This is a genomic window from Sphingobium sp. L-44, assembly GCF_056859495.1.
Genome location: NZ_JBSXOQ010000121.1, coordinates 169,898 through 227,433, shown reverse-complemented (window position 1 = coordinate 227,433; position 57,536 = coordinate 169,898). Strand labels below are relative to the sequence as shown.

49 protein-coding genes (2 of these 49 running past the window's edge) are annotated in these 57,536 nt (G+C 64.9%); 23 read left to right on the top strand and 26 right to left on the bottom strand.

Annotated elements, in window-relative coordinates; all coding sequences use genetic code 11:
- Positions 1-967: the final stretch of a DUF4982 domain-containing protein gene (locus AC13EK_RS23445; RefSeq protein WP_069335532.1), read on the top strand. Its footprint begins 2,129 nt before the window's first position; only the last 967 of its 3,096 coding nucleotides appear in the window; its start codon lies off the left edge, out of view; the stop codon is at positions 965-967.
- Positions 968-1,225: 258 nt separating this feature from the next.
- Here the strand turns inward: AC13EK_RS23445 and AC13EK_RS23440 are convergent, their stop codons facing one another.
- From AC13EK_RS23440 to AC13EK_RS23425, 4 genes are all read right to left on the bottom strand, one after another.
- The gene (locus tag AC13EK_RS23440) at positions 1,226-2,851 is read right to left on the bottom strand and encodes an FAD-dependent oxidoreductase (RefSeq protein WP_069335533.1); all 1,626 of its coding nucleotides are present in this window, start codon (positions 2,849-2,851) and stop codon (positions 1,226-1,228) included.
- Positions 2,852-3,616, bottom strand: coding sequence for an anti-sigma factor family protein (locus tag AC13EK_RS23435; protein ID WP_004211880.1), 765 nt, complete (start codon positions 3,614-3,616; stop codon positions 2,852-2,854).
- 3 nt (positions 3,617-3,619) lie between these two features.
- Positions 3,620-4,141, bottom strand: coding sequence for a sigma-70 family RNA polymerase sigma factor (locus AC13EK_RS23430; protein ID WP_069335534.1), 522 nt, complete (start codon positions 4,139-4,141; stop codon positions 3,620-3,622).
- Positions 4,142-4,215: 74 nt separating this feature from the next.
- Positions 4,216-5,241, bottom strand: coding sequence for an oxidoreductase (locus AC13EK_RS23425; protein WP_081331564.1), 1,026 nt, complete (start codon positions 5,239-5,241; stop codon positions 4,216-4,218).
- A gap of 113 nt (positions 5,242-5,354) precedes the next feature.
- On the opposite strand from AC13EK_RS23425, the gene AC13EK_RS23420 reads away from it, so the two are divergent.
- Both AC13EK_RS23420 and AC13EK_RS23415 read left to right on the top strand, forming a co-directional pair.
- The gene (locus AC13EK_RS23420) at positions 5,355-5,864 is read left to right on the top strand and encodes a VOC family protein (protein WP_069335535.1); all 510 of its coding nucleotides are present in this window, start codon (positions 5,355-5,357) and stop codon (positions 5,862-5,864) included.
- Positions 5,865-5,884: 20 nt separating this feature from the next.
- Complete coding sequence (locus AC13EK_RS23415) at positions 5,885-6,949, top strand: Gfo/Idh/MocA family protein (RefSeq protein WP_069336321.1); 1,065 nt, start codon at positions 5,885-5,887, stop codon at positions 6,947-6,949.
- Positions 6,950-7,070: 121 nt separating this feature from the next.
- Here AC13EK_RS23415 and AC13EK_RS23410 read toward each other — a convergent pair whose 3' ends face one another.
- From AC13EK_RS23410 to AC13EK_RS23380, 7 genes are all read right to left on the bottom strand, one after another.
- Positions 7,071-7,703, bottom strand: coding sequence for a PaaI family thioesterase (locus AC13EK_RS23410; RefSeq protein WP_069336320.1), 633 nt, complete (start codon positions 7,701-7,703; stop codon positions 7,071-7,073).
- Positions 7,704-7,799: 96 nt separating this feature from the next.
- Positions 7,800-9,704, bottom strand: a complete 1,905-nt coding sequence (glgX, locus tag AC13EK_RS23405; protein ID WP_069336319.1) for a glycogen debranching protein GlgX — start codon at positions 9,702-9,704, stop codon at positions 7,800-7,802.
- Positions 9,701-11,152, bottom strand: coding sequence for a glycogen synthase GlgA (gene glgA / locus AC13EK_RS23400; protein ID WP_069336318.1), 1,452 nt, complete (start codon positions 11,150-11,152; stop codon positions 9,701-9,703). Before glgA ends, glgX begins: the two co-directional genes overlap by 4 nt.
- Before the next feature lie 8 nt (positions 11,153-11,160).
- A complete protein-coding gene (gene glgC / locus AC13EK_RS23395; RefSeq protein WP_069336317.1) occupies positions 11,161-12,420 on the bottom strand; it encodes a glucose-1-phosphate adenylyltransferase in 1,260 nt (419 codons plus the stop codon).
- Positions 12,421-12,468: 48 nt separating this feature from the next.
- Positions 12,469-14,643, bottom strand: a complete 2,175-nt coding sequence (gene glgB / locus AC13EK_RS23390) for a 1,4-alpha-glucan branching protein GlgB (RefSeq protein ID WP_277788288.1) — start codon at positions 14,641-14,643, stop codon at positions 12,469-12,471.
- Between the two features lie 39 nt (positions 14,644-14,682).
- Positions 14,683-17,148 (bottom strand): glycogen/starch/alpha-glucan phosphorylase, encoded by a 2,466-nt coding sequence (locus tag AC13EK_RS23385; protein ID WP_069336313.1) that lies wholly within the window; start codon positions 17,146-17,148, stop codon positions 14,683-14,685.
- 119 nt (positions 17,149-17,267) lie between these two features.
- Entirely contained in the window at positions 17,268-18,473 is a 1,206-nt protein-coding gene (locus AC13EK_RS23380) for a serine hydrolase domain-containing protein (RefSeq protein ID WP_483022401.1), read from the bottom strand.
- Between the two features lie 158 nt (positions 18,474-18,631).
- On the opposite strand from AC13EK_RS23380, the gene AC13EK_RS23375 reads away from it, so the two are divergent.
- The 4 genes from AC13EK_RS23375 (at position 18,632) to AC13EK_RS23360 (ending at position 25,875) form a co-directional block, all read left to right on the top strand.
- Entirely contained in the window at positions 18,632-19,144 is a 513-nt protein-coding gene (locus AC13EK_RS23375) for an RNA polymerase sigma factor (RefSeq protein WP_069336315.1), read from the top strand.
- Between the two features lie 55 nt (positions 19,145-19,199).
- Positions 19,200-20,129 (top strand): FecR family protein, encoded by a 930-nt coding sequence (locus AC13EK_RS23370; protein WP_069336316.1) that lies wholly within the window; start codon positions 19,200-19,202, stop codon positions 20,127-20,129.
- Entirely contained in the window at positions 20,113-22,557 is a 2,445-nt protein-coding gene (locus AC13EK_RS23365) for a TonB-dependent receptor (protein ID WP_069336311.1), read from the top strand. The genes AC13EK_RS23370 and AC13EK_RS23365 overlap by 17 nt, the downstream gene beginning before the upstream one ends.
- 102 nt (positions 22,558-22,659) lie before the next feature.
- Positions 22,660-25,875, top strand: coding sequence for an autotransporter domain-containing protein (locus AC13EK_RS23360; protein WP_277788286.1), 3,216 nt, complete (start codon positions 22,660-22,662; stop codon positions 25,873-25,875).
- A gap of 275 nt (positions 25,876-26,150) precedes the next feature.
- Here the strand turns inward: AC13EK_RS23360 and gatB are convergent, their stop codons facing one another.
- From gatB to gatC, 3 genes are all read right to left on the bottom strand, one after another.
- On the bottom strand, positions 26,151-27,656 hold the full coding sequence (gatB, locus tag AC13EK_RS23355; protein WP_010337156.1) for an Asp-tRNA(Asn)/Glu-tRNA(Gln) amidotransferase subunit GatB: 1,506 nt from the start codon (positions 27,654-27,656) through the stop codon (positions 26,151-26,153).
- A 1-nt stretch (position 27,657) separates the two neighbouring features.
- A complete protein-coding gene (gatA, locus tag AC13EK_RS23350) occupies positions 27,658-29,142 on the bottom strand; it encodes an Asp-tRNA(Asn)/Glu-tRNA(Gln) amidotransferase subunit GatA (RefSeq protein WP_069336309.1) in 1,485 nt (494 codons plus the stop codon).
- Between the two features lie 123 nt (positions 29,143-29,265).
- The gene (gene gatC / locus AC13EK_RS23345; RefSeq protein WP_004211845.1) at positions 29,266-29,553 is read right to left on the bottom strand and encodes an Asp-tRNA(Asn)/Glu-tRNA(Gln) amidotransferase subunit GatC; all 288 of its coding nucleotides are present in this window, start codon (positions 29,551-29,553) and stop codon (positions 29,266-29,268) included.
- A gap of 171 nt (positions 29,554-29,724) precedes the next feature.
- On the opposite strand from gatC, the gene AC13EK_RS23340 reads away from it, so the two are divergent.
- The 3 genes from AC13EK_RS23340 (at position 29,725) to AC13EK_RS23330 (ending at position 31,793) form a co-directional block, all read left to right on the top strand.
- Positions 29,725-30,849 (top strand): DUF3089 domain-containing protein, encoded by a 1,125-nt coding sequence (locus tag AC13EK_RS23340; RefSeq protein ID WP_069336308.1) that lies wholly within the window; start codon positions 29,725-29,727, stop codon positions 30,847-30,849.
- A gap of 6 nt (positions 30,850-30,855) precedes the next feature.
- Positions 30,856-31,329, top strand: coding sequence for a Holliday junction resolvase RuvX (gene ruvX / locus AC13EK_RS23335; RefSeq protein ID WP_010337159.1), 474 nt, complete (start codon positions 30,856-30,858; stop codon positions 31,327-31,329).
- A 299-nt stretch (positions 31,330-31,628) separates the two neighbouring features.
- A complete protein-coding gene (locus tag AC13EK_RS23330; protein WP_004211842.1) occupies positions 31,629-31,793 on the top strand; it encodes a hypothetical protein in 165 nt (54 codons plus the stop codon).
- On the opposite strand, the gene AC13EK_RS23325 is transcribed toward AC13EK_RS23330, so the two are convergent.
- The gene (locus tag AC13EK_RS23325; protein WP_010337160.1) at positions 31,775-32,182 is read right to left on the bottom strand and encodes a MerR family transcriptional regulator; all 408 of its coding nucleotides are present in this window, start codon (positions 32,180-32,182) and stop codon (positions 31,775-31,777) included. The genes AC13EK_RS23330 and AC13EK_RS23325 overlap by 19 nt on opposite strands.
- 78 nt (positions 32,183-32,260) lie before the next feature.
- Here AC13EK_RS23325 and AC13EK_RS23320 point away from each other — a divergent pair, with 78 nt between their 5' ends.
- Positions 32,261-33,010, top strand: coding sequence for a MauE/DoxX family redox-associated membrane protein (locus AC13EK_RS23320; RefSeq protein WP_069336307.1), 750 nt, complete (start codon positions 32,261-32,263; stop codon positions 33,008-33,010).
- Between the two features lie 52 nt (positions 33,011-33,062).
- Here AC13EK_RS23320 and AC13EK_RS23315 read toward each other — a convergent pair whose 3' ends face one another.
- The 3 genes from AC13EK_RS23315 to serB all read right to left on the bottom strand — a co-directional run bounded on the left by AC13EK_RS23315 (position 33,063) and on the right by serB (position 35,921).
- Complete coding sequence (locus AC13EK_RS23315) at positions 33,063-34,556, bottom strand: L,D-transpeptidase family protein (RefSeq protein ID WP_069336306.1); 1,494 nt, start codon at positions 34,554-34,556, stop codon at positions 33,063-33,065.
- Positions 34,557-34,624: 68 nt separating this feature from the next.
- A complete protein-coding gene (locus tag AC13EK_RS23310; RefSeq protein WP_010337163.1) occupies positions 34,625-34,882 on the bottom strand; it encodes a hypothetical protein in 258 nt (85 codons plus the stop codon).
- A gap of 160 nt (positions 34,883-35,042) precedes the next feature.
- Positions 35,043-35,921, bottom strand: coding sequence for a phosphoserine phosphatase SerB (gene serB / locus AC13EK_RS23305; RefSeq protein WP_069335886.1), 879 nt, complete (start codon positions 35,919-35,921; stop codon positions 35,043-35,045).
- Here serB and miaA point away from each other — a divergent pair.
- The 7 genes from miaA (at position 35,920) to leuA (ending at position 43,567) form a co-directional block, all read left to right on the top strand.
- Positions 35,920-36,864: a tRNA (adenosine(37)-N6)-dimethylallyltransferase MiaA gene (gene miaA, locus AC13EK_RS23300; protein WP_069335885.1), complete on the top strand. Its 945-nt coding sequence runs from the start codon at positions 35,920-35,922 to the stop codon at positions 36,862-36,864. The two genes, serB and miaA, sit on opposite strands and share 2 nt — an antisense overlap.
- 104 nt (positions 36,865-36,968) lie before the next feature.
- Positions 36,969-38,720, top strand: coding sequence for an acetolactate synthase 3 large subunit (locus AC13EK_RS23295; RefSeq protein WP_069335884.1), 1,752 nt, complete (start codon positions 36,969-36,971; stop codon positions 38,718-38,720).
- The gene (locus AC13EK_RS23290) at positions 38,717-39,064 is read left to right on the top strand and encodes a hypothetical protein (RefSeq protein WP_069335883.1); all 348 of its coding nucleotides are present in this window, start codon (positions 38,717-38,719) and stop codon (positions 39,062-39,064) included. The genes AC13EK_RS23295 and AC13EK_RS23290 overlap by 4 nt, the downstream gene beginning before the upstream one ends.
- On the top strand, positions 39,064-39,579 hold the full coding sequence (ilvN, locus tag AC13EK_RS23285) for an acetolactate synthase small subunit (protein WP_004211828.1): 516 nt from the start codon (positions 39,064-39,066) through the stop codon (positions 39,577-39,579). Before AC13EK_RS23290 ends, ilvN begins: the two co-directional genes overlap by 1 nt.
- 184 nt (positions 39,580-39,763) lie before the next feature.
- Positions 39,764-40,783: a ketol-acid reductoisomerase gene (gene ilvC / locus AC13EK_RS23280; protein WP_004211826.1), complete on the top strand. Its 1,020-nt coding sequence runs from the start codon at positions 39,764-39,766 to the stop codon at positions 40,781-40,783.
- A gap of 239 nt (positions 40,784-41,022) precedes the next feature.
- On the top strand, positions 41,023-41,643 hold the full coding sequence (locus AC13EK_RS23275; protein WP_017501359.1) for a YceI family protein: 621 nt from the start codon (positions 41,023-41,025) through the stop codon (positions 41,641-41,643).
- Between the two features lie 250 nt (positions 41,644-41,893).
- On the top strand, positions 41,894-43,567 hold the full coding sequence (leuA, locus tag AC13EK_RS23270) for a 2-isopropylmalate synthase (protein WP_017501357.1): 1,674 nt from the start codon (positions 41,894-41,896) through the stop codon (positions 43,565-43,567).
- 118 nt (positions 43,568-43,685) lie between these two features.
- Here the strand turns inward: leuA and AC13EK_RS23265 are convergent, their stop codons facing one another.
- A complete protein-coding gene (locus AC13EK_RS23265) occupies positions 43,686-45,011 on the bottom strand; it encodes a M20/M25/M40 family metallo-hydrolase (RefSeq protein ID WP_069335881.1) in 1,326 nt (441 codons plus the stop codon).
- 251 nt (positions 45,012-45,262) lie between these two features.
- Between AC13EK_RS23265 and AC13EK_RS23260 the strand changes: the two genes are divergently transcribed.
- Positions 45,263-46,564, top strand: a complete 1,302-nt coding sequence (locus tag AC13EK_RS23260; protein ID WP_037521091.1) for a dicarboxylate/amino acid:cation symporter — start codon at positions 45,263-45,265, stop codon at positions 46,562-46,564.
- 36 nt (positions 46,565-46,600) lie between these two features.
- Here AC13EK_RS23260 and AC13EK_RS23255 read toward each other — a convergent pair whose 3' ends face one another.
- From AC13EK_RS23255 to AC13EK_RS23245, 3 genes are all read right to left on the bottom strand, one after another.
- Positions 46,601-47,368: a ThuA domain-containing protein gene (locus tag AC13EK_RS23255; protein ID WP_069335880.1), complete on the bottom strand. Its 768-nt coding sequence runs from the start codon at positions 47,366-47,368 to the stop codon at positions 46,601-46,603.
- 71 nt (positions 47,369-47,439) lie between these two features.
- On the bottom strand, positions 47,440-47,826 hold the full coding sequence (locus AC13EK_RS23250; protein WP_069335879.1) for a RidA family protein: 387 nt from the start codon (positions 47,824-47,826) through the stop codon (positions 47,440-47,442).
- A complete protein-coding gene (locus tag AC13EK_RS23245; protein ID WP_081331601.1) occupies positions 47,826-48,980 on the bottom strand; it encodes an alanine racemase in 1,155 nt (384 codons plus the stop codon). The genes AC13EK_RS23250 and AC13EK_RS23245 overlap by 1 nt, the downstream gene beginning before the upstream one ends.
- Positions 48,981-49,198: 218 nt before the next feature.
- Between AC13EK_RS23245 and trmFO the strand changes: the two genes are divergently transcribed.
- On the top strand, positions 49,199-50,545 hold the full coding sequence (gene trmFO / locus AC13EK_RS23240) for a methylenetetrahydrofolate--tRNA-(uracil(54)-C(5))-methyltransferase (FADH(2)-oxidizing) TrmFO (RefSeq protein ID WP_069335877.1): 1,347 nt from the start codon (positions 49,199-49,201) through the stop codon (positions 50,543-50,545).
- A gap of 16 nt (positions 50,546-50,561) precedes the next feature.
- Here trmFO and AC13EK_RS23235 read toward each other — a convergent pair whose 3' ends face one another.
- Complete coding sequence (locus AC13EK_RS23235; protein WP_069335876.1) at positions 50,562-51,026, bottom strand: EF-hand domain-containing protein; 465 nt, start codon at positions 51,024-51,026, stop codon at positions 50,562-50,564.
- A 45-nt stretch (positions 51,027-51,071) separates the two neighbouring features.
- A complete protein-coding gene (locus AC13EK_RS23230) occupies positions 51,072-51,731 on the bottom strand; it encodes a hypothetical protein (protein WP_069335875.1) in 660 nt (219 codons plus the stop codon).
- Between the two features lie 139 nt (positions 51,732-51,870).
- Between AC13EK_RS23230 and AC13EK_RS23225 the strand changes: the two genes are divergently transcribed.
- Genes AC13EK_RS23225 through AC13EK_RS23215 form a run of 3 tightly spaced genes read left to right on the top strand, consistent with a single transcriptional unit; the run spans position 51,871 to position 55,051 of the window.
- On the top strand, positions 51,871-53,790 hold the full coding sequence (locus tag AC13EK_RS23225) for a pilus assembly protein (RefSeq protein ID WP_069335882.1): 1,920 nt from the start codon (positions 51,871-51,873) through the stop codon (positions 53,788-53,790).
- Positions 53,790-54,383: a TadE/TadG family type IV pilus assembly protein gene (locus tag AC13EK_RS23220; protein ID WP_017501344.1), complete on the top strand. Its 594-nt coding sequence runs from the start codon at positions 53,790-53,792 to the stop codon at positions 54,381-54,383. Before AC13EK_RS23225 ends, AC13EK_RS23220 begins: the two co-directional genes overlap by 1 nt.
- The gene (locus AC13EK_RS23215; protein ID WP_069335874.1) at positions 54,380-55,051 is read left to right on the top strand and encodes a TadE/TadG family type IV pilus assembly protein; all 672 of its coding nucleotides are present in this window, start codon (positions 54,380-54,382) and stop codon (positions 55,049-55,051) included. The genes AC13EK_RS23220 and AC13EK_RS23215 overlap by 4 nt, the downstream gene beginning before the upstream one ends.
- A gap of 63 nt (positions 55,052-55,114) precedes the next feature.
- Here the strand turns inward: AC13EK_RS23215 and AC13EK_RS23210 are convergent, their stop codons facing one another.
- Together AC13EK_RS23210 and pdhA are read right to left on the bottom strand one after the other, a co-directional pair.
- The gene (locus tag AC13EK_RS23210; RefSeq protein ID WP_004211797.1) at positions 55,115-56,482 is read right to left on the bottom strand and encodes a pyruvate dehydrogenase complex E1 component subunit beta; all 1,368 of its coding nucleotides are present in this window, start codon (positions 56,480-56,482) and stop codon (positions 55,115-55,117) included.
- A protein-coding gene (pdhA, locus tag AC13EK_RS23205) for a pyruvate dehydrogenase (acetyl-transferring) E1 component subunit alpha (protein WP_069335873.1) crosses the window boundary here: on the bottom strand, positions 56,482-57,536 show its 3' portion. 19 nt of this gene lie beyond the right edge of the window; the window shows 1,055 of its 1,074 coding nt (coding positions 20-1,074); the start codon falls outside the window, past its right edge; its stop codon occupies positions 56,482-56,484. Before pdhA ends, AC13EK_RS23210 begins: the two co-directional genes overlap by 1 nt.

Genomic DNA, 57,536 nt, shown 5'->3' with positions numbered 1-57,536 from the left:
CGGCTTCGTCATGGACGGCGCCGACATCGCGCTGGTCGATGTCGAGGCGGTCGATGCGCAGGGCCGCCGCGTGCCGGTCGACGCCAGCAAGGTCCATTTCGACTTCCAGGGGCCAGCACTCTGGCGCGGCGGCATTGCCCAGGGCGACAGCCAGGGCAAGGTCCGCGCCGGCCAGACCGAGGGCGAAGCGGTGGTGACCAAGCCGCATGGCGCGGACGGCACCACCTCCTATGCCGGCACTGCGCGTGAGGAGGATAATTATATCCTCTCGCCCGACCTGCCGCTGGAAGGCGGCGTCAACCGCGTCCTGATCCGCGCAGGCACCAAGGCGGGCACCGTATCGCTCACCGCTACCGCGCCGGGCCTCAAAGCCGCCAGCCTGTCGATCCAGACCAAGCTGCCCGCCGCCACCAAGGGCGGTCTGTCGACCGACTTCGCCGACGCCTTCCAGCCCGGCGGCCTAGTGCGCGGCCCGACGCCCGCCACCCCCAGCTTCACGCCGCACCGCACGACTTTCGTCGCGCAGGATATCCGCGCCGGGTCAGGACAGGCCGATGCCGGTGCCACCGTCGACGACAATGAACTCACCCGCTGGGCGAGCGACGGCAAGCCGGACAATGGCTGGATCGAATATCGCTTCGCCACGCCGGTGCGCTTAAGCGAAATCGACCTGAAGCTGGTCGGCTGGCGCTCGCGATCCTATCCACTCGAACTGACGATCGACGGCAAGAGCGTCTGGCGCGGCGAGACCGAACGGCAGCTCGGCTACACCACGCTCCGCTTCCCCGCCACGACCGGCCAGACACTGCGCATCCGCCAGACCGGCCCGGTGCAGGACAAGGACGCCTTCGGCAAGGTGGTGGAACTCGCCAGCGCCCGCCAGGCCGGCGACACCGGCGCCGACGCCGTCCCTCCCGGCTGGCACCTCGGCATCGTCGAAGCCGAATTCCACGGCCCGGTCGACTGACGCCCCCAGCCCGCACGCTCCCACATCCGTTCGTTTCGAACTGTCGAGAAACGAGAAAACGCGCCGGCCGTTTCCCTGATCGCCTGCCTTGCCAGAAGCGATCATTCCTTCTCCCGCTGGCGGGAGAAGGATACGCAGCCTTGCCGGCAAAGCCGGCTAGGCGAAGTTGGATGAGGGTAGCTTGTTTCAGAAGGCCCTCACCCTCCCACGCCTTTGGCACGAGGCCCTCCCTCTCCCGTGAACGGGAGAGGACAAGCGCTACGACGCCTTTGCCAGTCCCGGCACCCGCACCGGCTGCGCCACCGGCCGGTTGAGCGCCACCGACAGCCGATCCGCCGTGCGCAGCGCCAGCGCGGCGATGGTCAGCGTCGGATTGGCCCAGCTCGACGTCGGGAAGGTCGAAGAGCCCACGACATAGAGATTGGCCTGGCCATGCACCCGCCCGTCGGCATCCACCACGCCCTGGCGCGGATCGGTCGCCATGCGGGTCGTGCCCATATGATGATAGCCGCCGATCGCGTGGGACGAGATGAGCGGATCGTTGCGCCACAACTCGCCCGGCTCGTCCAGCCAGTCGGCCCGCTCGACCCGGCCCATGCCCAGCCGTTCGAGTTCGCGGCCCAGGCCATCGACCAGTCCCGTCACGCTATGCTTGTCGATCGCCGACAGCCGCCAGTCCAGCGCCACGCGCGGCACGCCCAGCGCGTCGCGCTCCTTCGTCAGCAGCACCCGGCTATCGGGATTGGGCGCCTGTTCGGCCCGCACCAGCAGCGCGATCTCCAGCTTGCCCGCCTTGTGCAGCAGCCAGGGACGCAGCGGATCGACATGGCGCTGGGCCCAGGTCGCCGCCTTCTTCGTCATCATCCACATCCGCCGGCCACTGCGCGTCGGCGACATGTCATGCTTGAGCGAGCCATAGGCGCGCATGCCCCAGAATTGCGACGCCCGCGCCGGTTGCCGCCCGACGATGGTGAGCGAGCTGTTGAGCAGCCCCTCGCGCCGTTGCAGATCGGCAGACGGCGTGATGAGCGCCGCCATGTCATGCCCGCCGATCCGGTGCCGCCGGCCGAACGCCTTGAGCAGCGGCCAGGCCTTGGCATCGACGATCCGCCCGCCGCGCGCATGGGGATGTTCCATGAAATTGCGGCCGACCTGGTCACGCTCATTGCCGATGTTCGATGCCAGCAGCAGCCGGGCATTTTCGATCCCGCCCGCCGCCAGCACGAAGGCGCGCGCCTCGACATGCAGATGCGCGCCGGCCAGCGCCTTCGCCTCGATCCGGCTGATCGCGCCATCCTTCGTAACGATCCGCGTGACGCTGGCATGGGTGATGATCTCGCAACGCGGATGATCGCGCAGATCCTGGCACGCGTCGAAGGTGAAGCGGTTGAAACGCGGATCGAAATTCCACACCGGCATGTGCAGTTCCGACCGGTCGAACCCCGGCAGCGGTACGCCATGGGCGCTCAGCGCCTCCGCGCTCGCCGGCTCGTCGCCAATCTCGAATATGCCGCGCGCCTGGCCATAATAATCCTGCAATTCGTCCCAGGACAGTGGCCAGCCTGATCCCGCCACCCAGTCGCGGCGTTGCAGGTCGATCGGGTCCAACGTAGCACAGCGCCCTCCCCAGATCGCGGTCGTGCCGCCAAAGAAGCGCAGCCGCGCATCGTCCAGATCATAATAGGCCTGGCCGACATTCTTGCCGGCGTTGAGGTCGGCGGTTTCCCGCTCATAGTCCAGCCCGCCGCTTTCCAGCAGCAGCACCTGATGCCCGGCCGCCAGCAGCCGGCGCGCGGTGGTGATGCCGGCCGCGCCCGCGCCGATGACGCAGACATCTGCCCGCCGGCGCAGCGCGCCGGTCTGTTGCGAGAGATCAATGCTCATTCATGCGTCCTGATTATTGGCCAGATCGGCCGCGTGCTTCTGCAGGAAATCCTGGGACTCCACGCCGGTCAGCACATAGACGGTGCCCTTGCGGGCCCAGTAGGCGATGGTCTCGCCGTCGACGACCTGGGTGCGCGGCGTTTCCGGCAGGCCGGTGACAGCCCGCGCCGCGAACAGCGACACCGGCGCCTTTTCGCCCGCATCGATCACCAGTTGCAGGCTCGGCCCATAGTCGGACGGGAACAGCTGCACATCCAGCACCCGCCAGCCCGCCGGCAGCACCGGCACGTTGATATGGGTGGCCGACCGGACATCGGCCGGGTCGAAATGCGGGATTTCGGGCTGCGACTTCATGTGCGACCGCACCAGCGCGGTCTTGTGCGACATCAAGGCCTCCTCGATGAACACCGGCATCGCCTGCGCCGTCGGCGCCACACCCATGTTCAGCTTGCCCACGCCCAGCGCCACCGCGGCGACGATGCCCGCCGCCATCGCCAGCCCGCCGCTCAACCGGCGAAACAGGCGACTGCGGTGCAGCGCGCCCTCCACCTTGCGGGCGCTGTCGTGCAGGCGTTGCGGCACCGGCTGCTCGTCGCGCTCCGCCAGCGCCCGCATCGCGTCGCGCACCGACAGATCGGCCAGCACACGCGCGGCGACATCGGGATTGCGCACCAGATAATCGGCCACTTCCAGCCGCCCCATGGCGTCGAGCTGGTCGTCGACATAGGCATGCAGTTCGCATTCGGTGATGGTGAGTTCCGCCATGGCTCAATCCCTCACGATGCGCAGATGGCCGGGGCGCACGGCTGGCGCCCCCTCCTCCAGCGCACGCAGCTTCGCGCGGGCGCGGGACAGGCGCGAAATCAGCGTGCCGATGGGAATGCCGATCGCGTCGGCCGCATCCTGATAGGAAAGCCCCTCGACCGCGACGAGATGCAGCACGGTCTGCTGCTCCTCCGGCAAAGCGCTCAGCGCCGCCTCAATCTGGTGCAGCCGCACCATCTGCTCCTGCGCCGGCGCCGCCACCGGCTCGGCCTGCGCCACGGCGTCGGCGCGGAACCGTTCGCGCACGGCCGCCCGTCGCGCGCCGCTGATGAAGACATTGTGCAGAATGGAAAACAGCCAGACGCGCAGTGGCCGGCCGCGCTGATAGCTGTCGGCATTGGCATAGGCGCGCACCAGCGCATCCTGGACCAGGTCTTCGGCATCGCTTTCATTGCCGGTCAGTCGACGGGCGTAGCGCATCAGCGCGGGCAACAGGTCGACAACCTTGGGCGGCGTGGGTTTCATACGTCACTTACGCCTCAGTGATCGCTTTAATCCCCCTTCGCCCAAATATTTCTGAATTATGTATCTTCAACCCGTCAGGGCTGGATTTCGCGCCTTTCCGCGCTGCTGCGCAGGCCTGCTTCCAATATTTCCATCACCGCGATCGCTTCGTCCGCCGGCACCGGATTGGCGCCCTCACCCCGGATCGCATCGGCCAGCGCCTGCCAGAACAGCCGGTAATCGCCACGTTCATTCATAATCACATGGCTATCACCCGTCGCATCGGTCAGATGGCCCGGCTGCGGATCGACGCCCCAGTCCGCCCCCTCGGGCCGCTGCCCCGCGACTGTCGCCGCTTCCTGCCCGTCGGTCCCATGCTTGATCCAGCTGCCGCCCGTGCCATGCACGACGAAGCGCAACCCATGCGCCGCCGCCTGCTTGGTCGCATGCAGCAGCACGCGATGGCGCGGATAGCGCAGCGTCACATGGAAATAGTCGGGCGACGCTGCCCCCTCGCGCAGCGCCGCAATGTCCGCGCTCACCCCTTCGGGCTTGCCGAACAGGCACAGCGCCTGGTCGATCAGATGCGGCCCCAGATCCTGCCAGATGCCTGCCGCCCGCACATCCTTCCAGGTCGTGGCCGGGGTCGGCCGCCAGCGGTCGAAATGGCTTTCGAACTGGATGATCTCGCCCAGCCGTCCCTCGGCAATCAACCGGCGCAGGGTGCGGAAATCGGCGTCCCAGCGCCGGTTCTGGAAGATCGTCAGCAAGCGGCCCGCGCCTTCCGCCTCGGCCGCGACCCGGCGCGCATCAGCCAGCGTGGTGGCAAAGGGCTTGTCCACCAGCACATGCTTGCCCGCCCGCAGCGCGGCGATCGCATGGTCGGCATGCAGCTCATCCGGGCTGCACACGATCACCAGATCGATCCCCGGCAGCGCCAGCAGCGCATCGACATCGGGCACCACCTGCATGCCCGGCAGGCCGGCATGGACCTTGGCCGGATCGCGCGAGACGACGGCGCGCAGCACCATGCCCGGCGTCGCCACCACATAGGGCGCGTGGAACGCCCGCCCGCCCAGGCCATAGCCGATCAGGCCCACGCCGATTTCCTGCATCATCATCGTCCCATATCGCCGGGGCGGATCAGGGCGCACGCGCCTTGCCCCATAAAGATAGCATATACTATCTTCATGCCGAATCCCGCGAACGGGATCATGCCGAGAGGATAGCGCCCATGTTGTTGCGCCGACCATCGCCGCTTGTCGACCCGGCATCGGGTGTGCTGCGCGCCGACCATTTCCAGATCGCCTATGCGACCAACGATATCGACCAGGCGCAGGCGATCCTGGCCGATCGCTATGGCATAGGCGCCTTTCGCCGGCTCGAAGGGCCGCTGGCGGCCGGCGGCCAGATCCGCGTCGAACTGGCCTGGGTCGGCCCGGTCATGTATGAATTGCTGACCGCCTCCGGGCCGGGATCGGACATCTACATGGACCGCCTGGCACCCGGCGATGCTTTCCAGCTGCGCCATCATCATCTGGGCTATCTGATCCACGACGCCGCGCAGTGGCAGGCCCTGCTCGCCCGCGCGCAAGCCGACGGCCTGCCCGTCCCCCATGTCAGCCATAATCAGGGCTTCATGGACAGCTGCTTCGTCGATGCGCCGGAGCTTGGCCATTATCTCGAATATATTTTCCCCACCCAGGCCGGGATCGACTTCTTCGCCGCCGTCCCCGCCACCTGACCCGCCCGAAAGGACCAACCATGCCCCCTGCCCCCCGCGCGATCGTCGTCGGCACCGGCTTTGGCTGCCGCATCCATGTCCCCGCACTGCGCGCTGCCGGGTTCGAGGTGGCAGGCCTCGTCGGCACGGATCCCGACCGCACCCGCCGCCGCGCCGATGCTGTCACCATCGCTGACATCTTCACCGATCTGGGCGAAGCGATCGAGCGCACCGGCGCGGTCGCGGTGACGATCGCCACGCCCCCCGCCACCCATGCCCCGCTCGCCCTGACCGCGATCGAGCGGGGCTGCCACATCCTCTGCGAAAAGCCGATGGCCGCCGACCTGGCCGAGGCCCGCGCGATGCTCGCGGCGGCAGAACAGGCCGGCGTCACGCACCTGATCGGCAACGAGTTCCGCTGGGCGCCCGAGCGCGCGATGATCGGCCGCGCCATCGCCAACGGGCTGATCGGCGATCCGCGCTATGTGACCCTGTCCAGCGTCCTGCCGATCGTCGCCGATCCTGCCGCCCGCATGCCGCGCTGGTGGTTCGATGCCGGCGCGGGCGGCGGCTGGCTCGGCGCCCATGGCTCGCATCTGGTCGACCAGTTGCGCGTCTGGTTGGGCGAGGTCGACAGCCTCAGCGCCACCCTGCCCACCGTGTCGGACCGCCCGGCCGACGCGGCGGAGGACAGCTATGTCGTCCGCTTCGGCATGAAGAATGGCGCTCAAGGCGTACTTCAACACAGCGCCGGCGTCTGGGGTCCATCCGAAAATATCAGCCGCGTCGCCGGCACCCATGGCACGCTCTGGGTCGACAAGGGGGTGGTGAAGATCGCCGACCGGGATGGCGTGCGCGACCTGCCGGTCGATGCCGACCTTGGCCTGCCGCCGATCGAAACCGACGACCCACGCAAGGCGGCGATGCTGTTCGAACTCGCCCCCTTCATCCGCCTGTTCGAAGCCTTGCGCGCCGGCGTCGAAGGGCGGCCGATGCCCGATGGCGTCCCGGTCCCGACCTTCCATGATGGCGTCGCGGCGATGGCGCTACTCGACGCCATCCGCCAGTCCGCCGCGCAGGATGGCGCGCTCATCAATATGGCCTGAAAAGAGAGAAGGCCCGTCGACGGGGGGATGTCGACGGGCCCGATCTGCGAGACCGCCCGAGCGGGGGGAAGTGCGGCGGCCTCGTGCAATAGAACGGGCCAGGGCAGTGATGGTTCCCGCCTTATTGCTGATGCGGCAGCAATTCGATGAACAGCCCTTCGGCGTCGGCACACAGCAGATCGCCGTCACGCAGTTCGCCGCGCACGAAACGCTTGCGCCCCTCGACCTTCGTCACCCAGGCGCTGACCTGCAATTCCTTGTCGATCGGCGTGATCGCCCGATAATTGACGTGCAGATAGGCGGTGCGCGCCATGCGCTGGGCGCTCATATTCGCCGGCAGCCCCAATATCTCGTCGAACAGCAAAGCCACCGCCCCGCCATGGGCGGCATAATTGGCGCCCAGGTGGAAGGCGCCAAAGGTAACGCGGGCATGGAGCGAATCGTCGCCCATCTGATCGGGGATGAAGGCCGGCGCAAACACCTGGCCATGGCCCGGCGCGTCGCGCACCCGGCCGAACATGCGATGCGCCTCGTCCGCCACCATCGGCGTCAGCCGCTGCGTCCATGCGGCCAGGTCCGCGTCCAGCGCCTGCGCCGTAGCGTCGTCCAGCTTGGCGGCGGCGACATGATCCAGGAAATCGCGCAGCCGGTCAATCATCGCACCATAGGGCGTATCGCCCGTCAGCCAGCGCCCGCCCAGCAGATCCCGTTCTGCGTCCGCTCCCGGTCCTGCCGCCGATCCTGCTTCCGTCATCTGTCGTCCTGCTCCCTTTGCCCCTGCTTAGCCATGCTTTGGCGGGTGAAGGAAGCCCCCGATCGGCGGGCAGGATGACGACTGGATCGCCGCGCATCAATCGGGCGCGGCCGCACCTTCCGGGATAACGCTACGGCGTTGCGGCATCACGCTGCGCCCCGGCACCATCAGGGGACCGCCGGGCGTCTCGAAAAGAAAATCACCCTCCGCGCCATTGATGCACAGGCTGAGGCCCGACGCCCGGAAATGCAGCACCAGCCGCCGCCGCGCGGGATCTTCCCATTGGGCGACGCTTAGCGGCTGACCGCCCTCGTCCAGCCAGACGACATCGTCCTCGCCCAGCAGCGCCACGTCGGTTAGCTCGGCGCAGGTCCGCCGCCACTGACCCAATGCAAAGGCATGGGCCTCGATCTCCCGGTCGCGCGCGTCCCATTCGATCCAGCTGATGCAATTATCCTGCGCATAGGCATTATTATTGCCCATCTGGCTGCGCCCGAACTCGTCACCCGCCGTCAGCATGATCGTCCCGCGCGAGCAGAAGAGGGTCGAAAGCAGCGCCTTGATGTCGCGCAGCCGCGCCGCGTTCACCGCCGGATCGTCGCTCGCCCCCTCCACGCCATTGTTCCAGCTGAAATTCTCGCCATGCCCGTCGCGATTGTCCTCGCCATTGGCCAGGTTATGCTTCTCCGCATAGGCGGTGCAGTCGGCCAAAGTGAAGCCGTCATGGGCGGCGAGGAAATTGACGCTGCGGGTGATGCCATCGAACAAATCCGACGATCCCGCCAGTCGCGTGGCAAAGGCACCAATCGTGCCGGCGTCTCCCCGCCAGAAACGCCGCATATCGTCGCGATAGCGGTCATTCCATTCCAGCCAGGGCGGCCCGAACCGGCCCAGTTGATAGCCCCCCGGACCGATATCCCATGGCTCGGCGATCAGAATGCGGTCGCCCAGCACCGGATCTGCGCGCATCTCCGCCAGCAGCGGCGCATCAGGATCGAACCCGTCCGCGAGCCGCCCCAGCGCCGGCGCCAGATCGAAACGGAAGCCGTCGATCCCCGCCTGCACCACGAAATGGCGCAGCGATTCCAGGATCAGCCGGCGCACCATCGGCTGGTTGCAATCCACGCTGTTGCCGGTGCCGGTATCGTTGATCAGTCGCCCGTCCGCTTCATGCCGGAAATAGGCGCGGGCATTGAGGCCGCGCAGCGACAAGGTCGGCCCCAACCTGTCGCTTTCGCCGTCATGATTATAGACCATGTCCATGATCACGCCGATCCCCGCATCGTGCAGCGCTGCCACCGTATCGCGCAGTTCGGTTAGGCGGCCGGGCGCCAGTCGCGGATCGAGCGCGAAATAGCTGACCGGATTATAACCCCAGGCATTGCGCAGGCCGAGCGGCGGCAAATGCCGCTCATCGATCCACGCGTTGATCGGCATCAGTTCGACCGCGCCGACGCCCAGCTTCTGCAGATGGTCGATCACCACCGGATGGGCCAGCGCGGCGATCGTGCCGCGCTGCGCTTCGGGCACGTCAGGATGCAACAGCGAGAAGCTGCGCACCTGCAATTCGTAGATCAGCCCGCCCGGCTGGAAGCGCGGCGGCGCCGGCGCGACGGCCGGTAGCGGCGGCGCCACCACCCCTTTGGGCATCAGCGGCGCCGTGTCCTCCCCCTGCCCGCGCGGCGCGGCCAGCATCGGGTCATGGACGAAGGCCCGGTCGATCGCCGGCGCATAAGGATCGAGCAGCAGCTTGTCGGGATCGAACCATAGGCCGCTATCGGGATCATATGGGCCGTCGGCGCGCAGGCCATAGCGGGCACCGGCGCCGACGCCCGGCGCATGAACCTGCCAGACGCCCTCATCTCCCTGCGCCATCGGCAGGCGGCTTTCCCGGTCGTCGGCATCGAACAGGCAGAGCCAGAGTTGCGTCGCCTCCGGCGCCCAGACGGCAAAGCGGGTTCCGCCGGCATCGATCACCGGCCCGAACCCGTCCGCGCTCATGCCGCTTCGCGCCCCAGCAGGCTGCGATAAAGGGCCGCATAGCGCGCCGCGCTGTGGGTCCAGCTGAAATCGGCGCGCATCCCCGCGCGCTGCATCGCCTGCCAGGCTTCCGGCTCACCATGCAATCGCACCGTCCGCGCAATCGCGCCGTGCAGCGCCAGCGGATCGTCGCCGGCGAACAGGATGCCGGTCGCCACGCCCGCGCTCACCGCCGCCTCATTGGCGTCGATCACCGTGTCGGCCAGACCGCCGACCCGCGCCACCACCGGCACGCAGCCATAGCGCAGGCCATAAAGCTGGGTCAGGCCGCACGGTTCGAAGCGTGACGGGATCAGGATCGCGTCGCCGCCCGCCTGCAACAGGTGCGACAGCGGTTCGTCATAGCCGATCTGCACGCCCACCCGGCCGCGATGCCGGTCCGCTGCCGCCAGGAAGCCGCCCTCCAGCGCATGATCGCCCGATCCCAGCACCGCCAGTTTCGCGCCCAGCCCGACCAGATGGTCGATCGCCCCCATCATCAGGTCCATGCCCTTCTGCCAGGTCAGGCGGCTGATGATGACGAAGATCGGCGCATCGTCGCGCTGCAAGCCGAAGCGCTTTTCCAGCGCCCGCCGGTTGGCGCTGCGCCCACTCAGAGCGCGCGCACTGTAGCGCCGCGCGATCAGTGCATCCTCGGCCGGGTTCCAGATGTCGGTATCGACGCCGTTCAAAATGCCGTGCAGCTTGTCGCTGCGTCCATTGATCAAGCCATCCAGCCCCATGCCATGGACCGGCGAGCGGATTTCCTCGGCATAGGTCGGGCTGACCGTGGTGATCGCATCGGCCGACACCAGCCCCGCCTTCAAAAAGCCGGTGCCGCCATAATATTCGACGCCATCCATGCCCCAGGCCTCGACCGGCAGGCCCAACTGGGCAAATATCTCCGGCCCGAACCGCCCCTGAAAGGCCAGGTTATGGATGGTGACCACGCGCGGCACGGCATGGGCCGGGCCGAAGCGCATATAGGCCGCCGTCATTGCCGCCTGCCAGTCATGGACATGGACGATATCGGGCACCCAGCCCTTCACGCCCTCCGCCGCAATATCCGCCCCGACCCGCGCCAGCGCGGCAAAGCGCCGCCAATTGTCGCCCCAGTCATTGCCGCCATGGTCGCCATAGGGCCCGCCTTCGCGCGCATAGAAATCGGGTGCATCCAGCACCAGCAGGTCGAGGTCGCCGACCTTCCCCGCCAGCACCGTCGCCGGGGCACCGAACAGCTTGTCATAGCGACGCACCGCCTTGGCCTTGCCCAGCTTCGACAGGACCGAAGGATAGCCCGGCACCAGGGTCCGGGTCTCGACATCATGGCCGGCCAGCGCGCCGGGCAGCGCGCCGACGACATCGGCCAGCCCCCCGGTCTTGATCAGCGGATAGATTTCGGACGCAACCGACAGAAGCTTCATCATCATCCTTCGTTTCAGGCCACCAGCCGATCGATCATCGGCTGCGTCACCAGGCATATGCCGCTGTCGGTGCGGCGAAAATGCTGCGCGTCAAAGGCCGGGTCTTCGCCGATGATCAGGCCCGGCGGGATGCTGATCCCGGAATCCACCACGCATTTGTGCAGCCGCGCGCCGCGCCCGATCACGCAGTTGGGCATGATGACGCTCTCTGTAATGGACGAGAAGCTGTGGGTGCGCACCTCGGAAAAGAGCAGGCTGCGATGCAGCGAGGAGCCCGATACGATGCAGCCGCCCGCCACCAGCGAACTGGTCGCCGATCCGCGTCGGCCATCCTCGTTATGCACGAACTTGGCCGGCGGCGTGACCTCCGAATAGGTCCAGAGCGGCCAGCTGCGGTCGTAAAGGTCCAGGCTGGGCACGACGTCGGTCAGGTCGATATTGGCCTGCCAATAGGCGTCGATCGTGCCGACATCGCGCCAATAGGGCACCAGCTCGCTTTCCGCCCGCACGCAGCTGCTGGAAAAGCGATGCGCCACCGCCTTCCCGTGCTTGACGATATAGGGGATGATGTCACCGCCGAAATCGCGCTTGCTGTTCTTGTCGTCGGCGTCCCGCCACAATTGCTCGATCAGGAAGCGGGTGCGAAACACATAGATGCCCATCGATGCCAGCGCCATGTCGGGCTGGCCGGGAATGGCGGGCGGATCCTTGGGCTTTTCGACAAAGGCGGTGATCACGTCCGCCTCGTCGACATGCATCACACCAAAGCCGACCGCCTCCTGACGCGGCACCTCCAGACAGCCAACAGTGACATCCGCGCCACTGTCGACATGCTGCTGCAGCATCAGCTCATAGTCCATCTTGTAGACATGATCACCGGCCAGGATGACCATATATTCCGGCGCATAGCTTTCGATGATGTCGATATTCTGGAACACGGCGTCGGCCGTGCCCTCATACCATTGGCTTTCGGAGATACGCTGGCTGGCGGGCAATATGTCGAAGCTCTCGTTGCGCTCGGGTCGCAGGAAGTTCCAGCCGCGCTGCAAATGCCGGATCAGCGAATGGGCCTTATACTGGGTCGCCACGCCGATGCGGCGAATACCGCTGTTGAGCGCGTTGGACAGGGCAAAGTCGATGATCCGCGCCTTGCCGCCGAAATGCACCGCCGGCTTGGCCCGCCGGTCGGTCAGCTCGGCAAGGCGACTGCCGCGTCCGCCGGCCAGCACATAGGCCATGGCGTCGCGCGCGATCGGCTGATTGCGTTGTTGCATTAGGGCTCCTCTCTCATGCCCGCGACCGCCTGCACGCGTTCCTCGGTATCAATAGTCCAGTTCCAGCATCAAGGTTCCGAAGGGCGGGATGGTTATGTTCGCCCATCCGCTCTCATCGGCCTCGACCACGCCCATATTGCCGGCTCCGCTGCCACCATATTCACACGCATCGCTATTGAGTATCTCGCGCCAGCGACCGCCCACGGGCAGCCGCATGCGATAGCCATGGCGCAGCACCGGCGTGAAATGGCTGATGACGACGATCGGCTTGTGGCCCGGCGCCCGCCGTTGCCAGGCAAAGACGCTGTCCGCCGCGCCATCGACCAGCACCCATTCAAACCCTTCCGCCTCGCAATCGCGCGCATGCAACGCCGGGCGCGAGCGATAGAGACGGTTGAGGTCGCCGACCAGCATTTGCACGCCCTGATGGGGCGCATGATCGACCAGGTTCCAGTCGAGCGCCCGCTGCTCGCTCCACTCGGCGCGCTGGGCAAATTCCTGCCCCATGAACAGCAGCTTCTTGCCGGGATAGCCCCACATGAAGGCATAATAGGCCCGCAGCGTCGCGAATTTCTGCCAGTCGTCGCCCGCCATCTTGTGCAGCAGCGACGACTTGCCATGCACCACCTCGTCATGGCTCAGCGCCAGCACGAAATTCTCGCTGAAGGCGTAGAGCAGGCCGAAGGTGATGTCGTCATGATGATGCTGCCGATGCACCGGCTCGCGCGCCAGATAGCGCAGCGTGTCGTGCATGAAGCCCATATTCCATTTGAAACCGAAGCCAAGGCCCCCCTGATGCACCGGCGCCGACACCTGCGGCCAGCTGGTTGATTCCTCGGCGATCGTCATCACGCCGGGCGAGTCCGCGTAAAGCGCCTTGTTCATCCCCTGGAGGAAGGCGACCGCCTCCACATTCTCCCGCCCGCCATGGTCGTTGGGGATCCATTCGCCGGGCTTGCGCGAATAATCGAGGTAGAGCATCGACGCGACCGCATCGACCCGCAGCCCGTCGACATGATAGCGCTCGGCCCAGAACAGCGCATTGTTGGTCAGATATTCCGCCACTTCGCGCCGGCCGAAATTATAGATCGCCGTGTTCCAGTCCGGCTGGAAGCCCTTGCGCGGATCGGCATGTTCATAAAGCGCGGTGCCGTCGAACCGGGCCAGGCCATGCTCGTCGGTCGGAAAATGCGCCGGCACCCAATCGAGAAGGACGCCGATCCCCGCCCGGTGCGCACCATCGACGAAGCGGGCAAAGCCCGCCGGATCGCCAAAGCGCGCGGTCGGCGCATAAAGGCCCAGCGTCTGGTAGCCCCAGCTTGGGTCATAGGGAAATTCGCTGATCGGCAGGAACTCGATATGGGTGAAACCCATGCCCACGACATAGGGGATCAGCCGCTCGGCCAGCGCATCCCAGTGCAGGAAATCGCCATTCTCGTCGCGCTGCCATGATCCGGCATGCACTTCGTAGATGGAGATGGGCTGGCGTCGCGCATCGGCCTTCTGCCAATGGTCGCGGTGATCCGCATCGCCCCATATATGCGCCGGTGGACCGTTGACGATCGACGCGGTCGACGGGCGCAGTTCCGAGCGGAAGGCGAAGGGATCGGCCTTGAGCGGCAGCACCACGCCGTCCGGCCCGACAATCTCGAACTTGTAGGGCTGGCCGATGCCGACTTCGGGCAGGAAGATTTCCCACACGCCCGCATCCTGCCGGTGCCGCATCGCCGCGCGCCGCCCGTCCCAGCGATTGAAGTCGCCGACCACCGACACGCGCCGGGCATTGGGGGCCCAGACCGCGAAATGGGTGCCGGCAACCCCCTCATGCTCCATCGGATGCGCGCCCAGCTTCTCGAACAGCCGCTTGTGCGATCCTTCGGCGAAATAATAATCGTCCATCGGCCCCAGCACCGGGCCAAAGCCATAGGGATCAATCGTCGCATAGCTGCCGCCATCGGCATATTGCGCTTCATAGCGCAGCGGCTGGCGCTTGCGGATCTTGACCTTGCCCTCGAACAGTCCGGCCGGGTGGATCAGCGCCAGTTCGCCGACCGGCTTGCCATCCAGCGTCTGCGCGCTGACGTTGACGGCGTCGGGCAGCAGCACGCAGGCGGTAAAGCCGGTCTTGCCGCTGTCAGGATCGGCCGGATGCACGCCAAGCGTCGCGAAGGGATCGGCATCGCGCCCTTCGACCAGCCGGTCGATCTGCTCCGGCGTCAGCACGCTCCTATCTCCCGTCTCCGCCGATAGCGGCCATTCTTATCATCCCATGTTCCAGATGTCGGCGGCATATTCGCGGATCGTCCGGTCGGACGAGAACCAGCCCATGCGCGCGACATTGTGGATCGCCTTCTTCGCCCACAATGCCTGATCCTGCCAGATGCCATCGACCCGCCGCTGGGCGGCGGCATAGCTGTCGAAATCGGCCGCCACCATGAACCAGTCATGGTCATAGATACCCTGGATCAGATCCTTGTAGCGGTTGGGGTCGTCGGGCGAGAAGACGCCGCTGGCAATGGCATTGAGCGCCTGTCCCAGTTCCCGGCTCTGTTCGATCACCGCGCGCGGATTATAGCCTTCGGCCCGGCGCTGGTTCACCTCGGCCGCGGTCAGGCCGAAGATCACGATATTATCCTCGCCAACATGATCGCGCATCTCGACATTGGCGCCGTCCAGCGTGCCGATGGTCAGCGCGCCATTGACCGCGAACTTCATGTTTCCGGTGCCCGACGCCTCCATACCGGCGGTCGAAATCTGTTCGCTCAGGTCCGCCGCCGGGATCATCATCTCGGCCATGGAGACATTGTAATTGGGCACGAACTGCACCTTCAGCAGCCCCTGCACCGACGGATCATGATTGATCGCGCGGGCCACGTCGCCCGCCAGCTTTATGATCAGCTTGGCATTATGATAGCTGGGCGCCGCCTTGCCGCCGAACAGCTTGACCCGCGGCACCCAGGCTTTTTCGGGATGCGAGCGGATCTGGTCATAAAGCGCCACCGCCTCGATGATGTTGAGCAACTGCCGCTTATATTCGTGGATGCGCTTGATCTGGATGTCGAACAGCGCGTCGGCGTCGATCCGGGCGTTGATCCGTTTGCGCAGCAGGTCGGCCAGCGCGACCTTGTTGAAGCGCTTCACCGCCAGGAACCGCTCCTGGAAGGCGGTGTCGTCGGCGAAATTGTCAAGCTCGCGCAGAGCCTCGGCATCGTCCATGAAGCGGTCGCCGATCGCCTCGCGGATCAGCTCGAACAGGCCATGGTTGCACTGCATCAGCCAGCGGCGGAAGGTGACGCCGTTGGTCTTGTTGTTGATCCGCGCGGGATAGAGCTTGTGCAGGTCGGCAAAGACCGTGACCTTCATCAGGTCGGTATGCAGCGCCGACACGCCGTTGACGCTGTGCGATCCGGCAAAGGCCAGATTGCCCATCCGTACCCGCCGCTCGCCGCCTTCGTCGATCAGCGAGATGGTGCCGATCGCATGATCGTCGAACTGGCCGGACTTGCGCGCCTCGCCCAGCAGTCGGCTGTTGATGGCATAGACGATCTGCATGTGCCGGGGCAGCAGCCGCTCGAACAAGGGCACTGGCCAGCTTTCCAGCGCCTCGGGCAACAATGTGTGGTTGGTATAGCCGAAGGTGCGGCGAACAATGTCCCAACCCTCGTCGAAATCCAGCCCATGCTCGTCGACCAGGATGCGCATCAACTCCGCGACCGACACCGCCGGATGGGTATCGTTGAGCTGGATCGCCGCCTTGTCGGGCAGGGTGCGGACATCGCCGAAATATTGGATATGCCGCCGGACAATGTCCTGCAGCGAGGCGGAGGAGAAGAAATATTCCTGCCGCAGCCGCAATTCCTGCCCCGCCGGTGAACTATCGGCAGGATAGAGGACGCGAGTCAGCGCCTCGGCCCGGTTGCTTTCGGACAGCGCGCCCAGATGGTCGCCGGCATTGAACTTGTCGAGCAGGATCGGGTCGATCGGCTGCGCCTCCCACAGGCGCAGCGTATTGACCCGCTTGCCGCGCCAGCCGGCGATCGGCGTGTCATAGGGGGTGGCGATCACCCGTTCGGCGGGACGCCAGCTCATCTGATAGGGGCCGCAATTCTCGCACTCGGCCGGATCGACGCGCCCGCCGAACCCGACCTCGTAACTCGCCTCGCGCCGCTCGAACTCCCAGGGATTGCCGTGCGCCAGCCAGTTTTCCGGCAGTTCCACCTGCCAGCCGTCGCTGATCTCCTGCCGGAACATGCCGTTCACATAACGGATGCCATAGCCATAGGCGGGGATGTCGACCGTCGCCATGCTCTCCATGAAGCAGGCGGCGAGGCGCCCCAGGCCGCCATTGCCCAGCGCCGCATCCGGCTCCAGCGCCGCGATCAGGTCCAGGTCGACGCCCAGCGAGTCGAGCGCGGCCTGCAAATCGTCCAGCATTTCCATATTGGATGCGGCATCGCGCATCAGCCGGCCGATCAGGAATTCCAGGCTCAGATAATAGACCCGGCGCCCCTGTTCCTCATAGGTCTTGTGGGTGGACTCGATCCAGGCGTCGATCACCCGGTCGCGGATCGAGAGGATGACCGCATGCAGCCAGTCATGCGGCTTGGCCGCCTTGGCATCCTTGCCGATGCGATAGGTCAATCGCTCGACAATCTCATGGGCCAGAATCTGCGGATCAACCTGCCGGGGTGCCGGCTTGGGAAGCTGCGTCTCGCCCTTGAGATTCATGGCCGGGATCTCCCTCTATGAGTCACCGGGATGATGGCACAGCGCGCTTCGCCATGCCAATCCATTTTTTGCAGCGCAGCATGGGCTTTTCCCGCTTCTTTCCGCGGGCTTGGCCTGCCTCAGCCCTGACCGCGGCGCGTAACGATCGCCGCCCCGATCCCGGCCCGCAATTCCGCCCGCACCGGATAGGTGCTGGACGGCAGATGCTGGGTCATGAACAGGCCGATTAGCCGCTCGACCGGATCGATGAAGAAATAGGTCGAAAACACCCCGCCCCAGTAAAATTGCTGGTTCGCCAGCGTCATCGCGAAGCCCAGGCCGAAACCGACACCGGCATAATCGGCTTCGCTGAACATCGCCTGCGACATGCTGGCGAGGTCGCCGCCGCCGGGCAGGTGATTGCTCCGCATCTGCGCCACCGTGTCGGGCTGCAACAGCCGCGCTCCATCAAGCTCGCCACCGCGCAGCAGCATCCGTGCGAAACGGTGATAATCGGCTGTCGAAGAGATCAGCCCGCCCCCGCCCGATCGGAAACGCAGCTTGCGCCGCCAACTGCTGGCCGCGCCCCGGTCACGAAGCCGCAACCCGTCCTCGCCCAGCCCCCAAGCATCGGTCAGCCGATCGGTCCGATCCTCGGGCAAGGTGAAGAAACTGTCCTTCATGCCCAGCGGATCGAAGATATTCTGACGAAAATGCGTCTCCAGATCCTGCGCCGACAGTCGTTCGACGATCACACCCAGCACATCGGTCGACACGCCGTAATTCCAGCGCTCGCCCGGCGAAAATTCCAGCGACAGGCTGGTCAGCGCGGCGATGAACTCGTCAGACGACCGCTTTTGCTGGAACTCGTCCAGCCCCAGTTCGCGATAGCGCGCATCGATCGGCGTCTGCCGTTGCAACCCATAGGTCAGACCCGATGTGTGGCGCAGCAGGTCGATCATCCGCATCGGCCGCGTAATCCGCCCGGTTCCGTCCGCGCCGACGCGCAGGTCGGCAAATTCGGGCAGCACGTCGGTCACCGGATCGTCCAGCGCCACCTTGCCCAGTTCGACCAGCCGCATGAAGGCAACGCTGGTGACCGGCTTGGTCATGGACGCGATGCGAAACAGCGCATCAGCCTGCAACGGCTCGCCGGTCGCGCGCGCCTGCCCCCGGCTGACCGACAGCAACGGCACCTCGTCGCGCGACACCAGCATCTGCATATGCGGCAACTTGCCGCTCTGCACATAGGTCTGGTCCAGATGATCGACCAGCGCGTCCAACCGGTCAGGGTTCATCCCCGCCGCCTGCGCCGCTGCTGCATCCGTCACCTTCGCTGTCGCCATGTCCGCTCCTGCCATATCCAAAACGGGCTAGAGCAAGCCGCGCACTAGGTAAATGATTTCAGGCCATGACCGGTCCATCAACGCCTTGCCATTGCCAAGACCCCACCCCTGCCTCTATGGCAACCCGCCTGATCGCCAATACCGGACGCACCACAGGCATGGCCACGGGCCTTTCTGCTATCTTCTTCCAGAATCGCGCTGCCCTGCTGCGCTTCCTGCGCGCGCGCGGTGCGGGCGAGGATGCGGAAGATCTGCTGCAGGACATGTGGATGAAGCTGGAGGCGAAGGATCTGGGGCCGGTCGCCGATCCCCTGCCCTATCTCTATCGCATGGCCAACAACCTGATGCTCGATCGCTATCGCTCCGCCACCCGGCGCGAGCGGCGCGAGCAGGACTGGGCCGAAGGCGCCGGCGGCGTGATGACCGACCCGAATGACGATCTGGCAGTCGACGAACGCATGATCCTCAATCAGCGGCTGGAACAGGCGCGCGGCATATTGGCCGACCTTGGCCCCCGCGTCGAACTGGTGTTCCGTCGGTTCCGCATAGAGGGGGTCGGCCAGCGGCTGATCGCGGAGGAATTGGGGGTCAGCCTGACCACGGTCGAGAAGGATCTGCAAAAGGCCTATCGGGCGATGCTTGCGCTCAAGCAAAGTCTGGATACGGAATGAGCGGATCGGCGGCGTCTGGCTCTTCAAGGGGCAAGAAATGAACAGGGCACAGGCCATGATGAACGAGGAGGCGCTCGGGTGGGTGATCCGCACGCGCGATCCCGAATTTGACGACTGGGACGCCTTCACCATCTGGCTGGAGGGCGATCCCGCCCGCGCGACCGCCTATGATGCGCTGATGGCGGCCGACGCGGATCTGGCGGACATGGTTCCGGCAGAACCCGTCGTCATGCCTGTTGCCGCCAATGATGCCGGCGAACGTCACCGCCGCCCGCTGCGCTGGATCGGCGGCGGCGCGATCGCCGCCGCGCTGGTCGCCGCCGTCTCGGTCGGCCTGCTCAATCGCAGCGACATCTACAGCATCACCACCCGCCCCGGCGAAACCCGCAGCATCGCGCTCGACGACGGCACCAGGATCGAACTGAACGGCGGCACCACCCTGCGCCTCGATCGCAAGAATGCGCGCTTTGCCGCGCTCGATGCGGGCGAAGCTGCCTTCACCGTGCGCCATGACGCTGCCGATCCGTTCCGCGTGACCGTGGGCGACGCCGTGTTCGAGGATGCCGGCACCGTCTTCAACATCGTCCATAGCGGCAACGCCACCCGCATCGGCGTGTCCGAGGGCAAGGTCATCTACAATCCGCAGGCCGAAGCCATCTCGCTGCCCGCCGGCCGCGCGCTCAGCGACGGCGCCGAAGGGCTGCGCGTGATGGACGTCGCGCCCCAGGCCGTCGCCAGCTGGCGCCAGGGCCAGCTCATCTATGCCAATGCGCCGGTCGGCGACGTGACCCAGGATATCGCCCGCTCGCTGGGCATGACGCTGGCCGCGACACCCGGCGCGCAGGCCATGCGCTTTACCGGCACGATCCGGCTGGAACGGGATCCGTCCCGCTTCTTCGCCGCTGCCGCGCCCCTGATGGGGCTGTCCGCCATCCGACAGGGGAATGGATGGCTGCTGAAGGAAGGGGATGGGTCGCAAAACTGACGTCCTTTTCGTCACCGCCTTCGCCATAGCGGCCGCATCGCCTGCGCGAGCGGCGGACAGACAGTCGATCGACCTCGCTCCGGGACGCCTGGGCGAGGCGGTGGTGGCGCTCGGCCGTCAAACCGGCGCCAGCATCGGCATGTCGGACCAGTCGCTGGCCGGCATCGCCACCCCCGCGATCAGGGGCCGCATGTCGACTGCCAGTGCCCTTGCCCAGTTGCTGCGCGGCAGCGGCGCCAAAGCCAGACAGATCGACGGCAGCACCTGGCGCATCGTCCGTGCCCGCAAAAGCACTCCGCCGCCATCGCCGACGCCAGCCGCAGCGGTGCAACTCGCGCCGGTTGCGCAGGAACCGCCGGCCGACATCATCGTCACTGCGTCCAAGCGCGACATTCCCCTGCCCCGCTATGCCGGCATGGTCGAAACCGTGACCGGCGGCCTGTTCGAGACCGCCGATGCGGCACAGGGCACGGCCGCGCTACTCTCGCGCGTCGCAAGTCTGAGTTCCACCCATGCCGGTGCCGGCCGCAACAAGCTGTTCATCCGCGCCATAGCCGATTCCGGCGTTGCCGGGCCGACCCAGGCGACGACCGGTCAATATCTGGGCGACATGCGCCTCAACTATGCCGCGCCCGATCCCGACCTGCGCCTCTATGACGTTGGCGGGGTCGAGGTGCTGGAAGGGCCACAGGGCACGCTCTATGGCGCCGGCTCGCTCGGCGGCATCATCCGCATCATCCCCAACGCCCCCAATCTCGCCCAATTTGGCGGCCAGATCTCGACCGGCGTGTCGGCAACCCAGCATGGCGATCCGGGCGGCGACCTGTCGGCCATCCTCAACCTGCCGATCGTGGCCGAGAAGGTGGCGCTGCGCGTCGTCGGCTATGGCGTGCAGGAAGGCGGCTATATCGACGATGTCCTGCGCGACAAGGATGACGTCAACCGCACCCGCACTTATGGCGGCCGCGCCACGCTGCGGATCGCACCGGCGGACGACTGGACGATCGATCTCAGCACCGCCTACCAGCATATCAAGGGTGACGACGCCCAATATGCCAGCCGCGAGGTCGGCCGGCTGGAACGCGCCTCCAGCGTCGCCCAGCCCTATCATTCCGACTATATCCTGGCCAATGCGCGGATCGAGCATCAGTGGGACGATCTGCGCCTCGTCTCCTCGACCGGCTATGTTCGCAATGTCCTGGCCGAAAGCTACGACGCGACCCAGCCGGGCGGCGCACCCGCCCTGTTCCGCCAGCGCAACAAGGTCGAACTTTTCTCGACCGAAAACCGGCTGGTCCGCGACCTCGACAATGGCCTGGGCTGGCTGCTGGGCGTTTCCTATCTGGAAAGCACCTCGACCATCCAGCGGTCGCTGACCGGCTATGGCCCGCTGAGCGCACCGGCGATCGAGATCCTGCCGGGCGTCCCGGTCTATGGTCGCGGACGTCCTGCCACGGCCACCGGCGTGCGCAACCGGATCAAGGAAGCGACCCTGTTCGGCGAAGCCTCGTTCGAACCGCTCCAGGGGCTGGTCGCCACCGTCGGCGGACGCCTCACCAACAGCCGCCTCAGCGGCGAGGCGATCGATCCGGTAGCGATGCTCTCAGCCGTAGCTGATCTAGCCCGTGTCGAGGCGCAGGCCGATCGCTCTGAAACCATCTTCCTCCCCTCCTTCTCGCTGCTCAGCGATGCGGTGAAGGGGCTCACCCTCTATGCCCGGTTCGAACAGGGCTTTCGTCCCGGCGGCCTGGCGGTCGACGATCAGCGCGCGCGCAGCTTCCGTAATGATCGCATCTCGACCATGGAACTGGGCTTCCGCAAGGGCGTGCCGGGCCGCGACACGATCGCGCTCAGCGGCAATGTCGCCTATACCGACTGGCGCGATATCCAGGCCGACGTCACCGACCGCATCGGCTTGCCGACCACCGCCAATATCGGTGATGGACGCATCTATACGGTGGAAGGCCGGATCGTGGTCCGCCCGATCCCGCCGCTGACGCTGGATGGCTCGATCATCTACAATGACAGCCGCCTGACCCAGCCGACCCAGTTCGTGCGTGCCTTGTCCTATGAAGGACGCTCGCTGACCCTGCCCAATGTCGCCAATCTGGGCGGCCGCGTCGCCGCCGACTATCGCGCGCCATTGGGTGACGACATGCGCCTGCACCTGTCGGCATCGGCCCGCTATGTCGGCAAGTCGCGCCTGGGCGTCGGGCCGATATTGGGCCGCGAACAGGGCGATTATGTCGATACGGCCCTGTCCGCGGCCGTCACGCGCGGCCCGGTCGAACTCTCGCTTTCGCTCACCAACCTGTTCGACAGCGACGGCAATCGTTTCTCGCTCGGCACGCCGTTCGACCTGAGCACCGACTATTATACGCCGCTGCGCCCCCGCACCGTGCGCATCGGCCTGGATTTCGCCTTCTAAAATCACGCCGGACGGCATTTTTCCTGACGGAACCGGCCCGACGGCGGCGTCCCTCCCGCATGTACGTGCCCATCAAACGGCGCGGCATTCAGAGGAGATATCATGCGACATTTGCTGGCCTGCACGGCCATCGCCCCGGTTCTGGTTGCGCTGACCGCAACCAACGCCGCGGCGGAAACCACGATCGGTTCATCCACCACCACCGCCGTCAAGACCTCCACCGTCGCCTCGGGCGCGGCCGATGCGATCACGGTCAGCTCCGCCGGCAGCATCACGCTGACCAGCGGCACCGCGATCACGATGGACAGCAACAACAATGTCAGCAACGCCGGTTCGCTGACCATCAACGATGCCGACAATGCGACCGGCATTCTTGTCAAGGCCGGCACCACCGGCAACATCACCAACAGCGGCACGATCACGCTGACGGAAGATTATACCGCGACCGACACGGACAGTGACGGCGACATTGACGGCACGTTCGCCAAAGGGACGAACCGCAATGGCATCCTGGTCGAATCCGGCGCGGCCCACACCGGCAATATCGACACCACCGGCACGATCTCGATCGAAGGCAACAACAGCGCCGGCATCCGCGTCAATTCGACCCTGATCGGCAATCTGTCGACCTATGGCACCATCGCCGTCGTCGGCGACAACAGCTATGGCGTGGTCGCCAACGATATTGATGGCAACGCCACGATCCGCGGTTCGATCAGCACCAAGGGCGCGAACAGCACCGCCGTCGCCCTGCTGGGCGATGTCGATGGCGCAGTGAAGATCCAGGGCACGATCGTCAGCACCGGCTATCGCTCCACCACCCGCCCGAGCGACGTCACCAAGCTCGATGCCGATGACCTGCTGCAGGGCGGCCCCGCCCTCGTCATCGCCGGCAATGTCAGCGGCGGCATCGTGTTCGACGTCGCGCCGACCGCCAGCGATGATGACGACGAAGATGACACCGACATCGATGATGACGGCCTGCTCGACAGCACCGAAACCACTGCCACGGTCATCAACTATGGCTCGGCGGCTGCGGTGCAGATCGGTTCGGCCAGCGCCGACACCAGCATCGGCGTGGTCCAGGGCGACAGTTCGGGCTATGGCGTGGTCGTGCGCGGCGCGATCGCGGGCTATGGCATCTATGACGGTGTCGATGCCAATGCGATGGTGATCGGCGGCCTGGGCGGCGATGTCGACATATCCAAGGGCGTTCTGGTTGCCGGATCGATCACCGCCATCTCCTATGACAGCAACGCCACCGCCCTGCGCCTGGGTTCGGGCGCGACCAGCGACGCGATCGAGATTTCGGGCACCGTCGCCGCATCGGGCGCGGCGCTCGCCAACACCAGCGCGCGCGGCCTGGTGATCGACGCCGGCGCACAGGTCAATTCGGTCAAGGTCAGCGGCACCGTCGCGGCCGTCGCCGCCGATGATGAAAAGGGTCGCGCGATCGCGATCCTCGATTCCTCGGGCACCGTCTCCAGCCTCAGCAACACCGGCACCATCTCGGCGACCGGCGGCCTCACCAACACCGCCATCGACCTCAGCGCCAACAGCAGCGGCGTGACGCTGACCCAGGCACTCGCCTCCTCGACCGCGACCGCGCCCAGCATCGTCGGCGACGTCAAGCTCGGCTCGGGCGATGACGTCATGACGGTGTCGGCTGGCCGGATCGTCGGCGATGTCGCCCTGGGCGCGGGCAATAACAGCCTGTCGCTCTCGGGCAGTTCGACCCTGACCGGCGATCTCAGCTATGCCGGCACCGGCGCCACCCTGACCCTGGCCGATACCGCCAGCGTCACCGGCGCGCTCGACTTTGGCAGCGCCAGCGGCACGATGACGCTGAACGGCACCTCCAGCTATACCGGCGCGATCAGCAACAGCGGCAATATGGCGCTGGTGCTGAACGGCGGCACGCTGGCTGTCAGCAACACCGGTTCGGTCGCGCTCGCCTCGCTCAGCGCCTCCTCCGGCTCGGCGCTGGGCGTCACCATCAACGGCGCCGATGGCACCAACACCGTCTATGACGTCGCCGGTGCCGCCAGCTTCGCCAGCGGTTCCAAGGTGAAGGTGGCGCTGACCCAGGTCGGCGGATCGGAAGGCGACTATGTCATCGTCCGCGCCGCATCGCTGTCCGGCACCCCGGCGCTCGATAGCGCGACCCTGCTGCCCTATATGTTCAAGGGCAGCGTCAGCAGCGACACGACGACCGGTGACGTGACCCTGTCGATCGCCGCCAAGACCACGTCGGAACTGGGCCTGACCGGTTCGCTTTCAAGGGCCTATTCGGCGATCTTCAACGCGCTCGACAATGACAGCACGCTGGCCAACGCCTATCTGGACGTGACCGACGGCCAGACGCTGAACGGTGCGCTGCGCCAGATGCTGCCCGAACATTCCGGCAGCACCTTCGAAGCCGTCACCGCCGGCTCGCGGGCGACCGCGCGCATCCTGTCCGATCCCAACGGCATCTACCGGACCAAGGACGGCAAGCTGGGCTTCTGGTTGCAGCAGGTGGCGTTCGGCAGCTCCAAGAGCATCGGCGACACCGCCTCCTACGACATTAATGGCTGGGGCGCGGGCGGCGGCGTCGAATATCTGACCGATCTTGGCGCCTTCGGTGGCTCCTTCGCCTATATTCATGGCCGGGACACCAGCGACAGCTCCAACAGCTCGGCGGATTCCGACCAGTTCGAACTGGCCGCGCACTGGCGCGGCAGCTGGGGTCCGCTCCAGGCCTTCGCGCGCGTTTCGGCGGCGCATATCGACTTTGATGGCACCCGCAACTTCGCGCTCGACGATGTCGTGCGCAAGGCGACCGGCGACTGGTCGGGCAAGCTTTACTCGGCCACGGCCGGGGCTTCCTATCAGCTCCAGTTCAACCGCTTCAGCCTGCGTCCGGGCGTGGGCATCGACTATTATCGCCTGAAGGAAGGCGGCTATAGCGAAAGCGGCGGTGGCGACGCGTTCAACCTGACCGTCGATGGCCGCACCAGCGATGAAATGACTGCCAACGGCACGATCGCTGCCGGCTATGATTTCGGCAGCCTCAATCGCGAGGATGGCTGGGCACGGTTCGAACTGGAAGGCGGTCGCCGCCAGTTGATCGGCGGGTCGCTCGGCGACACGGTCGCCCATTTCAAGGATGGCGATGACTTCGTCCTGGTCGCCGACAAGCGCACCAGCGGCTGGACCGGCCGGGCCCGCCTCTATGGCGGCACCGACACCTTCCGCGTCGGCGGCGAATTCGGTGCGGAAGAACAACAAAATCACGTCGCAATCTCATTCCGGGCGACGGTTAACTTCGTCCTGTGACGTCTGAATAAGGAATTGGCGGGCCACACCCCACAGACCCTCCCGGTCCGCCAGTTGCGCCACGGCATGATGTTCCTCCCCAAGGGACGCCAAGGCAAAAAAAGAGGGGCGTCGCATGGGTTTCACCCGAGCGGCGCCCCTTTTTCATGGGCTAGTTCCGTTCCGCCCTCGCAGTGACTTGGTGCAGCAACGTCCAAGCATGTGGCTACGACCAAGAAAAAGGGGCAATGGCATCGCCATCACCCCTTCCTTGCCTATCAATTGACGTTCTGCCGTCAGCCGGCGAGCGCCTTCTTGACCAGTTCGTTAACGACCTGGGGATTGGCCTTGCCCTGCATCGCCTTCATCGTCTGGCCGACGAAGAAGCCGAACAAGGCTTCCTTGCCGCCGCGATACTGCTCGACCTTGTCGCCATTCTTGGCGAGGACATCGGCCACCGCCGCCTCGATCGCGCCAGTGTCGCTGGTCTGCTTCAGGCCCTTTTCCTCGACGATCTTGCCGGGCTTGTCGCCGGTTTCCAGCATGATCTCAAACACCTGCTTGGCGATCGTGCCGCTGATCGTGCCATCGGCTACCAGTGCCAGCAATTCGGCGCCTTCCTCGGGGCTTACCGGGCTTTCTTCAAGGCTCTTGCCAATGCGGTTGAGCGCGCCATAGAGCTCCGACAGCAGCCAGTTGGCCGAAGCCTTGGCGACCTCGCCCTCGCTCTTCTTCTGGATGCGCGCGCCTTCGGCCAGCAGCGCCTCGAACCAGCGGGCCGTGTCGGCGTCGGCGGTCAGGGTCGCGGCATTATAGGCCGAGAGCCCCAGATCCTGCGCATAGCGGCGCAGCTTCGCGTCTGGCAGTTCCGGCAGCGACTGGCGGCATTCCTCCAGGAAGGCGTCGTCCAGTTCCAGCGGCAGCAGGTCGGGATCGGGGAAGTAGCGATAGTCGTGCGCATCTTCCTTCGACCGCATCGAACGGGTCTCGTTGCGATCCGGATCATAGAGGCGCGTTTCCTGCACGATCTTGCCGCCGGCCTCCAGCACGTCGACCTGGCGGTTCGCCTCATGCTCGACCACGGCCATGACGAAGCGGACCGAGTTCACATTCTTCGTCTCGGTGCGGGTGCCGAACTCTTCGCCCGGACGACGCACGGAGACGTTGACGTCGGCGCGCATCGACCCCTGGTCCATATTGCCGTCGCACGACCCGACATAGCGAAGAATGGTTCGCAGCTTCGAGAGATAAGCTCCTGCTTCAGCAGGCGAACGCATGTCCGGCTTCGACACGATTTCCATCAGCGCCACGCCCGACCGGTTGAGGTCGACATAGGAGCTGGTGGGATGCTGGTCGTGCATCAGCTTGCCGGCGTCCTGCTCGACATGGATGCGCTCGACGCCGATCACCTTGGTGCTGGCTTCGGGGTTCTTCTCGTCGAGGACGATCTCGATCTGCCCCTCACCCACGATCGGGTGATAGAGCTGGCTGATCTGATAGCCCTGCGGCAGATCCGCATAGAAATAATTCTTGCGGTCGAAGCGCGACCATTTGTTGATCTGCGCGTCGATCGCCATGCCGGTGCGCACCGCCTGGCGGATGCACTCGCGGTTGGGCACGGGCAGCATGCCGGGCATGGCCGCATCGATCAGGCTGACCTGCGTATTGGGCTCCGCGCCGAACGCCGTCGCGGCGCCGGAAAAGAGCTTCGCGTTCGACGTCACCTGCGCATGGACTTCCAGGCCGATCACGACCTCCCACTCGCCGGTTGCGCCCTGAATACGATAGGTTGATTCAGTCATATTACCACCACTTGTCAGGGCGTGCGCTGAAGCCAGCGCGTTCTTCAATTGCGAGGCTGGCGTTCAGCACGGTCTGTTCGTCCAGCGCCTTGCCGATCACCTGCAGGCCGATCGGCAAACCGGCCGAATCCAGCCCGCCCGGGATCGCCATCGCCGGCAACCCGGCCAGCGAGGCCGGCACGGTGAAGACGTCGTTCAGATACATGGCCAGCGGATCGGCCTGCTTCTCGCCCAGCGCGAAGGAGGCGCTCGGCGCGGTCGGCGTCAGCAGCAGATCGCACTTTTCGAACGCCAGTTCGAAATCGCGCGCGATCAGCGCCCGCACCTTCTGCGCCTGGGTATAATAGGCGTCATAGAAGCCGGCCGACAGCACATAGGTGCCGATCATGATGCGGCGCTTCACTTCCGGGCCGAAGCCGGCGGCGCGGGTTGCGGCATACATGTCCTGCAAACCGGCCCCATCGGGCAGGTCGCGCTGGCCATAACGCACGCCGTCATAGCGGGCGAGGTTCGACGAGGCTTCGGCAGGCGCGATGATATAATAGGTCGGCAGCGCATATTGGGTATGCGGCAGCGACACTTCCACCACTTCGGCGCCAGCGTCCTTGAGCCATTCGATGCCGCGATCCCACATGGCGGAGATTTCGGCGTTCAGGCCATCGGGGCGATATTCCTTGGGAATACCGACCTTCTTGCCCTTGAGATCGCTCGACAAATTGGCTTCCCACTGCGGCACGGCCAGATCAAACGAAGTCGAATCCTTGGGGTCGAAGCCCGACATGACTTCCAGCAGGATCGCATTGTCGCGCACCGTGCGCGCCATCGGCCCGGCCTGATCGAGCGACGAAGCGAACGCGACGATGCCGAAGCGCGAGCAGCGGCCATAGGTCGGCTTGATGCCCGAAATGCCGGTGAAGGCGGCAGGCTGGCGGATCGAGCCACCAGTGTCGGTGCCGGTCGCCGCCGGACAGAGCCGTGCGGAAATGGCCGAGGAGGAACCGCCCGACGAACCGCCGGGCGCCAGTGCGGCATTGTCGCCGCCGCCTCGCCGCCAGGGCGAGATCACATTGCCATAATAGCTCGTTTCGTTGGACGAACCCATGGCGAACTGGTCGAGGTTGAGCTTGCCCAGCATGCCCGCGCCGGCCGCCCACAGCTTGCCCGACACGGTCGATTCATAGGTCGGCACGAAGCCTTCCAGCATGTGGCTCGCGGCGGTCGTCTGCGTGCCTTCGGTGCAGAACAGATCCTTCATGCCGATCGGCACGCCGGCCAGCGCGCCCAGCGCCTCGCCGGCAGCCTTGGCCTTATCGGCGGCGTCGGCCGCTGCCAGCGCCTTTTCCGGCGTCTCGACGATGAAGGCGTTCAGCGCCTTGGCAGCGGCAACATTGGCGTTGAAGCCCTCGGCCACTTCGCGTGCCGAAAAATCGCCCGCGCGGAAGCCGTCGCGGATTTCCGCCACTGTAAGATCAGTAAGATCAGTCAAATTCTTTTCCCCGTTCGGGCTGAGCGAAGTCGAAGCCCTCTACTGAGCGAAGCGAAGCTGCCTCCCTGCGGTCGGCCGAGCCCTTCGACAGGCTCAGGGCGAACGGATGGGGAGGCACCCGCATCATTCGATAACTTTCGGCACCGCGAAGAAGCCATGTTCGGCCTGCGGCGCATTGGCCAGCACCTTGTCACGCACATTGCCGTCCGTGACGACATCGTCGCGCAGGCGTTGATGGTTGGGGATGACGGCCGTCATCGGCTGCACGCCGGTCACGTCTACCTCTCCCAGCTGTTCCACCCAGCCAAGGATATTGTTGAGTTCGGGCACCATGGCTTCCGCTTCCGCATCCGTCACCGAAATGCGCGAAAGGCTGGCGATCTTTTTCACGGTCTGAAGGTCTATCGACATGGGCCAAGCCGCTAGCACCCGCACCAGTCCGCTTCAAGTGTCCTGCTGCACCATCTGCCATCTTGCATGCGCCCATCTTGCATGCCCCCATCTTGCATGACTGCCGCGCATGGGCCAGACAGGCCGCACGAAGGCGGGGCGATCCCCGCACAGGGATGGAGACGAGAGCAAGTGGCCCGCAAATTCCTCTATATCGTCGCCGGCCTCATCGTGCTGGTGCTTGCGATGCTGCTCGCCTATCGCATCTGGGGGATGCAGATCATGCGGGCGGTGATGGTCCCGCGCGAGGCGTTCCAGCCGCTCCAGCCCCTGCCCGCCAACGCCTATGACGATCCGAAAATGTGGATCGCTCGCCCCGACCAGACCAAGGACAATCCCGCGCTCTGGACGCCGCAGGGCGCGGCCAAGCTTGCGCCGCCCGCGCAGAAGGCCGCCGTCTTCTTCATCCACCCGACCAGCTATGTGACGCCGCTTGGCAATGCCCATTGGAATGCGCCGCTGGACGATACGGAAAGCAACGCGACCGCGCGCCGCTTCGTGCTGAGTCAGGCCAGTGCCTTCAGCGCCGCCGGCAATGTCTGGGCACCCCGCTATCGCCAAGCCAATTATGGCGCATTCCTCACCACCGGAGCGGAGGGCGACCAGGCACTCGCAGCAGCCTATCGCGACGTGACCCAGGCCTTCGCCGCCTTCCTCAAGGCCAATCCCACCGGTCCGCTGATCCTCGCCGGCCACAGCCAGGGGTCACGCCACCTGCTGCAACTGGTGCGCGAACAAGTGGCAGGCAAGCCGGTCGCCGACCGGATCGCCGCCATCTATGCCGTGGGCTGGCCGATCTCGGTCGAGGCGGACCTGCCTGCATTGGGCTTCCCCGCCTGTGCCAGGCGGGATCAATCGCACTGCATCGTCAGCTGGCAAAGCTATGCCGAACCGGCCGATCCGTCCGCCGTGGTCGAAAGCTTCGAGCGCAAGCAGGGCCTCAATGGCCAGCCGCGCAAGGGCACGCACATGCTCTGCACCAATCCGATCACCGGCACCTTCAACGGCAATGCGCCCGCCAGCGCCAATATCGGCACGCTCGACGCCCGCGCCGCCGACAAGCCGGCTCATCTGGTCGCCGGCATCGTCCCTGCCCGCTGCGACACTAGCGGCGTGCTGATGATCGGCGAGCCGGTCGACATGGGCCCCTACACGCTGCCCGGCAATAATTATCACGTCTATGATTATAGCCTGTTCTGGGGCAATGTGCGCGACGACGCCCGCCAGCGACTGGCGGCCTTTACCAAGACGCACTGAGACGTAATGAAACTTGTCACGACTGACCGCGCGGAATTTCGCGCAGCCCTGCCCGAGGGTGGCCGCCTGATCGGCATGGACGTGGGCACGAAGACGATCGGCCTGGCCCTGTGCGACGCGCAATGGTCGATCGCCAGCCCCGCCTACACCGTCACTCGCGGCAAGTTCAGCAAGGACAAGCCGGCGCTCGAAGCCTTCATGGCGCAGCAGCAGGTCAAGGGCATCGTCATCGGCCTGCCGCTCAATCTCGACGGCACCAACAGCCCGCGCAGCCAGGCCAGCCGCGCCTTCGCCCATAATGTCGCGGACATCGGCCTGCCGGTGCTGCTTTGGGACGAGCGCTGGTCGACCCAGGCCGTCACCCGCACCCTACTGGAAGCCGACGCCAGCCGCGCCCGCCGCGACGAACTGGTCGACAAACTCGCCGCCAGCTACATCCTCCAGGGCGCGATCGACGGCCTCGTCGCCGGGCTGGAATAGGCACGCCTGTCCTACAGCGTCCCGCCCGGCTATATTCCCGGCGGCTCTTTCCCATCCTGATCCCACGCCGCTTTCCGATAGGAGCAGCGGAACGTAACATTATGTCAGAATGTGCGGGAAATATGCGAAGTTAAGCGCGCGATTTCCAACATTTACCCTGTCACGCACGCGCCGCCCAAGTTGCATATATCTGAAGTAACAGCGTTAAAGCGCCGTTTACGTGATCGCGCTCACGGATTGATCGGTGCGAAAGCGATATTCCCTGCCCTGCAGTCGAACGGAAAAGGGCGGACGGATCAATGACCGAAGGCAAGAGTCCGGAAGATATCTGGCACATCATCAGCGAACAGCGGCGCATGATGCGCGACCATTTTCGCCGTGATCCCACCAGCTACTCGGTGCGTCGGGAAATGTCGCGCCGGCAGATGGCGCAGAAGCAGGACGATCAGACGCAGGACGTCTGAACGCCGTCCTCGAACGCCGCGATGATCGGGCATGGCCCTTCATCGGAGGCATGGCATTGCCGGGCCAGTCGCGTCAGCGCCGCCCGCGCCGCCTCCAGTTCCGCGATCTTCACATCCAGCGCCGCGATCCGATCGGCCGCCAGCTCGCGCGCCCGCTTGCGATCCTGCCCGGCATCGAGTTGCAGCAGCTCGCCGATCTGCTCCAGCGTGAAGCCCGCCGCCTGCGCCGACCGGATGAAGCGCAGCCGGCGCACATCGCCCTCGCCATAGCGGCGCACGCTGCCCTCCGGCCGATCTGGCGCATCCAGCAGGCCGCGCCGCTGGTAGAAGCGCACCGTCTCAACCCCGACATCGCCCGCGCGGGCCAGTGCGGAAATTGTCATGCTCATGCCTTGACTCCGTACCATGGTACAGACCCTATATGAGGGGCATCGCACTCGATACAAGCCTGACACAAGGACGATGCAATGCCCCAAGGACCGGAAAAGGTCGCTCAACTCTACCGTATGGTGATGCCCGGCCATGTCTGTCCCTATGGCCTCAAGGCGCGCTGGCTGCTGCGCCGCCATGGCTATCGGGTCGAGGATCATGCCCTTACCAGCCGGGCCGAGACCGACGCCTTCAAGGCGCAGCATGACGTGAAAACGACACCGCAAATCTTCATCGACGACCGGCGGATCGGCGGCCATGACGATCTGCGCCGCTTCCTGGGCCTCAAGGTGCCGGAGCCCGGCGCGACCAGCTATGTGCCGGTGCTGGCCGTCTTCGCCGTCGCCGCACTGCTGGCGCTGGCGATCAACTGGCTGACCTTGGCGCCGCTGGTCGGCCTGCTGACGCTCGAACGGTTCATCGCCATCGCCATGATGCTGCTTGCCATGCTGAAGCTGCAGGACGTGGAGCGGTTCGCGACCATGTTCCTCAACTACGACTTGCTCGCCCGCCGCGTCATTCCCTATGGCCGCATCTATCCCTTCCTGGAATTGGGTGCGGGCGCGCTGATGCTGACCGGCCTTGCCCCCTGGCTGTCGATCCCGGTCGCCCTGTTCATCGGCGGCATCGGCGCCGTGTCGGTGTTCAAGGCAGTCTATATCGAGAAGCGCGAGCTCAAATGCGCCTGCGTCGGCGGCAGCAGCAATGTGCCGCTCGGCTTCGTCTCGCTGACCGAGAATGTCATGATGGTCGCCATGGCCCTGTGGATGCTGGCAAGCATCCACTAAACCAGAAACGCGGATGGTTGCCGGCATCCATTGAGCCGGTTGGACGGGGAGACTACTCCCCGTCCCGTCCGTAATCGTCGGGCAGGAACTGCACCCCGTCCGCCGTCGGCACCACCGTCAGATAGGTGAGGTAAACCGGCACCGGCCGGGGCAGCGGCACATATTGTTCGGGCGCATCGCTCTCCGCCGTCGGCGTCTTGCCGAAGAACCAGCGGCCCAGACGCTGCGCATCCTCCAGCCGGACGCAGCCATTGCTGAAATGGCGCACGGGCTTGGCGAACAGGGCCCGGTCGGGCGTGTCGTGCAGATAGATGCCCAGATCATTGGGGAACATGAACTTGATCTTCCCCATGGCATTATTGCCGCCAGGCAACTGGCGCACGCGCAATTCGCGCTGCCCCGATGCCACCGCCCGCCAGTCGATCTCGCTCTGGTTCAGCGTCTGCGCATCGGCGGCCCAGTCGCTCAGCGCCTCATAGCGCATCTTCCTGAGCGTCGCCCCATCCAGTATCTTGGGTGCGATCTTGCGCTCGACCAGGTCGGGCGGGACATTCCAATAGGGATTGAGCGTCGCATAGCGGATCATGCCTGCCATCATCGGCGTCTGGCTTTCCTTGGCGCCAGCCACGACCTTCATCGATCCGTCCAGTTCGCCGCCGCTATAATAATAGAGCCGCGCCGATGCGGCATCGACCTCGACATGCCGCACCCATGGGCCGGGCAGCAGCCGCGCACGCTCCAGATTGAGCGTCAATATCCGGGCAAAATAGCCCGGACCACGATTGAGCGCCTCGATCGTCTGCGCGCCGGCAATGCCGTCGGCATCCAGCCCGTGATCGGCCTGGAACAGCTTGACCTTGGCCGCCAGCGCCTTGTCATAATCGACCCCGTCGGGCAGCCCCAGCCGATGGCGCAGGATCGCGATCTCGCCACTCGATCCGCCCGGCCGCAGCTTGACGTCGGTCGGCACGTTCACCGCCGGCAGGCCGCCCCAACGGGTTTCGTATGCACCGCTCGCCGCGCGCAGCTTCATGTAGAGCGGGCTCATCCAGCCCGCCTTCTCGACATAGGTCGCCAGCGACGGCGCCACCGCCGCCGCGCGCAGCACTTCGGCGGCATCGGGCGCCTGCGGTTCCACCTCGGGGTCGAGATAGCGCATCTTCACCGCCTTGGACGGGCGGCGCACATCGGCGACATAGGTGGCCAGCGCCTTCGACAGGGCGACATCGACCCGTGCCAGCGCCTTGGGGTCGCCAGAGGCATCGGCCTCCTTGATCGCCCGCAACAATCCCCTGGCATCATAGTCGCGCGATCGCAGCCCGTCCTGATCGGCACTGTCGAGCAGCGCCAGCAGCGCTTGCGCCGGTTCGGCGCGGACCTTGCCCTTGTCGCTCCACAGCGGCCAATAGCCGCGCGTGCCATAGAAATCGCGCAGTTTGCCGCTGGCTGCCGACCGGATTTCAGCGGCCACGCTCGACCGCGCCGCGGTGTCGCTGGCGGCCGGCTGCGCAGCCGCCATCCCCGGCACGGAACCGGCGATCAACATGGCGAGGATCAGGGAAACAGGATGTCGGGGGGCGCGGCGGAAATGCCGCGCCCGGAAAGGAAGATTGCTCAGCCGCGTTCTCCAGAACGGGGCGGTGCCGGCGGCGGCGGGGGCGGCGGACAGGGCGGTCCCTGGACCGGGTGATAGATGCCATCCGACGTGTAATAGCCGTCGACATAGCCATCGCCGTTGCGGTCTGCGGCCACCGTGCCGGCAATCGCGCCCGGCCCGAGCGGCGGCGCGCTGGTCACCGGCGCATCATTTTTCGAGCAGGCGCTCAGCGCCAGCAAGCTACCGGCGACCAGCGCCATTGTCTGGATTTTCATACCATCTCCCTGTGCGCCACGATCCTGTCGCAACGCCAATTGGACCCACTGCCGGGATGCAGTGCGACGACAACGGTTCAGGGGCAAAATGGAATCCATTACCCTTGTGCAATGACGGCAGGACGTGCCTCAAGCGCGCCCAGCCGTTAAGCATATGGGATCAGTCGCGGACCCAGTCGGCCGAAGCGATACCCTGCGCATAGAGCAGCACCGACAGGTCGCCATGGACGATCTCGGCCGCTGCCGCCGCGCGGGTCTTGGGCTTGGCATGATAGGCGACACCCAGCCCAGCCCCCTCGATCATCGGAATGTCATTGGCGCCGTCACCCACCGCCAGCGTCAGCGCGCGGTCGATGCCGCCGTCGATCGCAGCCTCCAGCTCGGTGCGCTTGCGCGCGGCATCGACGATCGGCACGGTGACGGTGCCAAGCAGCGCGCCATCGGCAATTTCCAGCACATTGGCGACATGCACATCGAAGCCGATTTCCGCCGCGACCGGCCCGGTGAAACGGGTGAAGCCACCCGACACCAGCAAGGTGCGTGCGCCCCGCGCCTTCATCGTGCGCACCAGTTCGCGGGCACCGCCCATGATCACCACCCGCTCCTCGCGGCACTGATCGATCGCGCTGTCGGGCAGCCCTTTCAACAGAGCGACGCGGCCATGCAGCGCGCCTTCGAAATCCAGTTCGCCGCGCATCGCCCGTTCGGTGATCTCGGCAATCTGCGGCTTGATCCCGGCATAATCGGCCAGTTCGTCGACGCACTCGACCGTGATCATGGTCGAATCCATGTCGGCGATCAGCAGCTTCTTCTCGCGGCCCGCCGCCATCTGCACGATCACGTCGACCCGGTCGCCAATGTCGGTCAGCGCTGCGCGGGCGGTGACGGGATCGCTGCCGAAGAAAATATCGGCCGCCTTGCCCTCGTCCAGCCAGACGCTATCGACCGGAGCGCAGCCGGCAGAGGCCAGCCATCCGGCCGCTTCGGCAATATCCGCCTGTTTCAGGGTCTCAACTGCCACTAAGGTCGCGACGAACATGAACACTCCCGCACATATGCCGGGCGAATCCCGCCCACCGGTCGCGCTTATTGCCGGGCCGACCGCCAGCGGCAAGAGCGCGCTCGCCGTCCGCCTGGCCCAGATCGCCGACGGCGTCGTCATCAATGCCGATGCCAGCCAGGTCTATGCCGACCTTGCGATCCTGTCCGCCCGCCCTTCCCAGGAGGAAATGGGCGGCGTGCCCCATCGCCTGTTCGGCCACATCGACGGGGCCGAAGCCTGCTCCGCCGCGCGCTGGGCCGCCGAGGCCAGGGCGGAGATCGATGCGGCCCATGAAGCCGGCAAGCTGCCCGTACTGGTTGGCGGCACGGGCCTTTATATACGGACCTTGCTCGACGGCATCGCGCCAGTGCCGGACATCGACGCCGATATCCGCGCCGCCGTGCGCGCCATGCCGGTGGCGCAGGCGCATGAAGCGCTGCGTATCGAAGACCCGGAGGCCGCTGCCCGCCTCGCCCCGGCCGACACCACCCGCGTCGCCCGTGCGCTGGAGGTGGTGCGATCGACCGGCAAGCCGCTGAAGATATGGCAGCAGCACAAGCAGGGCGGCATAGCCAACCGCATCAGCCTGTCCCCGATGATCCTGCTGCCGCCGCGCGACTGGTTGATCGAACGGTGCGACCGGCGGTTCGAGCTGATGGTCGATCAGGGTGCCGTTGCCGAAGTGGAGGCGCTGCTGCCCCGCAACCTCAATCCCGACCTGCCGGTGATGCGGGCGATCGGCGTGCCGGAAATAGCCGCCTGGCTCAAAGGTGACATCGATCATGACACGATGATGGCCCGTGGCCAGCTCGCCACGCGCCAATATGCCAAACGCCAATATACCTGGTTCTCCAACCAGCCGCCGCAGGACTGGCACCGCGAAAAGAGATCGATTGATGCTAAAATTGCCAATGAATTAGCAATTAAATTACAACAATAGGGGTTGACCACGCATTTTATGTCCTCTAGACGCTGGCGCCTTGCCAATGCGGGCGCGACGGCGCAGACCCGCGAGCCAGCATCTTAAAAAAGAGGAGTTTCATCGTGGCCGAAAAGAGCGGCGCGGACATTTTGGTCGAGTGCCTGGTTGATCTGGGCGTCGAAGTTGTGTTCGGCTATCCGGGCGGCGCCGTGCTGCCCATCTATGACGCGCTCTATAATCACCCCACGATCAAGCATGTCCTAGTGCGCCACGAGCAGGGCGCGACCCACATGGCGGAGGGCTATGCCCGCTCGACCGGCAAGCCGGGCGTCGTCCTGGTCACCTCCGGCCCCGGCGCGACAAATGCCGTCACCGGCATCACCGATGCGCTGCTGGATTCGATCCCGATGATCGTCATCACCGGTCAGGTGCCCACGCAGCTGATCGGCACCGACGCCTTCCAGGAGGCGGACACGGTCGGCATCACGCGCCACTGCACCAAGCATAATTATCTGGTGAAGGATCCGGCCAAGCTGGCCGGCGTCGTTCATGAGGCATTCCATATCGCCACCACCGGCCGCCCCGGCCCGGTCGTCGTCGACATTCCCAAGAATGTCCAGATCGCGACCGCGCCCTATGCCCGGCCGGAGCTGAAGGTCCATGCCAGCTATCATCCCCAGACCAAGGCGGATGCCGCCGCGATCGACGCGGCGGTCGAGATGCTGGCCGCGGCGGAACGGCCGATCTTCTACACCGGCGGCGGCGTCATCAATTCGGGTCCGCAGGCCAGCGCCCTGCTGCGCGAACTGGCGGCGATGACCGGCGCGCCCGTCACCTCGACCCTGATGGGTCTGGGTGCCTTCCCCGCGTCGTCCGACCAGTGGGTCGGCATGCTGGGCATGCACGGCACCTATGAAGCCAATTGGGCGATGAACCAGGCGGACCTGATCCTGTGCATCGGCGCCCGTTTCGACGACCGCGTCACCGGCCGGCTGGACGCCTTCGCCCCCAACAGCCGCAAGGTGCATATCGATATCGACCGCAGCTCGATCAACAAGATCGTCGACGTCGATGTCGCGGTCGTCGCCGATGTCGGCAGCGCGCTGGAGGACATGATCGCCCTGTGGAAGCAGCGCGGCCATGAAAAGGCGGACCTGTCGGCCTGGTGGGCGCGGATTGCCGAATGGCGTGCCAAGAAGAGCCTGTCCTACCCCGAAAGCGGCAGCGAGATCATGCCGCAAAAGGCGATCGCGGACCTCTACAAGGCGACCCTCGCGACCGGCAAGGACATCATCATCACCACCGAAGTCGGCCAGCATCAGATGTGGGCGGCCCAGCATTTCGGTTTTGAAGACCCCAATAAATGGCTGACCTCGGGCGGTCTGGGCACGATGGGCTATGGCTTCCCGGCCGCCATCGGCGCGCAGATGGGCAATCCCGACAGCATCAGCATCTGCATCGCCGGCGACGCCTCGATCCAGATGAACATCCAGGAAATGGGGACGGCCAGCCAGTATCGGCTGCCGGTCAAGATCTTCATCCTGAACAATGAATATATGGGCATGGTCCGCCAGTGGCAGGAACTGACCTATGAAAGTCGCTATTCCAACAGCTATTCGGACAGCCTGCCCGACTTCGTGAAGCTGGGCGAAGCCTATGGCTGGACCGGCATCCGCATCGAAGGGCCGCAGGAACTGGAGGCCGGCATCCGCCAGATGCTGGAAACCGACGGTCCCGTGATCGTCGATTGCCGCGTGGCGAAGCTGTCCAACTGCTTCCCGATGATCCCGTCGGGTGCGGCCCATACCGAAATGCTGCTCGATCCCAACCAGATCGAAGGCGTCATGTCGGACGAGGCAAAGGCACTGGTGTGACCACCCCCGCCAAGGTCCGCATTTTCGTGACCGAACCCTGGGATTTCGAACGGATCACAGGCACGACCGAACTCACCGGCTGGACCAGCGACCATGCTGAACCCGACAATGAGGAATGGGAAGTGCATCTGGATAGCGGGTTCGAATATCATGGCCTGCAGGTCGATCGGCTGCTGGCCGGCCCACGCTATGTGGGCGAACATCTTCTGCGGATGTTCGACGCGGTGACGGCCTTTCCCGTCCGCCTCGCCCACCCGCAGGACGATGATTGGCACTATGCCTTTATCGGCATGATCTCGCCGCGCCCCGAGCGCGAAAAAATGGAAGACGGGAACAGCATCTGATGCATATCCACGAAGAACAGAGCGAGCGGCACGTCCTGTCGCTGACGGTGTCGAACGAGGCGGGCATCCTGGCCCGTATCGCCGGCCTGTTCACCGCGCGCGGCTATAATATCGACAGCCTGACCGTGGCCGACATTACCGACGACCATGCGATCAGCCGCATCACCATCGTCACCAACGGCCCGCCCAAGGTGATCGACCAGATCATCGCCCAGCTCGACCGGCTGGTGCCGGTCCACAAGGTGACCGACCTGACCGATGCCGGGCCGTTCGTCGAGCGCGAGCTGGCACTGGTCAAGGTCGCCGGCACCGGCGAGGACCGGATCGAGGCGCTGCGCCTGGCCGACGTGTTCCGTGCCAAGGTGGTCGACACCACGATCGAGAGCTTCATCTTCGAGATCACCGGCACGACCGAGAAGATCGACAATTTCGTCGGCCTGATGCGCCAGATCGGCCTGGTCGAGGTCGGTCGCACCGGCGTTGCCGGCCTGATCCGCGGCAAGGAGCCGGCCTGATATCTGCCCCTCTCCCACCGGGAGAGGGAGGGGCCCATCGCGCAGCGATGGGAGGGTGAGGGCGCGAAATGCGCCGACGCCCGGTGGTTCCCCCTCACCAACTTCGACTAGGGCCCGTCGGCCCAAGTCTTCGTATCCTCTCCCTCCAGGGAGAGGGTCAGGATATGAAAAGGGAAGACGAACAATGAAGGTTTATTACGATCGCGACGCAGACATCGGCCTGATCAAGGGCAAGAAGGTCGCCATATTGGGCTATGGCTCGCAGGGCCACGCCCATGCGCAGAACCTGCGCGACTCCGGCGTTGCCGAAGTCGCCATCGCGCTGCGCCCCGGTTCGCCCAGCGCCAAGAAGGCCGAAGGCGCCGGTTTCAAGGTGCTGCCGAACAAGGAAGCCGCCCAGTGGGCCGACGTGCTGATGATCCTGGCGCCCGACGAGCATCAGGCCGCCATCTATGAAGCCGACATCAAGGGCAATCTGCGCCCCGGCGCCGCGCTCGCCTTCGCCCATGGCCTGAACATCCATTTCGGCCTGATCGAAGTCCCCGCCGACATCGACGTCATCATGATCGCGCCCAAGGGCCCGGGCCACACCGTGCGCGGCGAATATCAGCGCGGCGGCGGCGTCCCCTGCCTGATCGCCGTCCATCAGGACGCGACCGGCAACGCTCATGACATCGCCCTGTCCTACGCTTCGGGCGTCGGCGGCGGCCGCAGCGGCATCATCGAAACCAACTTCCGCGAGGAATGCGAAACCGATCTGTTCGGCGAGCAGGCCGTTCTGTGCGGCGGCGCCACCGCGCTGGTCCAGGCCGGTTTCGAAACCCTGGTCGAAGCCGGCTATGCCCCGGAAATGGCCTATTTCGAGTGCCTGCACGAGCTGAAGCTGATCGTCGACCTGATGTATGAAGGCGGCATCGCCGACATGCGCTACTCGATCTCGAACACCGCCGAATATGGCGACATCAAGACCGGTCCGCGCATCATCACCGAAGAAACCAAGAAGGAAATGAAGCGCGTCCTGGCCGACATCCAGTCGGGCCGTTTCGTCAAGGACTTCATCCTCGACAACCGCGCCGGTCAGCCCGAACTCAAGGCCAGCCGCAAGCAGGCTGCCGCCCACCAGATCGAGAAGACCGGTTCGCAGCTGCGCGCCATGATGCCCTGGATCGGCGCCAACAAGCTGGTCAACAAGGACAAGAACTAAGCGGATAGCAGCCCCTCCCTTCCAGGGAGGGGTTGGGGTGGGTGCGAGCGAAGCGAGCCTGTGCCCTGGCGAATTGGCGCCGCAAGTGCGGCGCACCCACCCCCTGCCCCTCCCTGAAAAGGGAGGGGAGAAATAGCGGCAAACCGGAACGATCCGTTTCCGGTTACGCCTCTGGAACAATCGAGGGACGTGGCATATTCTGTGCTGCGTCCCTTGAATGCTTTTGGAGAGCGTTTCCCATGCGCAAATATCTGATCTCTGCCGCTGCCCTGATCGCGGTCGCCGGCGGCACTGTTGTCATCGCCCAGGCCCCGATGGCCGTCCCCGGCAGCAAGGATGTCGCCAAGGTCACCGGCGGCACCTACAGCGTCGAACCCAGCCACACCCAGATCGTCTTCGCCTATGACCATATGGGCTTCACCAACAATATGGGCGTCATCACCCAGCCGACCGGCACGCTGACGCTGGACAAGGCCAATCTCTCGGCATCGAAGGTGTCGATCACCCTGCCGATCGCCAACCTCACCACCGGCATTCCGGCGCTGAACGAGCATCTCGCCAAGCCCGAATTTTTCGACGCCGCCAAGTTCCCGACCGCGACCTTCGTGTCGACCGGCGTGAAGACCGATGGCGCGACCGGCGCGGACATCACCGGCAACCTGACCATCAAGGGCATCACCAAGCCGGTGACGCTGGACGCCGAATTCTATGGCGCCGGTGCGAACCCGATGAACAAGAAGGAAAATGTCGGCTTCGTCGCGACCGGCACGATCAAGCGCAGCGATTTCGGCATGGGCGGCTTCGTCCCCGTCGTCGGCGACAATGTCGAACTGAAGATCATCGTCGCGTTCCAGAAATAAGCGCGCGCACGACATTTTCTGTCAAAAATGCGGGGCCGGCTTGCAAGTCTGCCCCGTTTCGCGTTATGGGCGCATCCATCATGCAGAGCGTCGCGCTTCTTACCCTGCTACGACTTACACGCCCTTAGGCGTGGCTTTTGTGCTGCCTTCCGGCTAAGGGCAGCGTCGATCCGCCTAAGGGCATTCATCACAGTCAAGTCGTACCCCGGAGCGCGCCATAGCGTCCCGAGCCAGGAAGTAGTTTGATCCCATGATGCTGACCGATCCTTCGCAGAAATACCGCCCCTTCCCCCAGGTGGACCTGCCCAATCGCCAATGGCCGTCCAAGGTCATCACCAAGGCGCCCCGCTGGCTGTCGACCGACATGCGCGACGGCAACCAGTCGCTGATCGACCCGATGAATGCGGAAAAGAAGCGCCGCTTCTTCGACCTGCTGGTCAAGGTCGGCGTCAAGGAGATCGAGGTCGGCTTCCCCGCCGCCGGCGCGACCGAGTTCGACTTCATTTCGGGCCTGGTCAAGGAAGGCGCGATCCCCGACGATGTCATGCCCCAGGTGCTGACCCAGGCACGCGAAGACCTGATCGCCACCACCTTCGAAAGCCTGCGTGGCGCGAAGCAAGCCATCGTCCATGTCTACAACGCGATCTCGCCGGCCTGGCGCAACATCGTGTTCCAGATGGAACGCCCGGAAATCAAGCAGATCGCGATCAACGCCGCCAAGCTGCTGCGCGACAATGCGGCGCGGATGCCCGACACCGACTGGCATTTCGAATATAGCCCCGAAACCTTCTCGACCGCCGAGCTGGATTTCAGCCTGGAATGCTGCGAGGCGGTGATGGACATCCTGCAGCCGACGCCGGAACGGCCGCTGATCCTGAACCTGCCCGCCACGGTCGAGTGCGCGACGCCGAACATCTATGCCGACCAGATCGAATGGATCTGCCGCAACATCTCGCGCCGCGACAGCGTGGTGATCTCGCTGCACACCCATAATGACCGGGGCACCGGCGTCGCCGCGGCGGAACTGGGCATCATGGCCGGCGCCGACCGCGTCGAAGGCTGCCTGTTCGGCAATGGCGAACGCACCGGCAATTGCGACCTGGTGACCGTCGCGCTCAACATGTACACGCAAGGCATCGACCCGGAACTGGACTTCAGCGACATCGACGAGGTCATCCAGACCGTTGAATATTGCAACCAGCTGCCCGTCCACCCGCGCCATCCCTATGCCGGTGAGCTGGTGTTCACCGCCTTCTCGGGGTCGCATCAGGACGCGATCAAGAAAGGCTTTGCTGCGCAGGAAGCGCGCAACGACCTGTTCTGGAACGTCCCCTACCTGCCGATCGATCCCAAGGATCTGGGCCGCGACTATGAAGCGGTGATCCGCGTCAATTCGCAGTCGGGCAAGGGCGGCGTCGCCTGGGTGCTGCAGCAGGACAAGGGCTATAAGCTGCCCAAGCGGATGCAGGCCGACTTCTCGAAGGTGGTGCAGGCGCTGGCCGACCAGTCGAGCCGCGAACTCAATGCCGCCGACATCTCGGCCGCGTTCGATGACTATTATCACCAGACCGGCGACCAGGCCTACAGCCTGATCGACTATCATGAGAGCGGCAGCGCGGGCGACCGCATCTTCACCGGCAAGATCGTCCATGAAGGCGGCGAGCGCTCGATCTCGGGCCGCGGCAACGGCCTCATCTCGTCGGTGCTGGCTGCGCTGCGCGACGAACTGGGCGTGGTGCTGGATGTCGCCGACTATAATGAGCACGCTATCGGCGCCGGCACCGACGTGAACGCCGCCGCCTATGTCGAATGCCGCACCGCCGACGGCCGCACCGTCTTCGGCATCGGCACCGACAGCGACGTCGCGACCGCTTCGGTCAAGGCCGTCCTCTCGGCCGCCAATGCGGTGGCCGTGCGGGGCTGATATCCATCCGTTCGCCCTGAGCGAAGTCGAAGGGCACGGCCGACCATCGGGAGGCCACTTCGCTTCGCTCAGTGTCGGGCTTCGACTTCGCTCAGCCCGAACGGAGTGGGGATAACCGTTACTTCGCCAGCGCCCGGACCACGCTGTCCCACTGGGCCAGTGACGCGGCGATACCCGCCACCGGCACCCGTTCATTGAGGCCATGGGCAAAGCCGTCCTCGGCCTTCATGAACAGGCTGGAAACTCCATAGCTGGGCACGCCCAGCGCGCGGAAATAGAGGCTGTCGGTCGCGCCGGCCGACATGCCCGGCATCACCGTGATCGCGGGCGAGCGCGCCTTGATCGCGGCGGCCACCGCCTTCACCACATCGTCGCGCAGCGGCGAAGCATCGCTGCCGGTCGGGTCGTTCAGCGTGGTGAAGGTCGCGCTTTGATCATCCACCACCTTGACCAGTTGCGCCTTCACATCGTCGATCTTCACGCCGGGGAAGATGCGACAATTGACACTGACCTTGGCACTTTGCGGCAGGGCGTTGAGCGCATGGCCGCCCGACAGCATGGTCGCGACGCAGGTGGTGCGCACCTGCCCCACAAATTCGGGCCGGCTCGACAATAGTTCCGCAGAGGCCGGATCCTGGGTCGCGGCATAAAGACGCATCGCCTCTCCCACGTCGCCGCCGATCCGCTGCGCCGACAAGCTGAGCGACGCCTTGGTCAGTTCGTTGATCATCGGCGGGAACTGATAGGCCGCGATCCGGTCGATCGCCTTGGCCAGCCGATAGATCGGGTTGCCCGGCGTCGGTGCGCTCGAATGGCCGCCCGGATCGGTGAAGCCGATTTCGAAATCGGCATAAGTCTTCTCGCCCGCCTGCAACTGGTAGAGGACCGGCTTGCCACTCTCGTCGAGCAGGCCGCCGCCGCCATCGCCGTTCAGCAGCAGTTCGGCGTCCTTATATTTCGCCGCCAGCGCCTTGGTGGTGACCATATTGGTCTCCTCGTCGCCCGACAACAGCAGGATGACGGTGCGGCGCGGGGTCCATCCCTCTTTCTTGAGCTGCGCCAGCGTCGCGACCATCATTGCCACGTCATATTTATTGTCTTCCGAGCCGCGCCCGAAAATATAGCCATCCTCCTCGACCGGGACGAAGGGATCGCGCGTCCAATCGGCCCGGTTGGCTGCCACCACGTCCATATGGCCGATCATCAGCATCGGCTTCAGGCTGGGGTCGCGCCCCTTGATCGTCGCCGCCAAAGTCGCGGTCTCGCCCATCGGCGTGATGACGATATCGCCATCGGCAAAGCCCGCCTGCTTCAGCACCGAGGCATAATAGGCGGCCAGCGCGGGCACCTGCCCCGAGCCCTCGACCGTCTTGAACGCGACCGACTTCTTCAGAATTTCCTTGGCCACACCGGCATCCGCTGCCGCCTGCGCCCCGACTGGCATTGCAAGCCCCCCTACTCCCAGCATCGCCCCTGCCAGCAATATCCCCCGCAATTGCATATATTTATACTCCCTGATGGACCCGAGCGGCGATTGTGGCATAGCGGATCGCGCCGTTCCATGCGTTTGATCGGACGGCGCGCGGAAAGAGGGCCACCTTATCCGCACTGAACCCCTTGAAAGAATTGCTTGCGCGCAATCGGATAGATGCCATCCGATATAGCGCGCCGGTCGTCCAAAGGAAAAATGCCATCATGGCCCTCAATTATCGCAGCTTCGGCTTCCAGGTTCTGCTCGGCATGGTCGTGGGCCTTGCCCTCGGTCTCGTCGCGCGCCAGATCGGCGCAGGCCCCGATGGCGACCTCAACTGGCTGGCAACCACGCTCAAGACGGTCGGATCGATCTTCGTCTCGCTCTTGAAGGCGATCGTGCCGCCTCTGGTCTTCGCCGCGATCGTCGCGTCGATTGCCAATCTGCGCGCGCTCGACAATGCCGCCCGTCTCGCCGGCCAGACCCTGCTCTGGTTCGCGATCACCGCACTGATCGCGGTCAGTATCGGTCTCGCCATCGGCCTGATCGTGCAGCCGGGCGCGGGCCTGCACGGCACCGCGCTTGCCATGGGCAAGGCGGATAGCGTGGGCGGCTGGCTCGATTTCCTCAAGGGCCTGGTCCCCGGCAACAGCCTGGCCCTGTCGGGTAGCACCAAGATCACCGACGGCAGCGCCAGCACCAGCATCTCGTTCAACATCCTGCAACTGCTGGTCATCTCGATCGCGGTCGGCCTCGCCACGCTGAAGGTCGGCGACAAGGCGGAGCCCTTCCTCTCCTTCGTCCGCTCGCTGCTCGCCGTCGTCCGTGCAATCCTGGGCTGGGTCATCCGCCTGACGCCGATCGGCTCGGCCGCGCTGATCGGCACCGCGATCGCCACCTATGGCTGGAGCGCGCTGGCGCAGCTCGGCACCTTCACCGCCGCCATCTATCTGGGCCTCGGCCTCGTCCTGCTGGTGGTCTACCCGCTGCTGCTGATCGCCAATGGCCTGAAGCCCGGCCCCTTCTTCGCCAAGGCCTGGCCGGCGATCCAGCTTGCCTTCGTCTCGCGCTCGTCGGTCGGCACCCTGCCGGTGACCGAGACCGTGACCGAACGGCTGGGCGTCGACAAGGGCTATGCCGCCTTCGCGATCCCGCTCGCCTCGACCACCAAGATGGACGGCTGCGCCTCCATCTATCCGGCGCTGGCGGCGATCTTCGTCGCAGGCTTCTACGGCATCCCGCTGCACTTCATCGACTATGTACTGATCGTCTTCGTCTCGGTCATCGGCTCGGCCGCGACCGCGGGCCTGACCGGCGCGATCGTGATGCTGACGCTGACCCTCTCGACACTGGGCCTGCCGCTGGAAGGCGCCGGCCTGCTGCTGGCGATCGACCCGATCCTCGACATGGGCCGCACCGCCGTCAACGTCGCGGGCCAGGTGCTGGTCGGCGTGATCGTCGCCAAGCGCGAGGGCATCCTCGACGAAAGCGCCTATTATGGCGAGGGCGAACTGGTCGCCGCCTGATCGAAAACCGGGCGGCGCGGGCGTTCCGCGCCGCCGTCAGGGCAGCTGGCCGCGCCCGGTCGCCGTCCAGTAGATGCCGCCCATCAGATGGTCGAGATAGCGCGGATCGCGATACATCTCGCCATTATGGCCCAGCGTGGTGACGAACACCCGCCCCTTCTCATAGGCATGATACCAGGCGACGGGATGCTCCCGCCCCATCGGCTTCGCCACCTGTCCCGGCCAGATTTTGGTCGGGTCGTAGCTGCTTTCCTCGACATTCAGCACCGGATGGATCGTCACCTTATAGGGGTTGGCGGTGACATAATATTCATCGGTCCAGATCCAGCGATCGGGCAGGCCATAGGTGGCGGGAAAGCCCTTGTCGGTCGGCGTGACCACCGCCGTCTGCACCATCGGATGGATGACGAAGCTGCGCCCGACCATCTTCTCATACCAGGCCCATTCGCCCGGCGGTGTGATGAGCGCGCGATGCACGACGATGGCATTGCCGCCCGCCCGCATATAGGCCTCGAACCTGGCGCGCTGGGCCGGGTTCAGTTCCTCGCCCGGCGTGTTGAGGAACATCACCGCCGCATATTGGCTGAGATCGCCGTCGAAGACGGACGTGTTGTTGGCCCAGGTGAAGCTGAAATCATGCAGCTTGCCCAGATGCTCCAGGTTGTCGCGCGCGATCGGTATATATTCATAATGATATTTGTTCGGGATGGCGAGGACGAGCAGCTTATACTGGTCCTCCGCCTGCACCGTTGCGGGTGCAGACAGCGCCAGCAGGGCGATCAGCGCCCCGGCCTTGTTTCTCATCCGCCTGTCTCCTTCGCTCGCCTATCGCTAGGACAGGCGGCGACGGAAAGATAGCGCTCCCATGGTCGTAGTCAGCCCGGCAGCAGGCCGATAGCGTCCACTTCGACCAGACAGCCATGATGAAGCTCGGGTGCGGGCACCACCGTGCGCGCCGGCCGGGCATCCCCCATCAGCTGCGCATAGATGGCGTTGAAACGCGGCCAGTTCTCGACGCCGACGATATAGGCGGTGACGCGCGCGATCCGCTCCGGCCCGCATCCTGCCTCTGCCAGGATCGCCAGCATGTTGCCGATCGCCAGCCGCGCCTGATCCTCGAACGACAGGTCGCTGCGCGGCCCCTGCCCCGCCACCACCGGCAATTGCCCCGACACGAAGACGAAGCCATTCGCAATCGTCGCCTGCGCATAATGGCCGGCGGGCGCCGGCGCCTTGTCGGTCTCGATCCGCTGCACGTCCATCACCATCCTCCAAATCGCGGCCAGACCGCTTCCACCGCATCGCTGCCGGTCCGCACCACATGATAGCGATCATGCTGCGCGCCGGTGGCACAGGCATGGTTGGGCAATATCCGCACCCGATCGCCCACCGCCAGGTCCGGCAGCGCGCCGGACGCCCCCGGCCGCAGCGCGATGATGCCATGTTCCTGATTGGCATCGACCAGGATCAGATCGCCATAGGGCCGCCCGTCCCGGTCGCAGACCAGGCCATAGCCCTGATCGACATCCTGTTTCACCGTGCCGCGATCGCGCGACATCGCCATCCAGCCGGCATCGACCAAGATCCAGCCCTTGTCCCGTTGATGCCCGATCACCGTCGCCAGCACCGACAGGGCGATGTCGTCCACCGAGCAGATGCCGATCCCGGCCATCACCAGATCGAAGAAGACGAAGACGCCGGCGCGTACCTCGGTCACGCCACTCAGGTCCGTGGCATGATGGGCGGTGGGGGTCGATCCGACGCTGATCACCGGACAATCATGCCCCGCCTCTTTCAAGGTCCGCGCCGCCGCCACCACGGCATCCCGCTCGGCGTCAGCGCAGGCGCGCAGTTCTGCATCGCCCCTTGCGCCATAGCTACCGCCGGCATGGGTCATCACGCCGCGCAATGCCCCGCCCTGTGCCAGCGCCGCGCCGATCGCCCGCAATCGCGCCGCATCGCCGGGCTGCACGCCCGACCGATGCCCGTCGCAATCAATCTCGATCAGGGCCGGAATGGCCGTGCCCGCCGCGCGCGATGCAGCCGCGACCGCCTCCGCCTGCTCGACCGAATCCAGCACGATCGCCAGGTCCACGCCCTGCGCCCGCAGCGCCAGTATCTCGGGCAACTTGGCCGGGCTGATGCCGACCGCATAGAGAATGTCGCGCACCCCGGCCGCCGCAAAGCGGCGCGCCTCCAGCAGGGTCGATACCGTCGCCGGCCCCTGCGCCGTCGGCATCAGCCGCTGCGCGACCTCGACCGACTTGGCCGTCTTGAGATGCGGCCGCATCCCCACTCCCAGCCCGTCCAGATGCGCGCGCAGCCGCGCAATATTGCGATCCATGCGGTCGGCATCCAGCACAAGGCAGGGTGTTGGCAAGGTATCGAGCGAGGCGGGATCGGCAGAAGAAGGCATCGGCATCAGGGGCTCCTTATCGCCCCCTGATTGCCGAGGATCGCCGCCCGTTCAACGGCTTTTGCTCGTGCGGGGGCAACAATGCCGATGACATCCGCGCGCCTGCCCCTGTCCTATTGAACCATGCCCCGCTATACTGATTGCATCTTATAACAATATGTCCCACTGGCGTTCGGAAATTGCCGAATGTGCGGGAAAAGTGCGAAGTTAAGCGAAATATGTCCAATCATCAGATCCATGTCATCGGCGGCGGTCTCGCCGGTTCGGAAGCCGCCTGGCAGCTCGCCCAGGCCGGTATCAAGGTCCGCCTGTCGGAAATGCGCGGCACCGGAGAGATGACCCCGGCGCACCAGACCGATGGCCTTGCCGAACTGGTCTGTTCCAACAGTTTCCGCTCCGATGATGCGGACAAGAATGCCGTGGGCCTGCTGCATCAGGAAATGCGGCGCCTCGGCTCGCTGATCATGGACCGCGCCGAACCGGCCAAGGTGCCGGCCGGCTCTGCCCTGGCGGTCGACCGCCATGTCTTTTCCGACGGCGTCACCCGCGCGCTGGCCGAACATCCTAATGTCGAGATCGTGCGCGAGCGGATCGACACGCTGCCCAGCGACGGCATGACCATCGTCGCCACCGGGCCGCTGACCGCCGCCGCGCTGGCCAGCAGCATCGGCAAAGCCGCCGGCATGGAGCACCTCGCCTTCTTCGACGCGATCGCGCCGGTCATCCATTTCGACAGCATCGACATGGAAGAATGCTGGATGGCCAATCGCTGGGACAAGATCGGCCCCGGCGGAGGCGAGGGCAAGGACTATATCAACTGCCCGATGAACAAGGAGCAGTATCAGGCCTTCGTCCAGGGGCTGCTCGACGGCGAGAAGACCGAGTTCAAGGAATGGGAGTCGAGCACCCCCTATTTCGAGGGCTGCATGCCGATCGAGGTGATGGCCTCGCGCGGGCCGGAAACGCTGCGCCACGGCCCGATGAAGCCGATGGGGCTCGATAATCCCAAGACCGGCCGCTGGCCCTATGCCGTGGTCCAACTGCGCCAGGACAATGCGTCGGGCACGTTGTGGAACATGGTCGGTTTTCAGACCAAGCTGAAGCATGGCGCCCAGGTCGAGCTGTTCCGCACCATTCCGGGCCTGGAAAAGGCCGAGTTTGCCCGGCTGGGCGGGCTGCACCGCAACACCTTCATCCAGAGTCCCAAGCTGCTCGATCCGACGCTGCGCCTGAAAAGCGCGCCGCATATCCGCTTCGCCGGGCAGATGACCGGGTGCGAGGGCTATGTCGAAAGCGCCGCCATCGGCCTCATCGCCGGGCGCTTCGCCGCGGCCGAGATATTGGGCCAGGAACTGGCGCCGCCGCCCGCCGACACGGCGCTGGGCGCGCTGCTCGGCCATGTCACCGGCAATGTCGAGACCGCCGACTATCAGCCGATGAACGTCAATTTCGGCCTGTTCCCGACGCTGGACGACGTCAAGAAGAAGCAGCGCAAGGAAGCCTATACCGCTCGCGCCCGCGCCTCCTTCGGTCGCTGGCTGGGTGAGGTGGTGGAACCGGCCTGACCCCTCCGGGACAGGCTCAGCATTTGCAGCGCGGTTTCGCCGCCCGCTTCGGCGCGGTGGTGGCGAATTCCGCCGGGGTCAGCCTGCCGTCCTTGTCGGCATCGGCCCCGGTGAAGCGATCGGCCGTCGCCACCGCCCATTCCTCGAACGACAGGAGATTATCCTTGTTCGCGTCGAGCTGTTTGAACGCAGCGGTGCGGCTGCCCAGCATCTCGATCCGGCTGATGATGCCGTCGCGATTGCGGTCATAACGGGCGAAGCGCTTTTCCTCGCGGCTCTGCGGACTGGCCTCGCCGGGCATCGGCGGCGCCTCGCCGACCGCATCGGGATCGCCTTCGGGCAGAGCCTCATTGGCTGGCGGCGGCGGCGGCGCGAGCAAAGCCTTGGGCGGCGGCTCGTTGGTCGCCCGCCCCTGCCACCAGAACAGGCCGGCCGCGACCAGCAGCAACGCCCCCATGCCACCTGCCAGCAACCGTCCCATCGCCCGCTCCCCCCTTCGTGACGGCAGCGAACCTATCGCGATCACCTAGCGCCCGACAAGCGCGATCCGCATCAACCGCCAGGCCATGCTCCGCGTCAGCCCAACCGGCGCCCGCTGTCCCCGCTCGACATCATACCGTGCCAGCAGATAGGCGATGCGCAGCGGCTTCCACGCCCTGGGCCACGCCGGATCACCAACCTGCGGCAACAGGTCGCGGGCCAGGCCAATGGCGGCGTCCGCCAGCGCCTCGTCGCCGCTATGGGCGGACAGATCCCACAAGGCCCAGACCTTGCCCGCCGCGATCAGCCAGTCGGGCGCATCGGCTACATCGGCCAATGCCTGGAACAGCCCGCCGCCGCGGCCGGCGGCATAGTCGCGCAGGCCGGTGAGATCGATCTCCGACTCCACCACCAGCACTTCCCAACCATCGAGCATCGCCGGGATACCGGGCGCGGCCAGCGCACCGATCGCGCGCAGCCAGTCGACCACCGGCTCGCCCTGTCCCTTGACGCCCGCCTCGTCCATGACGACGCCCAGCCACCAGGCGAGGCGCATCTGCCCGATCGCCGCATCGCTGGTTGTTCGCGCAATTTGCGCAAAGCGCTGGTCCAACGCCCAGAGCGCCCGATGCCGCTCGGCAAGGCGCCCGGCATGCCCGGAAAGCAGGCGCGCCAGCGGCGCCAGATCGTCCGTGCGATCCATCATTTCGATCCCGATCTAAAAATGGCTTATCAATCCTTTAACCAGACTTCGCATAGAGACCCTAACCAGTCCCGTTGCATAGCCGACGATGGCCCTGTCCAGATTTCTGGGGGGAAACGGGCGACATGGGTGAATGCGGAACATGGGCAAGCAGATCAAGCGCGCGATGACATTCCTTGGCCGGCTTCGGCGCAACCAGGCGGGCAACACGCTCGCCATGGTGGCCGCAGCCATCATCCCGCTCGCCGGCCTGATCGGCGGCGGCGTGGACATGAGCCGCGCCTATATGGTCCGCGCCCGGATGCAGCAAGCCTGCGACGCCGCAGCACTGGCGGGACGGCGTGCGATGACGACCGCGTCAATGACCGATGACAACAAGGCCGAGGCGAAGAAATTCTTCGACTTCAACTTCCCGCAGCAGACCTTTGGCGCCGCCAACTTCACGCCCGTGATCCAGAGCAAGCCCGGCGAGACGACGACCGTCCAGGTGTCGGCCGAAACCACCATCCCGACCACCATCATGCGCATCTTCGGCGTTCAGACATTGTCGCTGGCAGTGAACTGCGATTCCCGCTTCGACATCGGCAATACCGACGTGATGCTGGTGCTGGATACGACCGGATCGATGGCAGATTCCATTTCCAATGGCTCAGGAGGCACGGTTGTAAAGCTCACCGCCCTGCAGCAGGCGGTAAGAGATTTCTACGATACGCTAGGTCCTGGCTCCGACAGCAGTGGTCGCATCCGCTACGGCTTCATGCCCTACAGCTCCACTGTGAATGTTGGTTACCAATTGCCCACCAGCGCGGTACTCGGAGGCACGGCCGGCGAGACATGGACTTATAACAGCCGCTATGCGTGGTATTACTGGGAAAACACATCGACGGACACGACCTGCTACAAGCGCAACGGCTCAAACACCTGCTACACATCAGCCCAGAATGCGATCAATGGATCAGGTGGGACCAATCTGAACGGAACCGACTGCTCCAACTGGCAGAATGCCTCCGCGACCACAAGCGGCAGCGCGCCCAGCAACACCTCACGGACCGTCTACAGCTATGGCGGCTGGAACAACAGCACTTCGAACGCCCCATCGGGCAGCACCGCACGCGTGTGCGTACGCAAAGAGCTGACGACAACCAAGACCTACTTCACCTCAACCACTCCTGGTCCGGGACGCACCCGCTACACCAACTGGACCTACACCAACGTAGCGTTCAACATGAGCGACTTCATCAAGGGCGAACCTATCCAAAATCCCGCCTTTGAGTGGGGCACCAACGCGACATGGTCTGGCTGTATCGAGGAACGCGATACGGACAGCACCATTAACGCAAATTCGTCGACCTCTTCCATTCCAGCGACCGCCTTTGATCTTCAGATCGATACGGCACCGACGACGACTGCTACAAAGTGGCGCCCATTCTGGCCCGACGTCGAATACACACGCGGTGGCTCTTGGCTCAACAGTTCGAACAACATCAGCAACGGCTATGTCGCTTGCCCCAGCCAGGCGCGTAGGCTGACCTCTTATGCCAGCCGCACCGCCATTCCGGACGGTCAAACGAGCAGCTATGACAGCTATGTCGACAGTCTGGTTGCAGTTGGTGGCACCTATCACACCATCGGTATGATGTGGGGCGCGCGCTTCCTGTCGCCGACCGGAATCTTCGCATCGGATAACGCCAACGCGCCCAACGGCTTCAACATTTCGCGCCACATCGTGTTCATGACCGACGGCGTCATGCAAGCCTACAACAATGTCTACGGCGCCTGGGGATATCAAACTCTCGATCAGCGCGACGGTCCCGCCGGCGCTTCCAATGACGACCTGACGGCCATTCACAACCGTCGCCTGGAAATGATGTGCAACGCGATCAAGTCCAAGGGGATCACCATCTGGGTGATCGGATTCAGCAATTCGAACGTGATGAGCACTCCTTTGCAGAATTGCGCCAGCAGCGCCAATCACTGGAGCATGAACTATTCAGCCGCCCAGTTGAAAACGACCTTCCAGAACATCGCCAAGAATATTGGCGGCCTGCGGTTGTCGAACTGATGCCCCGCCCTTTCCACCTCCCCAGCGATCTGCGGCGCGATCAACGTGGCGCGACGCTGATGGAGTTCGGCCTGATCGTCACGCCGCTCTGCCTGTTCATCATGGGCGTCGGCGACTTGGGCTATCAGTCCTATCTGCGCTCGGTGACCCAGGGTGTGCTCGACAGGGCCGCCCGCGCGGCATCGGTCGGGACACTCAACAGTACCCAGATCGACGCCTATATCGATGCGCAGATGCAGGCGATCAACAGCAAGAACGGCTCCACTTCGGTGACCAAGAAGAGCTATTACAACTTCTCGCGCGTGGGAAAGCCTGAAAAAATCACCACGGATACGGCACCCCTTGGCAGCTTCAACACGGGCGATTGCTTCGAGGATTCCAATGGCAATGGTAGTTACGACAGCAGCGCAGGCTCCACGGGCCTGGGTGGTGCCGATGATATCGTCTTCTATCAGGTGACGGTGTCCATGCCCCGCCTTTTCCCGATGGCCAAGCTGCTGGGCTGGAGCGCGACCCAGACCGCCACGGCCAACGCCACCATCCGCAACCAGCCCTGGTCCAACCAGGCCACATTGCCGATCATCTGCACATGACCCCGATCAAGCCCCCCCTCGCACGCTTGGCGCGCCGTCTTCGCGACGACCAGTCGGGCCTGGCCCTTATCGAATTTGCCTATTCCTTGCCGGTACTGATGGTGCTGTCGATGGGCGGTCTGGAAATCGCGAACCTCGCGACCGCCCATATGCGCGTCAGCCAGATCGCGATGCTCGTCGCCGATAACGCGTCACGCGAGCGCACCTCGATCGACGAGGGCGACATCAACGAGATCTTCACCGGCGCCGAACTGGCCGGTGCCAACCTCAAGAACTTCAAGGCAAACAGCCGCATCTTCCTTTCGGATCTGGAACCCAACAGCCAGACCGGCACCAATGCGGGCCAGTATATTCGTTGGCAGCGCTGCTGGGGCAATGGCAGCTTCACCTCCAGCTATGGCAAGGCGGGGGATGGCACCAGCGACGCAAGCCTGAAGGACGGCATGGGGCCAGGCACAACAGCAACGACCAAGATCGCCTCCGGCAGCGGAACGGCAGTCATGTTCGTGGAAGTGGCCTATACCTATCAGCCGCTGATCTCGGACAGCCTCTTCGGCAGCAAGACGATCCGCTACACCAGCGCATTCAACGTCCGCGAACGCACGGACCAGGCGATGAAGAATGCGGGGAAGCTGACCAGCAGCCAGATCGCCTCCTGCCCGGCCTGACAGCCGCTCGCAAAGAACCGATAGAAAAAGGGGCGGTCCGATCGGACCGCCCCTTTTCTGTGCTTACTTGTAGCAGACCTTCTTGGCCGCTTCGACCACGCGGGCCGCGTCGATCAGCGCCAGCTTTTCGAGGTTGGCGGCATAAGGCAGCGGCACATCCTCGTTGGTGACGCGCAGGACCGGGGCGTCGAGATCGTCGAAGCCCTTTTCCATCACGACGGCAGCGATTTCCGACGCGATCGAGCAGGTCGGCCAGCCTTCTTCCACCACCACCAGGCGGTTGGTCTTCTTCAGGCTTTCCAGCACGGTTGCGGTATCGAGCGGACGCAGCGTGCGCAGGTCGATCACTTCGGCATCGATGCCCTCGGCAGCAAGCTGCTCGGCCGCGTCGAGCGCCAGGCCCACGCCGATCGAGTAGCTGACCAGGGTCACGTCCTTGCCCGGACGCATGATGCGCGCCTTGCCGATCGGCAGGACATAATCATCGACCTTGGGCACGTCGAAGCTGCGACCGTAGAGAAGTTCATTCTCCAGGAACACGACCGGGTCGGTCGAGCGGATCGCGGCCTTCAGCAGACCCTTGGCGTCGGCCGCGTCATAGGGCGCGATGACGATCAGGCCGGGAACGGCGGCATACCAGGGACCATAGTTCTGGCTGTGCTGCGCGCCGACGCGGCTGGCCGCACCGTTGGGACCACGGAACACGATCGGGCAGCGCATCTGGCCACCGGACATGTAATTGGTCTTGGCCGCCGAGTTGATGATGTGGTCGATCGCCTGCATGGCGAAGTTGAACGTCATGAACTCGATGACCGGACGCAGGCCACCCATGGCCGCGCCCGAACCGATGCCGGCAAAGCCATACTCGGTGATCGGCGTGTCGATGACGCGCTTGGGACCGAATTCGTCGAGCAGGCCCTGGGTCACCTTGTAGGCGCCCTGATATTCGGCGACTTCCTCGCCCATCACGAAGACGCGCGGGTCCGACCGCATTTCCTCGGCCATGGCGTCACGCAGCGCTTCACGCACGGTGGTCTTGACGAACTCTGTGCCGGCCGGGAGGTCCGGATCCTGCACGGTCGCCTTGGCTTCCGACGCCAGCTTCGACGTGCCGCTTTCCGCCTTCTTGGGGGCTTCTTCTGCCTTGGGCGCTTCGGCCTTCGGTGCAGGCGCCGGGGCTGCTTCGCCGCCCTCGCCCGCCATCGTCGCGATGACGGTGCCGACCTTCACGCCTTCGGTGCCTTCGGCAATCACGATCTGACCGATCTTGCCTTCGTCGACGGCTTCGAATTCCATCGTCGCCTTGTCAGTCTCGATCTCGGCGAGAATGTCGCCGGACTTCACTTCATCGCCTTCCTTCACCAGCCACTTGGCCAGCGTGCCCTCTTCCATCGTCGGCGAGAGCGCCGGCATCTTGATTTCGATACCCATTAATATTGCTCCACCAGCACGTCGGTATAGAGTTCATGCATCTCAGGTTCGGGCGAGGTTTCGGCGAAATCGGCCGCGTCGGCGACGATCTTGCGGATATCCTGGTCGATGACCTTGATCTCGTCCTCGCTGACGCCGGCATCGATCAGATATTTCTTCACACCCTCGATCGGGTCGCTGTTGTCGCGCACGGCCTGAACCTCGTCACGCGAACGATATTTGGCCGGGTCGGACATGGAGTGACCGCGATAGCGGTAGGTCTTCATTTCCAGCAGGATCGGGCCATTGCCGCCCTGGACCCACTTGAGCGCTTCCTCGGTCGCACCGCGCACCGCCAGAACATCCATGCCGTCGACCTGGATGCCAGGGATACGGAAGCTCTCGCCGCGGCGATAGAGCTGGTCTTCCGACGAGGCGCGATTGACGCTCGTGCCCATGGCATATTGGTTGTTCTCGATCACGAAGATGATCGGGAGCTTCCACAATTCGGCCATGTTGAACGATTCGTAAACTTGGCCCTGGTTGGCCGCGCCGTCGCCGAAATAGGCAACGCACACGCCGCCATCATCATTATATTTGTGGGCGAAGGCCAGACCCGCGCCGAGCGACACCTGGGCGCCGACGATGCCGTGGCCGCCATAGAATTTATGCTCGACGCTGAACATGTGCATCGAACCACCCTTGCCGCGCGAAATGCCGGCTTCGCGGCCGGTCAGTTCGGCCATGATGACCTTGGGATCGATGCCATAGGCGAGCATGTGACCATGGTCGCGATAGCCGGTGATCACGCTGTCCTTGCCGGGCTTCAATGCCGACTGGATGCCGACCGCAACCGCTTCCTGGCCGATATAGAGGTGACAGAAGCCGCCGATGAAACCCAGACCATAAAGCTGGCCGGCCTTTTCCTCGAAGCGGCGGATCAGAACCATCTGCCGATAGAATTCCAGCAGCTCTTCCTTGCTGGCCTTGTAGTCGGTGGGCGTTTCGGGGCGCGGACGATTATGGTCCGCACCGGCCGGCACTGCGGCCTTTGCCTTTGCGCTGTCGGCGCGCG

Excerpts from the sequence above, each read along its gene's own strand:
- AC13EK_RS23440 (WP_069335533.1), bottom strand. The coding sequence starts at position 2,851 with ATGAGCATTGATCTCTCGCAACAGACCGGCGCGCTGCGCCGGCGGGCA.
- AC13EK_RS23435 (WP_004211880.1), bottom strand. The coding sequence starts at position 3,616 with ATGGCGGAACTCACCATCACCGAATGCGAACTGCATGCCTATGTCGAC.
- AC13EK_RS23430 (WP_069335534.1), bottom strand. The coding sequence starts at position 4,141 with ATGAAACCCACGCCGCCCAAGGTTGTCGACCTGTTGCCCGCGCTGATG.
- AC13EK_RS23425 (WP_081331564.1), bottom strand. The coding sequence starts at position 5,241 with ATGATGATGCAGGAAATCGGCGTGGGCCTGATCGGCTATGGCCTGGGC.
- AC13EK_RS23420 (WP_069335535.1), top strand. The coding sequence starts at position 5,355 with ATGTTGTTGCGCCGACCATCGCCGCTTGTCGACCCGGCATCGGGTGTG.
- AC13EK_RS23415 (WP_069336321.1), top strand. The coding sequence starts at position 5,885 with ATGCCCCCTGCCCCCCGCGCGATCGTCGTCGGCACCGGCTTTGGCTGC.
- AC13EK_RS23410 (WP_069336320.1), bottom strand. The coding sequence starts at position 7,703 with ATGACGGAAGCAGGATCGGCGGCAGGACCGGGAGCGGACGCAGAACGG.
- glgX (WP_069336319.1), bottom strand. The coding sequence starts at position 9,704 with ATGAGCGCGGACGGGTTCGGGCCGGTGATCGATGCCGGCGGAACCCGC.
- glgA (WP_069336318.1), bottom strand. The coding sequence starts at position 11,152 with ATGATGATGAAGCTTCTGTCGGTTGCGTCCGAAATCTATCCGCTGATC.
- glgC (WP_069336317.1), bottom strand. The coding sequence starts at position 12,420 with ATGCAACAACGCAATCAGCCGATCGCGCGCGACGCCATGGCCTATGTG.
- AC13EK_RS23385 (WP_069336313.1), bottom strand. The coding sequence starts at position 17,148 with ATGAATCTCAAGGGCGAGACGCAGCTTCCCAAGCCGGCACCCCGGCAG.
- AC13EK_RS23380 (WP_483022401.1), bottom strand. The coding sequence starts at position 18,473 with ATGGCGACAGCGAAGGTGACGGATGCAGCAGCGGCGCAGGCGGCGGGG.
- AC13EK_RS23375 (WP_069336315.1), top strand. The coding sequence starts at position 18,632 with ATGGCCACGGGCCTTTCTGCTATCTTCTTCCAGAATCGCGCTGCCCTG.
- AC13EK_RS23370 (WP_069336316.1), top strand. The coding sequence starts at position 19,200 with ATGATGAACGAGGAGGCGCTCGGGTGGGTGATCCGCACGCGCGATCCC.
- AC13EK_RS23365 (WP_069336311.1), top strand. The coding sequence starts at position 20,113 with ATGGGTCGCAAAACTGACGTCCTTTTCGTCACCGCCTTCGCCATAGCG.
- AC13EK_RS23360 (WP_277788286.1), top strand. The coding sequence starts at position 22,660 with ATGCGACATTTGCTGGCCTGCACGGCCATCGCCCCGGTTCTGGTTGCG.
- gatB (WP_010337156.1), bottom strand. The coding sequence starts at position 27,656 with ATGACTGAATCAACCTATCGTATTCAGGGCGCAACCGGCGAGTGGGAG.
- gatC (WP_004211845.1), bottom strand. The coding sequence starts at position 29,553 with ATGTCGATAGACCTTCAGACCGTGAAAAAGATCGCCAGCCTTTCGCGC.
- ruvX (WP_010337159.1), top strand. The coding sequence starts at position 30,856 with ATGAAACTTGTCACGACTGACCGCGCGGAATTTCGCGCAGCCCTGCCC.
- AC13EK_RS23330 (WP_004211842.1), top strand. The coding sequence starts at position 31,629 with ATGACCGAAGGCAAGAGTCCGGAAGATATCTGGCACATCATCAGCGAA.
- AC13EK_RS23325 (WP_010337160.1), bottom strand. The coding sequence starts at position 32,182 with ATGAGCATGACAATTTCCGCACTGGCCCGCGCGGGCGATGTCGGGGTT.
- AC13EK_RS23320 (WP_069336307.1), top strand. The coding sequence starts at position 32,261 with ATGCCCCAAGGACCGGAAAAGGTCGCTCAACTCTACCGTATGGTGATG.
- AC13EK_RS23315 (WP_069336306.1), bottom strand. The coding sequence starts at position 34,556 with ATGTTGATCGCCGGTTCCGTGCCGGGGATGGCGGCTGCGCAGCCGGCC.
- AC13EK_RS23310 (WP_010337163.1), bottom strand. The coding sequence starts at position 34,882 with ATGAAAATCCAGACAATGGCGCTGGTCGCCGGTAGCTTGCTGGCGCTG.
- miaA (WP_069335885.1), top strand. The coding sequence starts at position 35,920 with ATGAACACTCCCGCACATATGCCGGGCGAATCCCGCCCACCGGTCGCG.
- serB (WP_069335886.1), bottom strand. The coding sequence starts at position 35,921 with ATGTTCGTCGCGACCTTAGTGGCAGTTGAGACCCTGAAACAGGCGGAT.
- ilvN (WP_004211828.1), top strand. The coding sequence starts at position 39,064 with ATGCATATCCACGAAGAACAGAGCGAGCGGCACGTCCTGTCGCTGACG.
- ilvC (WP_004211826.1), top strand. The coding sequence starts at position 39,764 with ATGAAGGTTTATTACGATCGCGACGCAGACATCGGCCTGATCAAGGGC.
- AC13EK_RS23275 (WP_017501359.1), top strand. The coding sequence starts at position 41,023 with ATGCGCAAATATCTGATCTCTGCCGCTGCCCTGATCGCGGTCGCCGGC.
- leuA (WP_017501357.1), top strand. The coding sequence starts at position 41,894 with ATGATGCTGACCGATCCTTCGCAGAAATACCGCCCCTTCCCCCAGGTG.
- AC13EK_RS23265 (WP_069335881.1), bottom strand. The coding sequence starts at position 45,011 with ATGCCAGTCGGGGCGCAGGCGGCAGCGGATGCCGGTGTGGCCAAGGAA.
- AC13EK_RS23260 (WP_037521091.1), top strand. The coding sequence starts at position 45,263 with ATGGCCCTCAATTATCGCAGCTTCGGCTTCCAGGTTCTGCTCGGCATG.
- AC13EK_RS23255 (WP_069335880.1), bottom strand. The coding sequence starts at position 47,368 with ATGAGAAACAAGGCCGGGGCGCTGATCGCCCTGCTGGCGCTGTCTGCA.
- AC13EK_RS23250 (WP_069335879.1), bottom strand. The coding sequence starts at position 47,826 with ATGGACGTGCAGCGGATCGAGACCGACAAGGCGCCGGCGCCCGCCGGC.
- AC13EK_RS23245 (WP_081331601.1), bottom strand. The coding sequence starts at position 48,980 with ATGCCTTCTTCTGCCGATCCCGCCTCGCTCGATACCTTGCCAACACCC.
- trmFO (WP_069335877.1), top strand. The coding sequence starts at position 49,199 with ATGTCCAATCATCAGATCCATGTCATCGGCGGCGGTCTCGCCGGTTCG.
- AC13EK_RS23235 (WP_069335876.1), bottom strand. The coding sequence starts at position 51,026 with ATGGGACGGTTGCTGGCAGGTGGCATGGGGGCGTTGCTGCTGGTCGCG.
- AC13EK_RS23230 (WP_069335875.1), bottom strand. The coding sequence starts at position 51,731 with ATGATGGATCGCACGGACGATCTGGCGCCGCTGGCGCGCCTGCTTTCC.
- AC13EK_RS23225 (WP_069335882.1), top strand. The coding sequence starts at position 51,871 with ATGGGCAAGCAGATCAAGCGCGCGATGACATTCCTTGGCCGGCTTCGG.
- AC13EK_RS23220 (WP_017501344.1), top strand. The coding sequence starts at position 53,790 with ATGCCCCGCCCTTTCCACCTCCCCAGCGATCTGCGGCGCGATCAACGT.
- AC13EK_RS23215 (WP_069335874.1), top strand. The coding sequence starts at position 54,380 with ATGACCCCGATCAAGCCCCCCCTCGCACGCTTGGCGCGCCGTCTTCGC.
- AC13EK_RS23210 (WP_004211797.1), bottom strand. The coding sequence starts at position 56,482 with ATGGGTATCGAAATCAAGATGCCGGCGCTCTCGCCGACGATGGAAGAG.